Source organism: Azospirillum brasilense, assembly GCF_008365405.1.
In the GTDB taxonomy this organism is placed as follows: domain Bacteria; phylum Pseudomonadota; class Alphaproteobacteria; order Azospirillales; family Azospirillaceae; genus Azospirillum; species Azospirillum brasilense_D.
Map to the genome: position 1 here is coordinate 56184 of NZ_QOKV01000020.1, position 56281 is coordinate 112464.

51 protein-coding genes, 1 tRNA gene and 1 pseudogene (2 of these 53 only partly in view) are annotated in these 56281 nt (G+C 68.9%); 20 read left to right on the forward strand and 33 right to left on the reverse strand.

Annotated features, from left to right (window positions below; genetic code table 11):
* The 3 genes from DS837_RS24580 to topA all read left to right on the forward strand — a co-directional run.
* Positions 1-1144: the 3' portion of a helix-turn-helix domain-containing protein gene (locus DS837_RS24580; protein ID WP_149167133.1), read on the forward strand. 23 nt of this gene lie to the left of the window's left edge; only the last 1144 of its 1167 coding nucleotides appear in the window; its start codon lies beyond the left edge, outside the window; its stop codon occupies positions 1142-1144.
* Between the two features lie 85 nt (positions 1145-1229).
* Positions 1230-2351, forward strand: coding sequence for a DNA-processing protein DprA (dprA, locus tag DS837_RS24585; protein ID WP_149167134.1), 1122 nt, complete (start codon positions 1230-1232; stop codon positions 2349-2351).
* Positions 2352-2404: 53 nt separating this feature from the next.
* Positions 2405-5242: a type I DNA topoisomerase gene (gene topA / locus DS837_RS24590; RefSeq protein ID WP_149167135.1), complete on the forward strand. Its 2838-nt coding sequence runs from the start codon at positions 2405-2407 to the stop codon at positions 5240-5242.
* Between the two features lie 44 nt (positions 5243-5286).
* Here the strand turns inward: topA and DS837_RS24595 are convergent, their stop codons facing one another.
* Together DS837_RS24595 and DS837_RS24600 are read right to left on the reverse strand one after the other, a co-directional pair.
* On the reverse strand, positions 5287-5619 hold the full coding sequence (locus DS837_RS24595; protein ID WP_149167136.1) for a hypothetical protein: 333 nt from the start codon (positions 5617-5619) through the stop codon (positions 5287-5289).
* A gap of 104 nt (positions 5620-5723) precedes the next feature.
* Positions 5724-6173, reverse strand: coding sequence for a hypothetical protein (locus tag DS837_RS24600; RefSeq protein WP_149167137.1), 450 nt, complete (start codon positions 6171-6173; stop codon positions 5724-5726).
* Between the two features lie 156 nt (positions 6174-6329).
* On the opposite strand from DS837_RS24600, the gene DS837_RS24605 reads away from it, so the two are divergent.
* Positions 6330-7181, forward strand: coding sequence for a fumarylacetoacetate hydrolase family protein (locus DS837_RS24605; RefSeq protein ID WP_149167138.1), 852 nt, complete (start codon positions 6330-6332; stop codon positions 7179-7181).
* Between the two features lie 32 nt (positions 7182-7213).
* Positions 7214-8476, forward strand: coding sequence for a PH domain-containing protein (locus tag DS837_RS24610; RefSeq protein ID WP_149167139.1), 1263 nt, complete (start codon positions 7214-7216; stop codon positions 8474-8476).
* A gap of 167 nt (positions 8477-8643) precedes the next feature.
* On the opposite strand, the gene DS837_RS24615 is transcribed toward DS837_RS24610, so the two are convergent.
* From DS837_RS24615 to DS837_RS24625, 3 genes are read right to left on the reverse strand one after another with little or no spacing between them, the layout of a single operon-like run.
* Positions 8644-9657 carry a TRAP transporter substrate-binding protein gene (locus DS837_RS24615; protein WP_149167140.1) on the reverse strand — a complete coding sequence of 338 codons (1014 nt, stop codon included), beginning with the start codon at positions 9655-9657 and terminating at the stop codon, positions 8644-8646.
* Positions 9658-9687: 30 nt separating this feature from the next.
* Positions 9688-10968 carry a TRAP transporter large permease gene (locus tag DS837_RS24620; RefSeq protein WP_149167141.1) on the reverse strand — a complete coding sequence of 427 codons (1281 nt, stop codon included), beginning with the start codon at positions 10966-10968 and terminating at the stop codon, positions 9688-9690.
* 34 nt (positions 10969-11002) lie between these two features.
* On the reverse strand, positions 11003-11542 hold the full coding sequence (locus tag DS837_RS24625) for a TRAP transporter small permease (protein WP_149167142.1): 540 nt from the start codon (positions 11540-11542) through the stop codon (positions 11003-11005).
* A 474-nt stretch (positions 11543-12016) separates the two neighbouring features.
* Here DS837_RS24625 and hexR point away from each other — a divergent pair, with 474 nt between their 5' ends.
* Positions 12017-12901 (forward strand): transcriptional regulator HexR, encoded by an 885-nt coding sequence (gene hexR / locus DS837_RS24630; protein WP_149167143.1) that lies wholly within the window; start codon positions 12017-12019, stop codon positions 12899-12901.
* 242 nt (positions 12902-13143) lie between these two features.
* A complete protein-coding gene (dusA, locus tag DS837_RS24635; RefSeq protein WP_149167144.1) occupies positions 13144-14133 on the forward strand; it encodes a tRNA dihydrouridine(20/20a) synthase DusA in 990 nt (329 codons plus the stop codon).
* Here the strand turns inward: dusA and DS837_RS24640 are convergent.
* A complete protein-coding gene (locus DS837_RS24640; protein ID WP_149167145.1) occupies positions 14114-14587 on the reverse strand; it encodes a DUF3429 domain-containing protein in 474 nt (157 codons plus the stop codon). The genes dusA and DS837_RS24640 overlap by 20 nt on opposite strands.
* A gap of 4 nt (positions 14588-14591) precedes the next feature.
* Positions 14592-15188 carry a glutathione peroxidase gene (locus DS837_RS24645; protein WP_149167146.1) on the reverse strand — a complete coding sequence of 199 codons (597 nt, stop codon included), beginning with the start codon at positions 15186-15188 and terminating at the stop codon, positions 14592-14594.
* Positions 15189-15366: 178 nt separating this feature from the next.
* Between DS837_RS24645 and DS837_RS24650 the strand changes: the two genes are divergently transcribed.
* Together DS837_RS24650 and DS837_RS24655 are read left to right on the forward strand one after the other, a co-directional pair.
* A complete protein-coding gene (locus DS837_RS24650; RefSeq protein WP_149167147.1) occupies positions 15367-16521 on the forward strand; it encodes an MFS transporter in 1155 nt (384 codons plus the stop codon).
* 332 nt (positions 16522-16853) lie between these two features.
* Positions 16854-17087 (forward strand): hypothetical protein, encoded by a 234-nt coding sequence (locus DS837_RS24655; protein WP_149167148.1) that lies wholly within the window; start codon positions 16854-16856, stop codon positions 17085-17087.
* 3 nt (positions 17088-17090) lie between these two features.
* Here DS837_RS24655 and DS837_RS24660 read toward each other — a convergent pair whose 3' ends face one another.
* Positions 17091-19739, reverse strand: a complete 2649-nt coding sequence (locus DS837_RS24660) for a DUF3772 domain-containing protein (protein WP_247890122.1) — start codon at positions 19737-19739, stop codon at positions 17091-17093.
* Between the two features lie 272 nt (positions 19740-20011).
* Between DS837_RS24660 and DS837_RS24665 the strand changes: the two genes are divergently transcribed.
* The gene (locus DS837_RS24665; protein WP_149167149.1) at positions 20012-20194 is read left to right on the forward strand and encodes a hypothetical protein; all 183 of its coding nucleotides are present in this window, start codon (positions 20012-20014) and stop codon (positions 20192-20194) included.
* Positions 20195-20622: 428 nt separating this feature from the next.
* Here the strand turns inward: DS837_RS24665 and DS837_RS24670 are convergent, their stop codons facing one another.
* Positions 20623-20817: a hypothetical protein gene (locus tag DS837_RS24670; RefSeq protein WP_247890111.1), complete on the reverse strand. Its 195-nt coding sequence runs from the start codon at positions 20815-20817 to the stop codon at positions 20623-20625.
* A 230-nt stretch (positions 20818-21047) separates the two neighbouring features.
* On the opposite strand from DS837_RS24670, the gene DS837_RS24675 reads away from it, so the two are divergent.
* From DS837_RS24675 to DS837_RS32845, 3 genes are all read left to right on the forward strand, one after another.
* Positions 21048-21254: a hypothetical protein gene (locus DS837_RS24675; protein ID WP_247890112.1), complete on the forward strand. Its 207-nt coding sequence runs from the start codon at positions 21048-21050 to the stop codon at positions 21252-21254.
* Positions 21251-21568 (forward strand): hypothetical protein, encoded by a 318-nt coding sequence (locus DS837_RS24680; RefSeq protein ID WP_149167152.1) that lies wholly within the window; start codon positions 21251-21253, stop codon positions 21566-21568. Before DS837_RS24675 ends, DS837_RS24680 begins: the two co-directional genes overlap by 4 nt.
* A gap of 66 nt (positions 21569-21634) precedes the next feature.
* A complete protein-coding gene (locus DS837_RS32845) occupies positions 21635-23827 on the forward strand; it encodes a hypothetical protein (RefSeq protein WP_247890113.1) in 2193 nt (730 codons plus the stop codon).
* A 101-nt stretch (positions 23828-23928) separates the two neighbouring features.
* Here the strand turns inward: DS837_RS32845 and DS837_RS24695 are convergent.
* The 3 genes from DS837_RS24695 to DS837_RS24705 all read right to left on the reverse strand — a co-directional run bounded on the left by DS837_RS24695 (position 23929) and on the right by DS837_RS24705 (position 26854).
* Positions 23929-24015: transfer RNA gene (locus DS837_RS24695), tRNA-Leu, on the reverse strand.
* Between the two features lie 257 nt (positions 24016-24272).
* On the reverse strand, positions 24273-25250 hold the full coding sequence (locus DS837_RS24700; protein WP_149167153.1) for an alpha/beta hydrolase: 978 nt from the start codon (positions 25248-25250) through the stop codon (positions 24273-24275).
* Positions 25251-25429: 179 nt separating this feature from the next.
* Positions 25430-26854 carry an FAD/NAD(P)-binding protein gene (locus DS837_RS24705; RefSeq protein ID WP_149167154.1) on the reverse strand — a complete coding sequence of 475 codons (1425 nt, stop codon included), beginning with the start codon at positions 26852-26854 and terminating at the stop codon, positions 25430-25432.
* A gap of 190 nt (positions 26855-27044) precedes the next feature.
* Between DS837_RS24705 and DS837_RS24710 the strand changes: the two genes are divergently transcribed.
* Positions 27045-28055, forward strand: coding sequence for a C-terminal binding protein (locus DS837_RS24710; RefSeq protein WP_247890114.1), 1011 nt, complete (start codon positions 27045-27047; stop codon positions 28053-28055).
* 111 nt (positions 28056-28166) lie between these two features.
* Here DS837_RS24710 and DS837_RS24715 read toward each other — a convergent pair.
* The 10 genes and pseudogenes from DS837_RS24715 to DS837_RS24760 all read right to left on the reverse strand — a co-directional run.
* Positions 28167-29135 (reverse strand): annotated as a pseudogene (locus DS837_RS24715) (malate/lactate/ureidoglycolate dehydrogenase); the annotation flags it as partial.
* A gap of 2 nt (positions 29136-29137) precedes the next feature.
* Positions 29138-30379 (reverse strand): threonine synthase, encoded by a 1242-nt coding sequence (locus DS837_RS24720; protein WP_149167155.1) that lies wholly within the window; start codon positions 30377-30379, stop codon positions 29138-29140.
* Between the two features lie 58 nt (positions 30380-30437).
* Complete coding sequence (locus tag DS837_RS24725) at positions 30438-31334, reverse strand: ABC transporter permease (protein ID WP_149167156.1); 897 nt, start codon at positions 31332-31334, stop codon at positions 30438-30440.
* The gene (locus DS837_RS24730) at positions 31331-32179 is read right to left on the reverse strand and encodes an ABC transporter ATP-binding protein (protein ID WP_170295966.1); all 849 of its coding nucleotides are present in this window, start codon (positions 32177-32179) and stop codon (positions 31331-31333) included. The genes DS837_RS24725 and DS837_RS24730 overlap by 4 nt, the downstream gene beginning before the upstream one ends.
* 4 nt (positions 32180-32183) lie before the next feature.
* Entirely contained in the window at positions 32184-33206 is a 1023-nt protein-coding gene (locus DS837_RS24735) for an ABC transporter substrate-binding protein (RefSeq protein WP_149167157.1), read from the reverse strand.
* 173 nt (positions 33207-33379) lie between these two features.
* On the reverse strand, positions 33380-34282 hold the full coding sequence (locus DS837_RS24740) for a TauD/TfdA dioxygenase family protein (RefSeq protein ID WP_149167158.1): 903 nt from the start codon (positions 34280-34282) through the stop codon (positions 33380-33382).
* A gap of 90 nt (positions 34283-34372) precedes the next feature.
* A complete protein-coding gene (locus DS837_RS24745) occupies positions 34373-35338 on the reverse strand; it encodes an ABC transporter substrate-binding protein (RefSeq protein ID WP_149167159.1) in 966 nt (321 codons plus the stop codon).
* A gap of 367 nt (positions 35339-35705) precedes the next feature.
* The gene (gene guaA, locus DS837_RS24750) at positions 35706-37256 is read right to left on the reverse strand and encodes a glutamine-hydrolyzing GMP synthase (protein ID WP_145623801.1); all 1551 of its coding nucleotides are present in this window, start codon (positions 37254-37256) and stop codon (positions 35706-35708) included.
* Positions 37257-37291: 35 nt separating this feature from the next.
* The gene (locus DS837_RS24755; protein ID WP_149167160.1) at positions 37292-37849 is read right to left on the reverse strand and encodes a GNAT family N-acetyltransferase; all 558 of its coding nucleotides are present in this window, start codon (positions 37847-37849) and stop codon (positions 37292-37294) included.
* Positions 37850-37969: 120 nt separating this feature from the next.
* Positions 37970-38992 carry a purine-nucleoside phosphorylase gene (locus DS837_RS24760; RefSeq protein ID WP_247890115.1) on the reverse strand — a complete coding sequence of 341 codons (1023 nt, stop codon included), beginning with the start codon at positions 38990-38992 and terminating at the stop codon, positions 37970-37972.
* Positions 38993-39533: 541 nt separating this feature from the next.
* On the opposite strand from DS837_RS24760, the gene DS837_RS24765 reads away from it, so the two are divergent.
* The gene (locus DS837_RS24765; RefSeq protein WP_247890116.1) at positions 39534-40040 is read left to right on the forward strand and encodes a hypothetical protein; all 507 of its coding nucleotides are present in this window, start codon (positions 39534-39536) and stop codon (positions 40038-40040) included.
* Between the two features lie 218 nt (positions 40041-40258).
* Complete coding sequence (locus DS837_RS24770; protein ID WP_247890117.1) at positions 40259-41407, forward strand: hypothetical protein; 1149 nt, start codon at positions 40259-40261, stop codon at positions 41405-41407.
* Positions 41408-41435: 28 nt separating this feature from the next.
* Here the strand turns inward: DS837_RS24770 and DS837_RS24775 are convergent, their stop codons facing one another.
* The gene (locus DS837_RS24775; RefSeq protein WP_149167161.1) at positions 41436-42806 is read right to left on the reverse strand and encodes an RsmB/NOP family class I SAM-dependent RNA methyltransferase; all 1371 of its coding nucleotides are present in this window, start codon (positions 42804-42806) and stop codon (positions 41436-41438) included.
* A gap of 276 nt (positions 42807-43082) precedes the next feature.
* On the opposite strand from DS837_RS24775, the gene mltA reads away from it, so the two are divergent.
* Complete coding sequence (gene mltA / locus DS837_RS24780) at positions 43083-44249, forward strand: murein transglycosylase A (RefSeq protein WP_149167162.1); 1167 nt, start codon at positions 43083-43085, stop codon at positions 44247-44249.
* Positions 44250-44262: 13 nt separating this feature from the next.
* Entirely contained in the window at positions 44263-44781 is a 519-nt protein-coding gene (locus DS837_RS24785; RefSeq protein WP_149167163.1) for a GNAT family N-acetyltransferase, read from the forward strand.
* Positions 44782-44802: 21 nt separating this feature from the next.
* Here the strand turns inward: DS837_RS24785 and DS837_RS24790 are convergent, their stop codons facing one another.
* From DS837_RS24790 to DS837_RS24815, 6 genes are all read right to left on the reverse strand, one after another.
* Positions 44803-45060: a DUF1272 domain-containing protein gene (locus DS837_RS24790; protein WP_343207281.1), complete on the reverse strand. Its 258-nt coding sequence runs from the start codon at positions 45058-45060 to the stop codon at positions 44803-44805.
* Between the two features lie 109 nt (positions 45061-45169).
* Positions 45170-47131, reverse strand: coding sequence for a tetratricopeptide repeat protein (locus DS837_RS24795; RefSeq protein ID WP_170295967.1), 1962 nt, complete (start codon positions 47129-47131; stop codon positions 45170-45172).
* Positions 47132-47145: 14 nt separating this feature from the next.
* Positions 47146-47853 (reverse strand): sugar phosphate nucleotidyltransferase, encoded by a 708-nt coding sequence (locus DS837_RS24800; RefSeq protein ID WP_247890118.1) that lies wholly within the window; start codon positions 47851-47853, stop codon positions 47146-47148.
* Between the two features lie 164 nt (positions 47854-48017).
* The gene (locus DS837_RS24805) at positions 48018-48569 is read right to left on the reverse strand and encodes a GNAT family N-acetyltransferase (RefSeq protein WP_149167165.1); all 552 of its coding nucleotides are present in this window, start codon (positions 48567-48569) and stop codon (positions 48018-48020) included.
* A 29-nt stretch (positions 48570-48598) separates the two neighbouring features.
* Positions 48599-49357 (reverse strand): SDR family NAD(P)-dependent oxidoreductase, encoded by a 759-nt coding sequence (locus tag DS837_RS24810; RefSeq protein WP_149167166.1) that lies wholly within the window; start codon positions 49355-49357, stop codon positions 48599-48601.
* Positions 49354-50481, reverse strand: a complete 1128-nt coding sequence (locus DS837_RS24815) for an aromatic ring-hydroxylating oxygenase subunit alpha (RefSeq protein WP_149167167.1) — start codon at positions 50479-50481, stop codon at positions 49354-49356. The genes DS837_RS24810 and DS837_RS24815 overlap by 4 nt, the downstream gene beginning before the upstream one ends.
* Before the next feature lie 118 nt (positions 50482-50599).
* Here DS837_RS24815 and DS837_RS24820 point away from each other — a divergent pair, with 118 nt between their 5' ends.
* Together DS837_RS24820 and DS837_RS24825 are read left to right on the forward strand one after the other, a co-directional pair.
* Entirely contained in the window at positions 50600-51682 is a 1083-nt protein-coding gene (locus DS837_RS24820) for a 3-oxoacyl-ACP synthase III family protein (RefSeq protein ID WP_149167168.1), read from the forward strand.
* A gap of 11 nt (positions 51683-51693) precedes the next feature.
* Positions 51694-52464, forward strand: coding sequence for an SDR family NAD(P)-dependent oxidoreductase (locus tag DS837_RS24825; RefSeq protein ID WP_149167169.1), 771 nt, complete (start codon positions 51694-51696; stop codon positions 52462-52464).
* A 99-nt stretch (positions 52465-52563) separates the two neighbouring features.
* On the opposite strand, the gene pseG is transcribed toward DS837_RS24825, so the two are convergent.
* The 4 genes from pseG to DS837_RS24850 all read right to left on the reverse strand — a co-directional run.
* The gene (gene pseG / locus DS837_RS24835) at positions 52564-53655 is read right to left on the reverse strand and encodes a UDP-2,4-diacetamido-2,4,6-trideoxy-beta-L-altropyranose hydrolase (RefSeq protein WP_149167170.1); all 1092 of its coding nucleotides are present in this window, start codon (positions 53653-53655) and stop codon (positions 52564-52566) included.
* A 17-nt stretch (positions 53656-53672) separates the two neighbouring features.
* Positions 53673-54347: a hypothetical protein gene (locus DS837_RS24840; RefSeq protein WP_149167171.1), complete on the reverse strand. Its 675-nt coding sequence runs from the start codon at positions 54345-54347 to the stop codon at positions 53673-53675.
* A 71-nt stretch (positions 54348-54418) separates the two neighbouring features.
* Positions 54419-55426: a cytochrome d ubiquinol oxidase subunit II gene (gene cydB, locus DS837_RS24845; protein WP_149167172.1), complete on the reverse strand. Its 1008-nt coding sequence runs from the start codon at positions 55424-55426 to the stop codon at positions 54419-54421.
* Between the two features lie 5 nt (positions 55427-55431).
* On the reverse strand, positions 55432-56281 hold the 3' portion of the coding sequence (locus tag DS837_RS24850; protein WP_149167173.1) for a cytochrome ubiquinol oxidase subunit I. 560 nt of this gene lie beyond the right edge of the window; the window shows 850 of its 1410 coding nt (coding positions 561-1410); its start codon lies beyond the right edge, outside the window; it ends in the stop codon at positions 55432-55434.

The following is a 56281-nucleotide window of genomic DNA, read 5'->3' on the forward strand; positions in this document are numbered from 1 at the left end:
TGTGATCGTCGTCGCGACCCCCACGGAGGGGATCGGCCCGACATCCTCCCTGCCCACGCGCCCGGCGACGCCCAGCGAGGAGCCGGACCGCCAGCGCATGGCCGAACGGCTGCGCGCCCAGGGCTGGAGCTACCGCCGCATCGCGGAGGAACTTCAAGTCTCCTACATCCTGGTGTCGCGCTGGCTGGGGGGTGACGGCGCCACGCCCACCGGTTCGCGCACGCCCCCTGCCGCCGCAACTCCCGCCCCGCCGCCGCCCGTGCCAAACGGAGCGCGGTCGACCAAGGCGACCAAGGCCGCGAAGGCGGCGGCAACCGCAGCGGCGGCCAACGCCGACGAGGATGTTCTGGCGCTCCAGTTCCGCGCCTTCGAACAGTATGTGCGCGAGGTCATCGACGCGATGGAGACGCGGCACGAGTCGCTTCTCCAACGCCAGGAGGAGTTGATCCAGGCGCTCGACACGGAACGCGCCGCCGCTCGCGTGCGGGAAGAGGAACTGCTCGCCACCCTCGACCAGGAGCGCCAGCGCTGGAGCGAGGCCGAGGATCGCTTCCGCGAGGAGCTCGATCGCTTCAAGGCGGAGATGCGCCGCGGTCAGAGCGCGGCGAGCGCGGTCGCCGTTGCCGCCACGGCTCTCGGCGAGGACGATGAGGAAGAAGAAGAATCCTCGGATTTCTCTGCCTTCAGCTTCGACGACGATGAGGACGAGGCCAAGGACGACGAAGCGGGCGGCGGTGACGCCAACGCCTTCAACTTCGATGATGACGAGGACGAGGACGGCAGCGATCCCTTCAGCTTCGACACCGACGACACGGAGGAGAAAGCCGAAGAGGAAACGGCCAAAGCGACCGACTCGGCCGACAACTCCGACGACGACGGCGACCCCTTCAGCTTCGACGATGACGAAACGGAGGAGACGGCCGAGGACAGCCCCGCCAAGACGGATGCGGAACCGGAGGAGGACCCGTTCTCCTTCGACACGGACGACGATCCGGACGAGTCCAAGACCGAAACCGAGCCGACCGGAACCGCGAACGCCGACGCCGAGGACAATCCCTTCTCCTTCGACGACGAGCCGGAGCCGGAACCCGAACCGGAGGCTCCGCCGAAGAAGAAGGGGCTCTTCGGCTTCTGGCGCAAATGACCGCCCTGCCGAGTTCCTGAGAAGAGCGCCGACGCACACGTTTGCGTGTTGATCGCGCCCCGATGCCGGTTGTATGAATGGGCGCATGACTCAACCGCGCCGCACCCTGTCCGCCGCTGAGCGGTTCGACTGGCTCCGACTCATTCGAACCGAGAATGTCGGACCGATCACCTTCCACCGCCTGCTGGAGCGGTTCGGCAGCGCCGGCGCCGCGCTGGAGGCGCTGCCCGACCTCGCCAGGCGCGGCGGACGGACCAAGCCGCTGCGCATCGCGGCGAAGGCGGACATCGAACGCGAGTTGCGCGCCAACGACCGCATCGGCGCCCGCCTGCTCTTCTCCTGCGAGCCCGACTATCCGGAACCCATGGCGGCGCTGGACGACGCCCCCCCGGCTGTGTCGGTCCTCGGTCACCCGCATCTGCTGCAACGGCGCGCGGTGGCGCTGGTCGGGGCGCGCAACGCCTCGATGAACGGCAAGAAACTCGCCGAGCGGTTGGCGAGGGAACTGGGAGAGGCCGGGCTGCTGGTCGTTTCCGGGCTGGCGCGGGGAATCGACACGGCTGCCCATGCCGGGGCGCTCGGCAGCGGAACGGCGGCGGTGGTGGCGGGCGGCGCCGACGTCGTCTACCCGCCGGAGAACGAGATACTCTACCGCGACATAGTGCAGCAGGGCGTGATCGTGGCGGAAAGCCCCATCGGCACCACACCGCAGGCCCGCCATTTCCCACGCCGCAACCGATTGATTTCAGGTCTGTCGTTGGGGGTGTTGGTGGTCGAGGCGGCGCTGCGGTCCGGCTCCCTCATCACCGCGCGCATGGCGCTGGAACAGGGGCGGGAAGTGATGGCGGTTCCCGGCTCCCCGCTCGACCCGCGCTGTCAGGGCACCAACAATCTTCTGCGTCAGGGGGCGGCCTTGGTGGAGGGGGTGGACGACGTGCTGCGGGCGCTGGACAACCTGTCGCCGCCGACCCTGCGGGAGCGCCAGGGCGACCTGTTCGCCCAGGCCCGCCCCGCTCCGCCGTCCGAGGCGGACCTTGAATCGGCGCGCGCCGTCATCCTGGAAAACCTCGGCCATACACCGGTTGCCATTGACGAACTCGTCCGCGGGTGCCAATTGTCCGCTCCGGTGGTGTTGACCGTGGTGCTGGAACTTGAGCTTGCGGGCCGTGTCCAGCGCCAACCTGGGAATCAGGTGAACCTGATCTGATCCCGATCCGCACCGCCGGTGTATGGGATAGGCACTTTCAGGGGCGCGGACTCTTGCCGGGCAGCAACGTCGTCATCGTCGAATCGCCGGCCAAGGCGAAAACCATCAACAAATACCTTGGCTCGGACTACACCGTGGTCGCCAGCTTCGGCCATGTCCGCGACCTTCCGGCGCGCGACGGATCGGTGCGTCCGGACGAAGACTTCGCCATGGATTGGGAGCTGGGCGACCGCTCCAAGCGCCACATCGACGAGATCGCCAAGGCGGTCAAAGGGGCCGAACGCGTCTATCTTGCAACCGACCCGGATCGCGAAGGGGAAGCCATCGCCTGGCATTTGTCGGAGCTGCTGCGCGAAAAGCGGCTGATCGACGAGTCCAGGGTCCAGCGCATCACCTTCAACGAGATCACCAAGACCGCCGTCCAAGCCGCGCTGGAGGCTCCGCGCGACGTCTCGCGGGAGCTGGTGGACGCCTATCTGGCCCGCCGCGCCCTCGACTATCTGGTGGGCTTCACCCTGTCGCCGGTGCTGTGGCGCAAGCTGCCGGGCTCCCGCTCGGCCGGCCGCGTGCAGTCGGTGGCTCTGCGCCTGATCTGCGAGCGCGAGTCGGAAATCGAGGTCTTCAAGCCGCAGGAATATTGGACCATCGAGGTGGGCTTCGCCACGCCGGGCGGCGCCTCCTTCACGGCCCAGCTCACCCAGCTCGACGGCAAGCGGCTCGACAAGTTCGCCCTGCCCGCCCGCGAGGCGGCGGAGGCCGCGGTGGCGCGCATCAGCCCGCAGGCCTTCTCGGTCGCGACGGTGGAGCGCAAACAGAGCCGCCGCAACCCCTCCCCGCCCTTCACCACCTCGACCCTGCAGCAGGAGGCCTCGCGCAAGCTGGGCTTCGGCGCCACCCGCACCATGCGCACCGCGCAGCGGCTGTACGAGGGCGTGGACATCGGCGGCGAGACGGTCGGCCTGATCACCTACATGCGAACCGACGGCGTCAGCCTGTCGCAGGAGGCCATCGAGGGTGCGCGCAACCTGATCGGCTCCCATTGGGGCGAGCGCTACGTCCCGGCGCAGCCGCGCGTCTACAAGACCGCCGCCAAGAACGCCCAGGAAGCGCACGAGGCCATCCGCCCGACCGACCTGTTCCGCCGCCCGGAGGAGGTCTCCTCCTACCTGGAAGGCGACGAACTGCGGCTGTACGAGCTGATCTGGAAGCGCACGCTGGCCAGCCAGATGGAAAGCGCGGTGCTGGATCAGGTGGCGGTGGACATCGCCTCGCCGTCCAAGGACGTCGTGCTGCGCGCCACCGGCTCGGTCGTCGTGTTCGACGGCTTCCTCAAGGTCTACCAGGAGGACCGCGACGACGGCGCCGCCGAAGACGATCAGGAACGCCGCCTGCCGGCCATGGAGCAGGGCGACGCCCTTGCCCGCGGCGCCATCAGCCCGGAGCAGCATTTCACCCAGCCGCCGCCCCGCTACACCGAGGCGAGCTTGGTCAAGAAGCTGGAGGAGCTGGGCATCGGGCGCCCGTCCACCTACGCCTCCATCCTCCAGGTGCTCCAGGACCGCAATTACGTGCGGTTGGACAAGCGGCGCTTCATCCCGGAGGACCGCGGGCGTCTGGTCACCGCCTTCCTGAAGAACTTCTTCAACCGCTACGTCGAGTACAACTTCACGGCCGACCTGGAGAACAAGCTCGACGAGATCTCCGACGGGCGGATCGACTGGAAGACCGTGCTTCGCGACTTCTGGCGCGCCTTCCACGTCGCGGTGGACGGGACCAAGGACCTGACCATCACCCAGGTCCTGACCACGCTGGACGAGGAGCTTGGCCCGCACTTCTTCCCGACCAACGCCGACAGCGGCACGCCGGGCCACGACCCGCGCGTCTGTCCGGTGTGCAGCCAGGGCCGGCTGGGGCTGAAGCTGGGCAAGATGGGCGCCTTCATCGGCTGCTCGCGCTACCCGGAATGCCGCTACACCCGCCCGCTCGCCGTCGCCAACGACGAGAACGGCGAGGCGCAGGAGGGTCCGCGCGAGCTGGGCAACGACCCGGAAACCAGCCTGCCGGTGACCGTGCGGCGCGGCCCCTACGGCGCCTACATCCAGCTCGGCCCGCCCCCGGTGGTGGCCGCCCCGGCCGAGGCCGTGGTGGAGGAAGCGCCGGTCGACGGCAAGAAGACCAAGGGCAAGAAAAAGGTCAAGGTCGAGGCTCCGAAGCCCAAGCGCGTCTCGCTGCCCAAGGGCATGGCCGCCGCCGACGTGGATCTCGACACCGCGCTGAAGCTGCTCGCCCTGCCGCGCAGCATCGGCAACCACCCGGAGACGGGCGAGGACATCAGCGCCGGCATCGGCCGCTTCGGCCCCTACCTGAAGCACGGCAGCGTCTACAAGTCGCTGACTCCCGACGACGATGTGCTGACCATCGGCATCAACCGCGCGGTGGATCTGCTGGCGGGCGCCGCCAAGAAGGCCTCGGCCCCCGCCAAGACGCTGGGCGACCATCCGAAGACCGGCAAGCCGGTCACCACCGGCTCGGGCCGCTTCGGTCCTTACGTCAAGCACGGCTCCGTCTACGCCTCCATCCCCAAGGGCACGGAAGCGGACAGCGTGACCCTGGAGCAGGCGCTGGAGCTTCTGGAGGCCAAGGCCGCCAAGGACGCCGCCAAGAAGGGCAAGGCCCCGAAGGACGCCGAACCGGCGGCGGCCGACGGCGCCGAGGCTCCCGCCAAGGCCGAGAAGCCGACCAAGGCCAAGGCGACGGCCTCGAAGAAGGAGCCGGCCAAGAAGGACGCGGTGAAAAAGGCCGCTCCGAAGAAGGCGGCTGCCAAAAAGGCCGACACCGAGAAGGCCGATGCAGGCAACGAGGAAAAGCCCGCCCCCCGCAAGCGGGCCTGACCGCGGGGAGAATGTCGGTCCGATGAGCGACCGCACAGCCCCCGTCAGGCGGTGGCGGTCGCCTTGGCCTTGGCCGCGTTGCGGCGATGGCGCAGCTTGACGCGGATGCGCTCGACCGGGCCGAGCAGCCGGGGATGACGACGCTTCAGCCGAACGAACAGGCGGCGGGCGTTCGCAGAATTGCGCAGCAGGATCACCCCACCGGCAAGGGCCACCGGGAAACCGAACGGCCCCGGCAACGGCGACATCAACGCACCCAGACCGATCAGGCTCCACCCCGTGCCGATCAGAGCCAGTTGCCGGACACGGGCGAGCGTGGGCCTCGGAAAACTAGACCGGGCCAGCAGCGAACGGCGAATGATGGCGCGGCGATGCATCGGGACTCCTCCTCCTGTGCCGAGAGCCATATGGGGGCAGCCGGACATGGGGGAAGAGCCTGGAGGATGTGACTTTTCGGGGAGGTCGCGGGCAAAGGTGGGTGTCAGTGCAATGGCGCGGCGCTGCGGGGCGGGCCCAGGACGAACAGCGCGGCGGTCACCTCCGCCGGGGCTGGCGCCCATTCGAAGTCGCGCATCAGCTCGCTGCGGGCGGCGTCGGCGCGCTCCGCCAGGGCGTTGCAGTCGGTCCGCCGGGCCGGCTTGCGGCACCTCCGGTCGGCGCAGCTTTCCAGCATCAGGCGGATCATCCGCTCCCGCTTGGCGGCGTCGACGAATCCCGATTGGTCGAAATACAGCTTGGTGAAGGCGACCTCGGTCACCGTGGGCGCAGCACCCTGCTTGCCGACCAGCACCGCCGACACCAATTCAACGCAGCGACCGGCGTAATCGGGGATCGGCGCCGTGCCGTCGTCGGCGCGGTCGTACTGGCGGCTCGGCAGCTCGACCAGCCGCCCGGACGTTTCCTTCACGAGGTAACGGCGCCACACCGGCATATCCGCCTCCCGTCTGGTTTCCCCATGGGCTGAAAAAAGGGTACACCAGACCGGACCGCGACGGAACAGCCCCTTTCCGGCTTCGGCCGGAACCGGACAGCACTCACCGGAGGAGAGGCGCGGCTCAACCTTCGGGAACGGGAAGGGTTTAGCCTGATGAAACTTCTGCGATTCGGCCCGCCGGGCCATGAGCGTCCGGGCCTTCTGGACCGCAACGGCGTGATCCGCGACCTGTCGGGCGTGGTGTCGGACATCGGTCCGGCCACCCTGACCGAGGATGGGCTGGCTCATCTGCGCGCGCTCGACACCGACCGGCTGGCCCAGGTGCCGGACGGCACGCGGCTCGGCCCCTGCGTCACCGGGGTGTCCAAGGTGGTCTGCGTCGGGTTGAATTACCGCGCCCACGCCGCCGAATCCGGCCTGCCCGAGCCGGCGGAGCCGGTGCTGTTCATGAAGGCAACCACCGCCATCTGCGGCCCCAACGACCCGGTCCAGATGCCCAGAGGCGCCACCAAGCTCGACTGGGAGGTTGAACTCGGCATCGTCATCGGGCGCACCGCCCGCTACGTCGATCGGGCCGACGCCTTCGACCACATCGCCGGCTATTGCGTCCTCAACGACGTGTCGGAGCGCGCCTTCCAGACCGAGAGCACCGGCCAATGGGTGAAGGGCAAGAGCGCCGACAGCTTCTGCCCGATCGGCCCCTGGATGGTCACCCGCGACGAGGTGCCCGACCCGCAGGCGCTGCGGCTGTGGCTGGAGGTGGACGGCCAGCCGATGCAGGACAGCACGACCGCCGACATGATTTTCGGCGTGGCCGAGATCGTGTCCTACATCAGCCGCTTCATGACCCTGCTGCCGGGCGACGTCATCGCCACCGGCACGCCGCAGGGCGTGGCAATGGGCCGCGGGCCGAACCATCCCTGGCTCCAGCCCGGCCAGACCATGCGCCTGGGTGTCGAAGGGCTGGGCGAGCAGCGCCAGTCCGTCCGCGCCTTCGAAGGCTGAGCAGCGCCGGGACCGGAATGGGAGAGTCTTCGATGAAGCGAAAAAGCCGTCTGGCCGCGTGGCTGCTCGCCGCCGGTCTCGGCACCTTGGCGGCGTCATCAAGCGCCGCAAGGGCTGAGGACAGCGCCGCGGCGCTGGCCGGGAAGACCTGCGGCACGCTGGAGTCGCGGGTGGCGGAGATCTCCGGCTCCGGCCCGGTGTTCCTGCGCAGCTACGACAGCAGCTTCGGCGTCGGCCAGACGTCGGAGCTGCCGCTGCGCGAGGCCGCCTTCACCTACGACAACGCGCTGGCCGTCATCGCCCTGGTCGCCTGCGGCAAGACGGAGCCGGCGCTGCGCATCGGCGAATCGCTGCTCTCCGCCGCCACGCTGGACCGCGCGCGGCGCCAGGGGCGGCTGCGCAACACCTACCGCGCCGGCGCCCAGACCCAGAAGCCGATCCCGCCCAACGGCTGGTGGGACGTCACCGCGAACCGCTGGTTCGAGGACGCCTATCAGGTCGGCTCCGCCACCGGCAACGTCGCCTGGGCGGGCTTGGCCCTGATGACCCTGGGCGACGCGACCGGCGAGGAGCGCTTCCGCAACGGCGCGGCGGAGCTGGCCCGCTGGGTGGTGGCGAACACCGCCGACCCGCGCGGGCCGGGCGGCTTCAACGGCGGCCTCCAGGGCTTCGACGACAAGCCGCAGGCCCTGACCTGGAAGGCGACGGAGCACAACACCGACCTCGTCGCCCTGTTCGGCTGGCTGGAACGCAGCGGCACGGCGGGGGACTGGGCCGGGCCGGAGAAGGCGGCGCGTGGTTTCCTCGACCGCATGTGGGCGGACGGCGGCGGGCATTTCCCCACCGGCACGGCGCCGGACGGGGTGACGGTCAACCGGGCCACCTCCGGCCTCGACGCCCAGCTCTGGCCGCTGCTGCTGCGCGGCGCGCCGGAATCCTGGCGGGCGGCGCTGGATTATGCGGAGAAGGCCCACGGGGTCGACGGCGGTTTCGACTTCAACGACGACCGCGACGGGATGTGGGTGGAGGGCACGGCGCAGGCCGCGCTGGTCTACCGCCTGCTGGGGCGGTCCGACGACGCGCAGCGGCTTCTGGCCGAGGTCGGCAAGGAGGTAAGCCGCGGCGGCCATGTCTGGGCGACGCGCGAGGACAGCATCACCACCGGCCTCGCCATCGGGCCGGACAGCACCACCGATGATTTCCGCTACTACCGCCGCCCCCACTTGGCGGTGACGGCTTGGACGGTCCTCGCCGCCGTGGGCTGGAACCCGTTCACCGGTGAGCGGGTGAAGTAACGGACGAAAAGAGCCCCTCTCCCGCCCCGGGAGAGGGTGCCCGCGAAAGCGGGCGGGTGAGGGTCGTCCGAGGATCAAGGCGTTGAGTCTCGGCCGTACCCTCACCCTTCCCGCGCGCCGCGCGGGCCCCTTCCCTCTCCCGGGGCGGGAGAGGGAGGTTCAAAGCCTTACTTGCGGACCTTGTTGATCTCGCCCTGCAGTTCGTTGAGCAGGTCGGCGCCGCCTTCCGCGGCGAACTTGTCCATGGCCGGCTTGACCATCTCACGCATGCGGCCCAGCTCGGCGTCGCTCAGCTCGTTGATCTGCATGCCCTTGTCCTTGAGGTAGGCGATGCTCTGCTTCGACGCCTCGCGGCTGTCCTTGCGCTCGAAGTCGCGCGAGGCGACGGCGGCCTCGGCGATGATCTTGCGCTCGTCGTTGGACAGGCCGTCGTACCAGCGCTTGGAAGCCAGAACGATCCACGGGCTGTAGACGTGCTTGGAAATGGTCAGGTACTTCTGGACCTCGTAGAACTTCGAGGACTGGATGGTGGTGACCGGGTTCTCCTGGCCGTCCACGGTGCCCGTCTCCATGGCGGTGAACAGCTCGGAGAAGGACAGCGGCACGGCGTTGGCGCCGAAGCCGTTGAACATGTCGATGTAGACCGGGTTCTGCATGACGCGCAGCTTGATGCCCTTCAGGTCCTCGACCTTCTCGACCGGGCGCTTGCTGTTGGTCAGGTTGCGGAAGCCGTTCTCCCAGTAGACGAGGCCGACGAGGCCCTTGTCGTTCAGCTTGGCCGCCAGCTTCTGGCCGAACGGGCCGTCGAACACGGCGTCGGCCTCCTGCTCGTTGTTGAACAGGAAGGGCAGGTCGAAGACGGCGAAGTCCTTGACGATGCCGACCAGCGTGGCGGTCGAGCCGACCATCATCTCCTGCGCGCCGCCGATCAGGGCGTTCTGCATCTGGATGTCGCTGCCCAGGCTGGCGTCGGCGAAGCCCTTGACCTTCAGCTTGCCGCCGGAGCGCTTGGACATCTCCTCGACGAAGAACTTCACGGCGCGGCCCTGGTTGCTGCTCTCCGACAGGCCGTAGCCGAAGCGGATCAGGCGCGGCTTGATGTCCTGGGCGGAGGCGGCGACGGGGGCGAGGATGGCGGCGGCGAGGCCGGTCGCCAGAAGGACGGAACGGAGCAGCTTCATGGGTCGGTTCTTCCCTGTAGCGTGTTGTGATTAATGGCGGAACAGAGTCAGCGGGGCCGTGACGATCTCCGGGACGGCGATCAGCAGGCTCAGCAGAAGCAGGTAGGTCAGCAGGAACGGCCAGATGCCGCGCGTGGCGCTTTCCAGCGAGATGCGGGCGACGCCGCACACCACGTTCAGCACCGTGCAGACCGGCGGATGGATCAGGCCCAGCGTGCCGGTCAGGACGAACATCACGCCGAAATAGGTCGGGTCGATGCCCGCCGCCGCGGCCAGCGGGGTCAGCACGGGGCCGAGCACCAGGATCGTCGGCGTCAGGTCCATCACCGTGCCCACGGCCAGCAGCAGCAGGGTGATGGCGACCATCAGCAGCTTCGGATGCTCCAGCAGCGGCGACAGCATCTCGTTCATCTGCTGCGGCAGGTCGGCCAGCGTCACCATGTAGGACGACACCAGCGCCGCCGCGCACAGGAACATCACCGTGCTGGTGGTGCGCGCGGCCTGGACCAGAAGCGGCACCAGATCCTTCAGCGTCACCTGCCGGTAGACGAACAGCGCCACGACCAGCGAGTAGACGGCGGCGACCACCGCCGCCTCGGTCGGGGTGAAGATGCCGCCGCGCAGGCCGCCGATGATGATGACCGGCAGGGCCAGCGCCCACACGCCGTCGAGCAGCGCATGGCGGCGCTGCTGCCAGTTCGCCTTGGGCTGCAGCTTCACGGTCATGCCGCGCACCACCCACATCCAGGTCAGCACCAGACCGGCGCCCATCAGCAGGCCGGGCACGATGCCGGCCATGAACAGGCCGCTGATCGAGGTGTTGGTGGTCACGCCGAAGATGATGAAGGGCATGCTGGGCGGGATGATCGGGGCGATGATGCCGCCCGACGCGATCAGGCCGGCGGAGCGCGGCACAGGGTAGCCGTTGTCGCGCATCATCGGGATCAGCAGCGTGGCGAGCGCCGCCGTGTCGGCGATGGCCGAGCCGGACAGGCTGGCCAGCATCACCGACGCGCCGATGGTCACGTAGCCCAGGCCGCCGCGGATGTGCCCGACGAGGCTGACCGCGAGGTTGATGATGCGCTGCGAGATGCCGCCGGCGTTCATCAGCTCGCCGGCCAGGATGAAGAAGGGCACCGCCATCAGCGGGTAGTTGTCGGCGCCGCTCAGCATGTTCTGGGCGACGAGCTGGGCGTCGAAGAAGTCGAGATGCACCATCAGCGCCACGCCCGTCAGCATCAGGGCGAAGGCGATGGGCATGCCGAGCAGCATCAGGCCGAACAGCGAGGAGAGGAAGACCGCAAGGGCCATGGAACGGGCTCCGCTTTCAGAAGGCCGGACGGTGTCAGTGCTCGGCGATGGCACCGCCCTGCGGGGCGGTGGCGCCGTGGGGGTCGCCGTTGCCGGGGATGTGCGCCGCCGCGTCGCCCGACAGGATGCGCCAGAGGTTGGCGAGGATCGTCAGCGCCATGGCGATTGCCGGGAAGAAGCCCGCGGCGGCGTAGAAGGCCATGGGGAAGCTCAGCACCGTGGAGCGCGTCTCCATCCCGATCAGAAGCTGGAACCAGCTCCCCTCGATGAACAGCCACAGCGCGTAGATCATCAGCAGGTGGCTGACCACCGCGCAGGCCTTGCGGGCGCGGGCCGGCAGGCGCGACTGGAGGATGTCCAGACCGAGATGCTGGTTGCGGCGCAGCGCCAGCGTGGCGCCCAGGAAGACCAGCCAGACGAACATCAGGCGGGCCAGCTCCTCGGCGGCGACGATGCCGCTGTTGAAACCGTACCGCAGAACCACGTTGCCGAAGACCAGTGCCACCATCACGGCGAGCATCAGCGCCATGATCCATTCGGTGACCATCTCCAGCGCTTCCACCATGCGCTTCATGCACACTCCTCGGCCCGCCGCGCGGCGGGGCTCACCCAAGCGGAAAGGGCGGCGGCAGGGGACGGACGCGGACAGGAGACGGTACGGAAGGGAACGGGCGGCGCGGCGCACCGGCAGCGGGGCCGGGCGGCGGGTCGGGGTTCCTCCCATTTGGTCTCTTGCCGGGGTCTCTTGCCGGGACCTTGAATTTTCTGTGTCGGAAAATAGAGGAGTCCCGCAGCCGAGTGAAGAAGATTTTCTTCATATCGGCGAGGCTACGGCCGGACGATGGGCATAACGACGAAAATTATCTTCACAATCCACCCCCGCCCCGCATAGCTTGGGAGACAGGAATGGCGGCGCTGAGACCCAGCCGGGAGGCCGGGACACGCTATGCCACCCGCACCGGCGGTGGTAGGGTCCGCCGCTCAACGACGCCCGGAGCCGAGAACGCCGGGGACCAAGAACGCTTTCAGGGATGGACGGTCCGTTTCGATGCTCCAGCCGGTGAACATCCTCGATCACATCCGCGGCCGCCTGCCGGAGCTGAAGCGTTCCGAAGCCCAGGTCGCCGAGATGGTGCTGGTCGAGCCGCAGAAGGTGCTGGGGCAGAGCATCACCGTGCTGGCCCAGGCCGCCGGGGTCAGCGAGGCGACTGTCGTCCGCTTCTGCCGCAGCATCGGCTGCGCCGGTTTCCCGGATTTCAAGCTCCGGCTGGCCGAGGGGCAGGCCCGCGGCACCCCCTTCGTCAGCCAGGACGTGGCGCCGGACGACGAGACTCCGACCGTCGCGCGAAAAATCTTTTCATCCGCCGCCGCCGCCCTGAACGACGCGGCCGGCGCGCTCGACATGGCGGCCGTCTCCCGCGCCGTGGAACTGCTGGCCGACGCTTCCAGCATCCTGTGCATCGGCACCGGTGCGTCGGCGGTGGTGGCGGAGGACGCGGCGCACAAGTTCATGCGCTTCGGCATGGCGGCGCAGGCCAGCGCCGACCCGATGATGGTCCGCATGCTGGCGGTCAATCTGGGCGCGCGCGGCGTCCTGCTGGCGATTTCCAACACCGGGCGCACCGTGATAGTGACCGAGCTGGCCCAGATGGCCCGCGACCTCGGCATCCCGGTCATCGCGATCACCGCGCCGGGCTCGCCGCTGGCCGCTGTGTCGTCGGTCGCCATCGGCCACACCCCGGTCGAGGACGCGGAGATCTACACGCCGATGGCCTCCCGCCTCGTCCATCTGGCGATCATCGATGTGCTGTCCACCGGCGTGGCGCTGAAGCTCGGCGCCGAGGCGCGGCACCATCTGGCGAAGGTGAAGGCCGTGCTGTCCGGCACCCGCTCCTCCCACGGCAAGCCCGCCCGGACCCGCCACCGGGCGTAGCTTTTTTTCCCTCTCCCGCCCCGGGAGAGGGGGCCTGCGAAGCAGGCGGGTGAGGGTCACCCAAGAATCACGGCGCTGATTCCTGGCGACACCCTCACCCTCCCACGCTGGCGCGTGGGCCCCTCCCTCTCCCGGGACGGGAGAGGCGATGAACAGCGCCACTCTTCCTCCCCCCTTGCCATCCGGGCCGGCTTGGTCCAAATGGTGCGCCGCCGTTCCCGATTCACAGACAGTTCTCGCCCATGCCCGCCATTGCCCTCAGCGTTGCACCGATGATGGACTGGACGGACCGCTCCTGCCGGTTCTTCCATCGCCTGCTGTCGAAGAACACGCTGCTCTACACCGAGATGGTCACCACCGGCGCCGTTCTGCACGGCGACCGCGAGCGGCTGCTCGGCTACGACGCGGCGGAGCATCCGGTGGCGCTGCAGCTCGGCGGGTCGGACCCGGCGGAGCTGGCGGCCTGCGCCCGCATCGCCGAGGAGTGGGGCTATGACGAGGTCAATCTGAACGTCGGTTGCCCGAGCGACCGCGTGCAGTCCGGCCGCTTCGGCGCCTGCCTGATGGCCGAGCCCGATCTGGTCGCCCGGCTGGTCGGCGCCATGCGCGAGGCGGTGTCGATCCCCGTCACGGTGAAATCGCGGATCGCCATCGACGCGATGGAGGAATGGCCGACGCTGGATCATTTTGTCCGCACCGTGTCCGCCACCGGCTGCACCCACTTCATCGTGCACGCCCGCAAGGCGTGGCTGAAGGGCCTCAGCCCCAAGGAGAACCGGGACATCCCGCCGCTGCGCTACGACCTCGTGCACCGGCTGAAGCAGGAGAACCCGCAACTCGCCATCGCGATCAACGGCGGCATCCGCACCCTGGACGAGGCGGCGGAGCATCTCGCCACGCTGGACAGCGTGATGATCGGACGCGCCGCCTACGAGACGCCCTACATCCTGGCCGACGCCGACCGCCGCCTGTTCGGCGGGGAACCCGGTCCCGACCGCTACGCGGTGGTCGAGGCCATGGCGGCCTACGCCGAGGAGCGGATGCGCCAGGGGGCGCCGCTGTCGGCGATCACCCGGCACATGCTGGGGCTGTTCCAGGGGCTGCCCGGCGCCCGCGCGTGGCGCCGCCACATCAGCGAGAACGCCCACCTCCCCGGCGCCGGGCCGGAGGTGCTGCTGAAGGCCGCGGCGCTGGTGCCGCACCGCGGAGCGGTCACGCAGCCAGCGGAATGAGCGCGGCGAGCGTCAGGCAGACGACGATGGTCAGGCGCGTCCGCAGCGTGCCGAACCAGCGGGGATAGCGCCCGTCCGCCGCCGCGCTGCGGTCCACCGCCCAGGCGAGGAGGAAGGACAGGATCAGCGCCGGCACCGTCAGGCCGGACGGCAGCAGGGTCGCGCCCCACCCCAGCAGCGACGGCGCGACTCCCCAAGCCAGCCACGCCGGCCCGCTCGTCTCGCCATCCCGCCCCGCCCCATCCCGCCCCGCGAGGATGCGGCCCCAATGGATGGCGCCGATGAAGGACAGGATCGACACCGCGTAGACGACAACCGCCCGAACCACGGCGGCCTGCCCGTCGCCTTCCGTCATCCAGGCCAGCGCGGTGCCGCCGACGAAGGGGATCAGCCCGCCGTAGGACAGCAGCCGGACGACCGAGGCCCGGCGATCATCGAAGGACAGCGCGTCCATGCGCTTACGGCGTCAAAGAGGATTGGGCCAGCGCCTTGTCCACGGCCGCGGTCAGGGTGGCGGACTCCGGCGTGACCGAACTGCCGAACCATTCCACCAGCCGTCCGTCGCGGCCGATCAGGATCTTGTGGAAGTTCCAGCGCGGCACGCCCTGCGCCCCGGTGACCGCCGCCGCCCAGCGGTAGAGCGGGTGGGCCTGCGGTCCGGTGACGGACTGCTTCTCCATCAGGGGGAAATCGACGCCGTAATTGAGTTCGCAGAAGGACGCGACCTGGGCGTTGCTGCCGGGCTCCTGCCCGCCGAAATCGTTGCTCGGCACCCCCAAGATGACCAGCCCACGGTCGCGCCGCCCGGCCCAAAGCTTTTGCAGCCCTTCATACTGGCCGGTGTAGCCGCATTGCGACGCCGTGTTGACCACCAGCACGGCCTTGCCCCGGAAGGCGTCGGGCGCGAGCGTGCCGCCGTCGATGGACGGCAGGGGCAGCGCCGCCCAGTCGAGCGCGTCGGCCGCCGCCGCAACGCCGGGAACGGCCGCGGACAGCATCAGGACAGCGGATAGAATCCGGGCGGCGGTTCGGGCGGCATCACGGATCGTCGGCATGGCTCTCTCCCGGTCTGTGGCTCTGGTCGGTACGGCCTTGTCCTATACGGTGGTCGAGGCGTGCCGGATCATGCACGCGCATGGGTGCCATGGCCATCTTGCCATGCGCCGGGCGGGCACGTCTGCTTTAGGGTTGTGCCCCCGCAAGCCCCAGACCATAGACCGGCCGACGCCCTCCATGCGCCTTCTCATCCTGATGCTCGGCCTCGCCGGTTTCGCAAGCGCCTTCTCGCTGCGGACCACCGATCCGATGCTGACCGTCATCGCGTCGGACCTCGGCATCGGCGTGGCCGAGGCGGCCCTGCTCTCCTCCGCCTACACCCTGCCCTATGCGGCGATGCAGCTCATCCTGGGGCCGGTCGGCGACGCCATCGGCAAGACGCGGCTGATCCGGCTGTCGCTGGTCGTCCTGACCATCGGCGTGGCGCTGTCTGCGGTGGCGCCCGGCTACTACACCGTGCTGGCCTCGCGGGTGCTGGCCGGCGCCTTCGCCGGGGGGATCATCCCGGCCGCCATGGCGCTGATCGGCGACCGGGTGGTCTACACGGAGCGGCAATTCGCCATCAGCCGCTTCCTGCTGGCGGTCATCCTCGGCCAGATGTCCGGCTCCGCGGTGGCCGGCGCCCTGTCGGAGGTGGCGGGCTGGCGCACCGTCTTCGCCCTGGCCGCGCTGGTGACCGGCCTGATCGCGCTGACCGCCGCCCTCCTCCTGAAGGGCGAGCGCGAGGAGCGGCATCGCCTGTCCATTACGGACGCGCGGGCGCGCTACGCCTCCGTCCTGGCGAATCCGGTGTCGGTCTGGGTCTTCGCGACGGTGGCGGCGGAAGGGCTGCTGATCTTCGGCGTCTTCCCCTTCGTCGCCCCCATGCTGGCCCGCCACGGGGCGGAGGGCGCCTTCGAGGCCGGGGTGACGCTCGCCGCCTTCGCCATCGGCGGAGTCGTCTACAGCTTCATCGTGCGGCGCCTGCTCGGCACGCTCGGCCAATGGGGGATGATGGGGGCCGGCGGTCTGGTGGCCGGGGGGGCCTATCTGGCGATGCTCGCACCGGTCCCCTGGCCGGTGGTGTCCCTGCTGTTCCTGGTCGCCGGATTCGGCTTCTACATGCTGCACAACACCATGCAGACCCAGGCGACGGAGCTGTCGGCGACGGCCCGCGGGTCGGCGCTCGCCCTCTTCGCCTCCTCCTTCTTCCTGGGGCAGGGGGTCGGGCCGGTGGTCTATGGGGCGGTCGCCGATCAAGTCGGCCTGCCCGCCCTGTTCCTGTTCGGCGGCGTGCTGACCATGCTGCTGGGCTTCGGGGCCGTCCGATTGATCCGTCGCCGGCCCGCCTGATATTTCAATATTTCGGATATCCCCAGATTCTGTGGATAACTCTGTTGGCGAATCGAGGGGTAACCGAAGGGACAGGCGGCCCCTCAAGGGGTCCGGCACAAATGCCTGAATTTTGGGCACATTAGAAAACCGCGCCGTTCAAGGCGTTTTCGCGCCTGACGCGCCGTTTCCGCCCTGGTCCGCGGCCTGCCCCGCCCCGCAACGGGAGTCAAGCGAAGGATGCGCGCGCCTGTGAACAACTTTCCTTGACAGGGTTTGCGGGCCACGGCAAAGGGCTGTTCCCGGCGCCGAGACGATTTGCGCGCCGTAGGTCCGCGGGGCACTGTGGCGCCATGTTCACCGTCAGCGAAAGCGAAGCCGAAACGATCCGCCGGGCCTTCCACGACCGCGGCGAATGGTCCGCCGTGGTGGAACTGCGCCGGCTGTTCCCGGTCTTCGCCAACAATCCGGAGGCGCTGCGCTGCGTGCGCGCCATCGCCGGCTGGCAACCGCTTCCCGACCCCGCCGGGACCCCGCCCAAGGTGACCCAACTGCGGCGCCGCAAATCGGCGGAGCCGCAGCCCTGACTGTCAGGTGGCGGTGCGCGGCCCGCGGTCGCTGAGCGTGTCGGCCAGCGGCACAACCTTGCCGCTGTCGGCGACCACCTGAAGCTCCGGCACGCCGCCGGTCTGGGCGCGACGCTCGGCCAGGAGGACCTCCAGCATCGCCTCCACCTTCGGCATGTGGACCGTCTGCTGGTCGAAGGGCATCTGGATGCCCTGCTCGCGGAACTGCTCCAGGATGCGCAGGCGCAGCTCGTTGCGCACCGGGATGATGTGGTCGGTGTTGGCGACGAAGCAGCGCAGCTCGAACTCCGGCCCGCTCGGCAGGAAGTCGCGGAACATCACCACCGGCTCCGGGTTGCGCAGCACCTGGGCGTGGCCGTAGCCGATCTTGAGCAGCAGCGCGTAGACCTGCCGGGCGTCGGTGTCGTAGGTGATGCGGACCTTGATCTCGATGCGGGTGGTCTTGTCCTTCAGCGTCCAGTTGACCACCGACTTGGAGATGAACTCCGAGTTGGGGATGATGACCGACGCGCGCTGGAAGGTCTGAATTTCCGTCGCGCGGACGCTGATGCGGCGCACGGTGCCCTCCAGCCCGTTGACGACCACCCAGTCGCCCACCTTCACCGGCCGCTCCACCAGCATGATCAGACCGGAGATGAAGTTGCTGACGACGTTCTGGAGGCCGAAGCCGATACCGACCGACAGGGCCGACGCGATCATGGCAAGGCTGGACAGGTCGAGCCCCAGCGTGCCCACCGACATCAGCACCGCCATGGTGGTGCCGAGATAGCCGACGCCCATGCGGATGGAGTTGCGCACGCCGTCGTCCATGTTGACGCGGCCGAGGATGCGCTCGTCGAGCTGGCGCTGGATGAAGCGGGTCACCGCGACGACGACGCCCAGCACCATCAGCGCCGACATGATGTCGCCCGGCGCGATGCGCACGCCGCCCACCGTGACGCCGCTGAGGAAGCCGTCGGCCAGCCCCTTCATCTCCGACAAGGTCATGCCGGTCAGCGGCAGCAGGAAGAAGGCCGCCACGGTCAGCAGCAACCCGTCGATCACCGTCCGCCCGGCCTGCCCCAGCATCCGCCGGCCGCGGTCGGTGGCGATCACGATGTCGCGCACCTCGGCCACCTGCCCGCTGCCGCGCTCCAGCAGGACGCACAGCAGCTCGCGCAGGACTCCGCGCGCCACCAGAAGGACGCCGCCGATGATGAGGGTGGTCAGCATCAGCTTCGAGGCGTAGATCGCACCGACCAGATATCCGGCGCCCGAGGCGACCAGCGAGGCGAGCGCCACCGCGCCGATCAACAGGCGCAAACGCAGTCCGACGACCCGCGGACGGGCAGGCGGCACGTCCTCGGCCTCCGCCGCGGCGGAAGCCGCGGCCGGCGGCGGCAGGGTGACGTCCACTGCGGCCCCGGGCATCGGCTCCGGGCATCCGCAATCGTCGGTCTCCTCCGCGTCCGGCGGCGGGGCGGCCAGCCAGAGGTGATCGGGGTAGAGGAACAGCAGCGACACGGCGATCAGCGCCATGGTGCCGAAGCCGGTGATCGACCGCAGCTCCGGCGGGGTGAACATGCCCTCCGACAGGGCGATGCCGGTGCCGGCCAGGGCCAGCCCGATCATGACGAGCGGCACGCGGCGGACCAGACGGCGCGCGCTGTCCGGGTCGAGGTTGGCGAGCTGCCAGGACGGATGGTCGGGCGCCAGGGTGGCGCGGGCGACGCCGGTGACCAGGAAATAGGCGGTCAGGCCGCCCGACACCCCGACCACCAGAGCGGTCAGCGGACCGGCGTCCGCCGCGTCGCGCAGCAGCCCGACCAGGGCGCCGCTCAGCACCAGCGTCGGCACCAGCGGCACCAGGCAGCGGGCCAGCGCCTCCACCGCCATCGCCACCACCCGTTGGCGGTAGCTGGGCCGCTCCTCGAGATCGCGGTGGCCGTAGCGACGCAGCAGCACCCGGCGCACCGGCCAGGCGACCAGGAACAGGATGGCGGCGAGCGCGCCCAGCCCGTACAGGCGGCCGCGCCATTCGTCGTCGCCCATCACAATGCCGAAGGCCCGTCCGATGCGCTCCTGCACATAGGCCGTCTGCTCGGGCAGCGCGGCCCAGGTGGCGGGCAGCAGCGGCACCGGGCCGCGCCGAACGATCTGCTCGGTGAGCTGGGTCATGCGCTGGTCGGCGGCGGTGCGCAGCAGGATGTCGGCGCGGGTGACGATCAGCTCGGTCTGCTTGGTCCGCCCTTCTGCCTCGCCGATGGTCTGGGTCAGGCGCTTGCGCTCGGCGGCGATCCCGGCCTCCTCCGGCGGGGCGCCCTGGGCCGGCGGCGGACCCAGCGCGTCGAGCATGCGCTGCGCCGTGTCGCGAGCCGCCGCCGCCGCGGCCCCGGCCTCCCGGACCTCGTGTTGGATTTTCGCCAGATCGGCGCGCAGGGTCTCGTATTCGGTGTTGGCCAGATCGCCCCCGGCGATGCGGTTGGCCGCCCTTTCCAAGGCGTTCTGCCATTGCGGCAGCTTGGTCTTGAAGTCCGCCGCCGCTTCCGCCGCCGGAGCGGCGGACTGGGCCAGGGCCGATGGAACCACGGCACCCGCCGCAAGCGCGCCACACAGCAACAGGGCTGCCAGAAGCCGGCCGATCCGGCAGCGGAAGGCGAAGGAAATCTGCATCACCGTTCGAAGTCTCGTGTTGGCGAAAGGCTGCGACCCCGGCGAACCGGGAAAAGGGATACCTATACTCTTCGGCGTCGCGGCAAAAGTATGGCACTGCGTGTCACCAGGATGTGACAGAGAGGGTGGGGATTGCGGTTCGGTTCGCTGTGGCCAGGGGGCACCGGTCCGGGGCCGCCGTTTCGTGCGCTTGCCTTCGGATTGGGCATGGCGTGGTTGCGTGTCTTGATGATACAGGTTGAGCATCGTCGCTTCACACGCACGTCATCATCATGGCCGGCTTGACCGACATCGACCGCACCCTGCTCCGCACGGCGCTGAAGGCTGCCAAGCGCAACGACGTCCCGTCCGTCGGGATGCCGACCGAAACGCTGGAACGGCTTTTGGAGTATCTGGCGGTTCTGGAAGGCGCGCAGCCCACCGCACGGACCGAGGGCAACCCAGGGTCGAGCTGACCCTTCCAGCATGGCCTGACCGGCGATGGCAGGGCATCCAAACCCAGCATTACATACTATAGTATGATAACCTGCTGGTGCTGAACCGGCGAGGCTGCTGAACGGTACGTTGTGACATTGAATTCGAGTCGCAACCGACGCTCGACGAACCCTATCGAACGGAGTAAGACTTTAGGACCCACTCCTATAGGCGGACGATCCCCTTGTGCCAGTTTGCCACACCGGAATGCGGTCACGCCTGTCGTGCGATCAGGCTCGTCCGCGAACACAGCCGCGGCCCCGTGGGGTTGGACGCGCGCGCCTATCTGATCCGGGTCGAGCGCCGGTTGATGCAGTTCCATTGCAGCGCCCCGCTGGGCATTCCAACGGAAGCGACGCCGCCCCGCGAGGCCGCCGAGTAACCCGCCGGCCCGTTTGAATCTGGAACGTCAATCACGCCCGCTGGGGGCATCGGAACGGCCCCGGTCCGGTTCGCGGCCCGGTTCGCCCTCCCGGCGGCGATCTCCGTCCGACGACGCCTCGTCGCGTTCCCGCTGGCGCTGCCATTGATCGAACTTCTCGGGATCGGTCACCAGATCGATGACGGACGGCTTCCGGTTGCCGTCGTTGCGCTGTTCGGGCATGAACACCTCCATCGCTGCGCCACACCTGTCCTTTTGCACATCAACAGCGCAAAGGGCCCGGCGCACCAAGCCCCGCAAGGGGAGAACCCCACAAGCACAGCCTTGCCCCTTTGGCGTCCGGTTTTTGACACAGCACACCCCCGCCCGAATCCTTAGCCTGCGACGACGATCAAGTCACAGACAACGATCAAGACACAGTCGGGGGCGGGATGCTGCGGTTGGGAACACGGGTGAGGTTTGCGGGCCAGGACGCCCTCGTCGTCGCACGGACCCTTGCCGGTGAGCCGACCTACGACATCCGCTTGGCCGATGGCCGTCTCATCAAATACGCCGCCGAAAGCGATCTGGAACCGATCGGGGAGGACGGGTCCGACCCCCCGCCCGCCTCGGTGCGGCCATCGGGCTCCGGCGGCTCCAATCAGGGGGGCATGCAGTGACCCGCGACGACTTCCCCTATTCGCTCCAGCCCTACGCGATGCCGGAGAACGGCGGCGACGGCGCGCAGCCGTCCGACGCCTGGACTCTGGTCCTGTTCCGCGCCGCCGATGAGGCGGAACGCCTGTGGTTTCGCGACCATGGATTCGTCATGGAGGGCCGCCGCTGGGTCCGCCACGCCCCTATCCCGGACAGCCGCGCCGAGGCGCCGGGCTCCGGCGACGCGTCCGAGGATGAGGGCGAGGACTTTGGCGATAGCGAGTCCGACGACAAGGCGCCGAGCACCGGCGGCCCCGCGCCCGACGTCGCCGCCTGATCTTCCGTTCCGGCGTCCGCGGCCTTTTGCAATGCCGGCGCCCCTGTTCGCGGACACGCACGCCCCATGCCCGACAGCCTCGACTTCGACCGGAACGACCTTGCTCCAAACGAATCCGGGCAAAACCATCTGAGTCCCGACGATCCGAACCGGCCCGCTCCCTCCCCATCCGCGCCGCCGTCCGCTGTTCCGCCATCGACCGTTCCGCCATCCATCGTTCCACAGACCGCCCTGATCCGGCGGCTGCGCCGGGCGGCCTCCGGCAACGTCCCGGCGCCGGAAGGGGTGACGCTCCGTCAGGCCCAGCAGCGCGAGGTGATGGTCGGCGCCCATCTGACCCTGAGCATCGATTGGGCGACGGAGGTCGAGGTCCGGCTGGGCGCGGAGATGGTGCGCTTCGCCATCTACTGCCGCAACGCCGCCGAACTGAACGCGACGCTGGCCCGCGACCTGGACGCCGAGGCGGCCTCGCTGGAGACGGCCCATCGCTTCGCCACGCTGCTCGGCCCGCTGGACGAGCGGGTGGAGGCGATGGCCGCGGCGGAGGAACCGCTGCCGCCCCTGCCCTCGCTGCGCGGCCCCTACTATCTGCATGAGGTCTGCACCGGTTGCGACGGCGGCGGGGTGCGGGGCTGCGGTGGCGATGGCTGCCGCGGCGGCAAGATCCGCTGCACCCACAGCGCGACGGCCGAGACACCGGATTGCCCGGAGTGCGGCGGGCGCGGCCAGCACCGCTGCCCGGTCTGCGCGGGCGACGGGGTGGTCGCCTGCGAGACCTGCAGCGGGGTCGGTCAGTTCACGCACATCCACCATCCCCGCCTGACCGCCCATCCCTCCTACAGCCTGACCGCGCCGCCGGACGCACCGGCGGCGGTGCGGATGGCGCTGGAGGAGGCCGGCTTCGCCGGCTTCGCGGCGCTCGCCAACCCCGCGCCCGCCACGGTGCGCCATTCCGGCACGCAGCTTCTCTATCAGCGCAGCGGCACGCTGACGGTGGTCGCCCTGTCCTGGGACTGCGACGGCGTGCCGTTCGACGTGGAAACCGTCGGGCCGGACGCCGATTCCGCCCCCCTTCCCCCCTTCCTGGACACGGTTCTGGCCCCGGTGCTGGCGCGCATCGCGGCGTTGCCACCGGCCGACGCCTTCGCCCTGGCCGGCGCCTACCGCCTGACCCGCTCCGTCGCCGAGGCGGTGCTGGGCGGCCGGGAGCCGGACACGGCGGCGATCGTGGCCGATCATGAGGGCTGCGTCAGCCCCGCCTTCGTGAAGGAAACCGCCGCCGTGCTGGCGGAGCGGTTCGCCGAGACCAGCCGCACCGCCGTCACGCGGAGTTGGATCGCCGCGGCGGGGCTGCTCGCCCTGGTCCTGCTTCTGGTGGCAGGGGTGGACGGTCCGGCTCTGCTGACCGGCGCGACTCCTGAACAGCCGGCCCCGGCGGCGCTGCGGCTGGGCTGGGACATCGGAATCCCCATCGCGGCCGGGCTGGGCCTGTGGGCGCTGGTGCGCGGCGTGGTGCGCGGGGCGTTGGGCGCGGCCTTCGGCGGGCCGGTCCGTGCGCCGGCCCAGGGGGCTTGGCCGCTCGTCCTGCTGTCCGCCGCGGCGGCGATCCATCTCGGCCTGCTGACCCTGTGGAACGGCGGGCCGGGGTTCAGCCGGCTGAACCATCGGCTGGACGTCGAAGCGATCACCCAGGGCCGCGCCCCGATGCCCGCCCCGCGCGTGCTCACGCCGGAAGAGCGGATCATGGCGGCGCAACGCGCGCTGGCCCGGCTGGGGCGCTACGACGGGGCGATCGACGGCAAGATGGGCGAAGGCACGCGGACGGGGCTCGCCAGCCTGACCGGTTTGGTCGACACGCCACCGGGCGTGGCGCCCGAAGACCCGCTGGAACTGGCGGTGGCCATCGCCGCCGACCGTGTTGCGGTCAACGTCCGGGCGCCGGAGCTTCTGGTCGGGCCGGGCTGGAGCAACGCCACCCGCCTGCGCATGACGCACGACGACCAGCCGATGGTCGCCGGGGCCTTCCTTGGGGCGTTGGCCGCATCGGGCACGGAGCGGGCGGCAACGGGCCAGGAGTGGGTTTCGGGAGACGGCTTGCGATCCGGGTTGATCACCGTGACGGGTCGCATCGCCGACCCGAAGGACCGCGGGCGCCTGTGCTTCGCGCTGACCCACGTCGTGACCACGCCGGCCGGACGGGATACCGGCGCGCCGCTGCGCACCTGCCGGACCGCTGGAAACTGGACCCTGGAGGAATGAGGGGGAGATAAGGGGAAAGGACCCGTTGCACGCGGGCATGAAAAAGGGGCCTGGAAAGGCCCCGATTTTCGTATCCGTCCGGCAATCCGCCGAAGGAAAGATGGTGCGGTCGAGAAGACTCGAACTTCCACAGCATTTCTGCCACAGCGACCTCAACGCTGCGCGTCTACCAATTCCGCCACGACCGCAACTTCATCATTCGAATGGACTGCGCGTAACGGCTCAACCCATTGAATTTCTTAACTTTCCTAAGCCGGACGTTACGCGGCGCCGCGTCGGAATGCAACAACTTTCTCATGTTGAGAGCAACCCGACAACAGGCCGTATCGACCCGCACGCGCACCTTTCCGTGCGCGCCGCGCCCTGTTATCGCATTCCCAAGGGATAAGCAAGCAGCTTGCGTTCACAGCCCACTCACGGTGCCATGGGAAGAAGCGCAACGGTGTCAGGCCGTCAGATGGCGACGCACCGCGTCGGCGGCCTGCAGAACGGCATGGTGGGCCTGACCGACCAGACGGGTCATGGTGGCGAAGGAGTGGGGAAGCCCATCGTAAACGGCGAGGCGATGGGAAACGCCCGCCTCGGCCAGCCGCTCCGCCAGACGGAGGGAGTCGTCGCGCAGGCAGTCGAGATCCGCCGCCAGCAGAAGCAGAGGCGGCAGCCCTCGGAGGTCGGCCAGCAAGGGGGCGGCGCGGGGATCGTCGGGGGTGGCCGCGCCGCCGAGATACTGACGCCAGTACCAGCGCATCCGCGCTGTCGTCAGCCCGTACCGCCCATCGCCGAACCGACGGTGCGACACGGTGTCGAAGTCATGCGCGAACATGCCGTAGAACAGGAGCCCGAAGGACACCCGCGGTTCCCCCGGCGCACGGGCGGCGAGGGCGAGGCCAAGCGCGAGGTTGGCTCCGGCGGAGTCGCCGCCAACCGCGATCCGGGCCGCGTCGATCGCATGCGCCGCCCCAACGGCGGCAACCCAGCGCAGGGCCGCCAGCGCCTCCTCATGCTGGTGCGGGAAGCAGCGCTCCGGCGCCAGACTGTAGCGCACCGCGCAGACCACGGCGCCGCTGTGCAGGGCGAGCAGCCTCAGCAGCCGGTCATGGGTGTCCACGCTGTTCACGACGAAGCCACCGCCGTGGAAATAGACCAGGACGGGCAACCTCGCGGCCCCACGATCCGCCGGGCGGTAGAGCCGCAACGCCAAAGGGCCGGCGGGACCGGCCGCGGCCACCTCCGTCACATCGACGGAAAGCGGCGCGGGACCGTTCAGAAAGGCGTGATAACGCTCCGCCGCCGCACGGGCTCCGGCGAGTGGGAGGCTCAATGGGTCGGCGGGAGCGGCGCCGAGACGGGCTGCCGCCTCGTTCATCGCGATGACTTGAGGATCCAGGCGTTCCGTCGTGGGCCGCAAGATCGTGTCCGGCATGACATCCTCCTTCTCAACCGAAGCGACGGCGAACAGCCGCGCGGACCGGGAGCAGTGCCGGCAATCGCGAAAGCCCCCGACTGCCGGGCGGAGATCAACACTGGACACCATGATAGACACTTTAAATATACTATGTAAATAGGTTTATAAGATCTTTAACAACATTCATATAATGTTTTTTAAGCGGAAAGGCGTTTCCTCGTGCTCCGGCGGACGAGGGCCAACGCAGCGTCGGCGCATTGGCTTCTCAGTTCGGGCACCGCGGTCATCTCCCAGAATGGTGCCCGGCTGACCGGTCCGAGCGCAAAGAGGCGGTCGGTTACCGCCCCACCCTCGCCGATCAATGCACCCTCCTCGGTGACGTCGAGGCCGAGGCGCAAGGGGTCGGGACGGGCCAGCCCCTGCTGAAGCAAGGCGCGCATCAGCGGATGGCGGATGCGCCCGAAGTCGCACTCGGTGCCGGTCGCGTTGACGATGGCGCCCACCGTGCGTGTCCAGAGCGCGTCCTCGGCACCCCGCGCGCGGACGGTCGCCTCCACCCCCTCTGGGGTCAAGGCCAGAGCCTGAAGGCGCCCAGCCCGGACGGCCAGCCGCCCGTTCTCGCGCAGCGCCTCGATGCGGGCAGCCACCTCCGGCGCCATGCGGTGGCGGTGCACCTCCCAGTATGGCCGGGCGTGGCGCAGGAAGCGCTGCCGCTCCTCCAGCGGCAAGTGCTTCCAGATCAGCGGGTGGAAGGGCCGCAGGGAGTCAAAGGCGGCGCGCCAGTCCAGCCCCTCCTCCCGCGCGCGGCGGACGTCGGCCTTCAGGGCGATCAGCACGTCCAGCACCGTGCCGGGCATCGTCTGGGGATGGACGAAGCTCCTGAAGGGCCGCGTCTCCAGATGGGTGGTGGGCAGCAGGCCGCGGCGAGACAGCGCCAGGATCGGACCGCGGTGGCCCTGGTTCTCCAGGGACAGCACCACATCGACCATCGTCAGCCCGGTGCCGAGGATCAGCACCGGCGCGTCCGGATCGATGACGGCGACGGCCTCACGATTCCAGGGATCGCCGATGAAGCGGTCCGACGCGAAGACCTCCGGCGCCGGAAGCGACGGCGGCGAGGGCGGAAAATGCCCGACGCAGAGCACCGCCCGATCCACCGCGAGGCTTTCCCCATTGGCGAGCCGCAGACGCACGCCGCTGCCGGCGGCGCCGTCCAGCGCCGCATCGACCACCTCCGCCTGCACTGTGTCGATCGTCACATGGGCGGGGGCCTCCGCCTGGGCCTCGCGCAGCACGTCCTGGATGTACGCGCCATAGAGGCGCCGCGACACGAAGGCGTGGCCGCTGGGCGGCACGGCGCCGCCAAGGTCCTTCGCCCACAGCCAGCGCAGGAAGTGGCGCGGGTCGTCGGGATAGGCGCTCATGTTGTAGGCGCGTACGTTCAGCAGATGCGCCGCGCTGTCGGTGGAATAGGCCAGCCCGGTGCCCAGCGTGCCGGCGCGCTCGATCAGATGGATGCGCGTCGGTTCCTCCGCCTTGCGCAGAAGGTGGGCCGCCAGGATACTGCCGGTGAAGCCGGCGCCGACGATGGCGATGCTGTGCGCGGTGTCGTGGGACGGCATGCTCGTCGTTCCTCTCCCTGTGTCCAGCACCCCGCGGGGCGCCCCCGAATTGACATCATTGGAGCACCATGAATCCCTATTTAACAAGTTGGCTTTTGCCGTATCGCATGTGCTTTTATGTTCCATGCGCTGAGAACCACTTGTAGAATATGTTGATTCCCCGCTCCACCATCCGAACCCGGACCGCAGAATGACCATGGGCAAGCGTGCACCCTTCGTCGTCGGAATCACCGACCATATGATCCCCCCGCCGGACCTGGAGGCGGCGGTTTTGGACGGCTGTGCCGAGGTCGATTTCCTCGACACCCGCCGCGAAGAGGACCTGGACCCGGAGCGGCTGGCCCGGCTGGACGCGCTGTTGGTGTGGAGCACCCGCATCGGTCCGGCGACGGTGGCGAAGCTGCCGCGCTGCCGCATCGTCGTGCGGTTCGGTGTCGGCTACGACAAGGTCGACGTGGCGGCGCTGGAGGCCGCGGGCATTCCCTTCTGCAACAACCCGGACTATGGGACGGAGGAAGTGGCCGACCACGCCGTCTCCCTGCTGCTCTCCCTGCAACGCCGGCTGTGGGAGCATGACGCCCGCGCCCGCGGCTACAGCACGACGTGGCAGGCCAACACGCTGACGCCGCTGCGGCGGTCGAGCGCGGCGACGGTCGGCGTGGTCGGCGTGGGGCGGATCGGCACGGCGGTGGTGAACCGGCTGAAGCCCTTCGGCCACCGCATCCTCGGCTACGATCCGCAGCAGCCCGCCGGCCACGAGAAGGCGGTCGGCTACCGCCGCGTCCGCCGGCTCGACGAGCTGCTGGCCGAATCCGACATCGTGACCTTCCATTGCCCGCTGACGCCGGAGACCCGCGGCCTGATCGACGCGGACTTTCTGGCCAAGCTGAAGCCCGGCGCCCTGCTGGTCAACACGGCGCGCGGCGAGATGTTCGCCGGTCTCGACCCGCTGGAGGCGGCGCTGCGCAGCGGCCACGTCGCCGCGGTGGGGACGGACGTGCTGCCGACCGAACCGCCCGCCCCTCACCCGCTGCTGGACGCGTGGCGCCGTCGGGAATCCTGGCTGGAGGGCCGTCTCGTGGTCACGCCTCACAACGCCTTCCACTCCGACGAGGCGGCGATCGAGATGCGCCGCAACGCCGCCGAGACCGCTCGTCTGTTCCTGGAGGACGGGGTTCTGCGCAACCGCATCCTGCCCTGACCCCACCCGGTCAGGCCCCCAGGAAGGCCCGAACGTCGAGGCCGAGCGCGCCCCGATGCCGTGCAGGGCGCGCACGGTGTCGGGGTCGAGCGTGATGCCGCGCTCCGCGGCCAGCGCCCGGCTCCGCCGCTCCGGCCCGCCGGGCACCAGCACGCCGTCACCGCCGGGGACCGGCGGGGTGTCCTGGATGTGGTCCAGCACCGCGTCGGTCAACGCCTGCCAGCCGCCGTTCCCCGCGTCGGCCACCCGTGTCGGGTCGATCAGGAAGGCCAGCGCGTTGTTCACCACCCGGCCCGGACGCAGGTTCTCCGGCAGGGCCGGCAGCCCGCCGGCCAAGGCCCCGGCGAGGATCTCGCAGGCGAGCGCCAGCCCGTAACCCTTATGCCCGCCAAAGGGCAGGATGGCGCCGGTCGGATCGCGGAACATCATGCCGGGGTCGCGCGTCGGCGCGCCCCGCTCGTCGATCAGCAGGCCGTCGGCGACCTCCTTCCCGGAGGCCGCAGCGACACGGCATTTGTTGGCCGCCACCGCGCTGGTCGCGAAATCCAGCAGGAAGGGTGAATGGCCCGGCGTGGCGGGAACGGCGATGCAGATCGGGTTGGTGCCCAGCCGCGGCCGCCCGCCGCCATGGGGTGCCGCCAGCGGACGGCTGACCACGTTGACGAAGAAGACGCCGATCAGCCCGGCCGCGATGCACTGCTCGCCGTAGGAGCCGACCCGCCCGATGTGGTGGGCGTTGCGCAGGGCGAGCACGCAGGCCCCGCCGGCCTTGGCCCGCGCGATGGCGAGGTCCGTCGCCTCTCGCGCGATCACCTGCCCATAGCCGATATCCCCGTCCACCACCAGGAACGGCGCCTCGTCGCGGACAACGCGGGCGTGCCGGTTGGGTTGCAGGTGGCCCAGTTCCAGGCTCTTCGCGTAGACGGCGATCTGGCATACGCCGTGGCTGGCGTGGCCGGTGGCGTCGGAGTCCACGAGGTTGGCGGCGACGATGGCCGCCTCCTCCAGGCTGCTGCCGGACCGCTGCAGGATGGCGTCCAGAAGGGCCACCAGACGGTCCGCGGCGTAGGGTCCGCCCATCCTCAGAACACCGAATAGTCGATGGGCTGGTGGCGGTCGAGCGTTCGGTGAACCGGCGGCAGCGGGTATTTCAGCCCGGTCGCGCAGTTGAACAGCACCGCGCGCTCGTCGCGGCCCACCCGCCCGTCGGCCAGCGCCTGCTTGTAGGCGGCGTAGGTGGCGGCGCCCTCCGGGCAAAGCAGGAATCCCTCCTCCCGCGCCGCCTCGTCCAGGGCCGCCTGGATGGCCTCGTCCGGCACGGCGACGGCGAAACCGCCGCTCTCCCGCACGGCGCGCAGGATCAGGAAGTCGCCGACCGCCTGCGGCACGCGGATGCCGGACGCGATGGTGTGGGCGTCCTGCCAGCGCGGGGCGTGCTCCTCCCCGGCTTCGTAGGCGCGGACCATCGGGGCGCAGCCGGCGGCCTGCACCGCGACCATGCGCGGGCGCTTGGACCCGATGAAGCCGATGGTCTCCAGCTCGGCGAAGGCCTTCCACATGCCAATCAGCCCGGTGCCGCCGCCGGTCGGGTAGAAGATGACGTCCGGCACCTCCCATCCGAGCTGCTCGGCCAGTTCCAGACCCATGGTCTTCTTGCCTTCGATCCGGTAGGGCTCCTTCAGGGTGGAGACGTCGAACCAGCCGGCCTTGGCCTTGCCCTCCCCCACGATCTTGCCGCAGTCGTCGATCAGCCCGTTGACGCGGTAGACCGTGGCGCCCTGGAGTTCGATCTCCGAGACGTTGACCTCCGGCGTGTCCTCTGGGCAGAAGATCGTCGTCTTGATGCCCGCCCGCGTCGCGTAGGCGGCCAGCGCCGCGCCGGCGTTGCCGTTTGTCGGCATGGCCATGTGCTTGATTTCGAAAGCCTTCGCCATGGACACCGCCATGACCAGCCCGCGCGCCTTGAAGGAGCCGGTGGGCAGCCGCCCCTCGTCCTTCACCAGCAGTTCCGCCGCCCCCAGCTTGGCGGCGAGCTTGGGCAGCGCGACCAGCGGGGTCACCGCCTCGCCCAGACTGACGATGTCCTGCACCCGGCGCACCGGCAGCAGCTCGCGGTAGCGCCACAGGTCCTGCGGGCGTCCGGCCAGCGCGTCCTTGGTCAGCGCGCCGCGCACCCCCTCCAGGTCGTAGCGGACCAGCAGGGGCTTGCCCGCCTTGGACAGGTTGTGGACGGTGTCGGCCTCGTACCGCTCGCCGGTGTAGGCGCATTCCAGATGCGTGACGAAGGTCGGGCGCTCGGTGGTCAGGTTGCTGTCGAAAGGCACGGATGGATTTCCTTGCTGAAGGCTCACGTCAATCCCCTCTTCCCAGAGGAGCGAGGGCTTATCGGACCATTCCCCACTTGCGGACGGTGTGGGTCTCGATCCAGCGGAAGACGACGTTCTCGACGACGAGGCCGATCAGGATGACGGTGACGAGGCCGGCGAACACCTTGTCGATGTACAGCTCGTTGCGGTTCTGGAAGATGAACCAGCCCAGCCCGCCCTTGCCCGACGAGACGCCGAACACCAACTCCGCCGCGATCAGCGTGCGCCAGGCGAAGGCCCAGCCGACCTTCAGCCCGGTCAGGATGGCCGGAAAGGCCGCCGGGATCAGCATGGTGACGACGTAGCGGATGCCGCTCAGCCCGTAATTCCGCCCGGCCATGCGCAGCGTCTCCGACACCGAGGTGAAGCCGGCGTGCGTGTTCAGCGCCAGCGGCCAAAGCACCGCATGAACCAGGACGAAAGTCAGGCTGACCGCCCCCAGCCCGAACCACAGCATGGCGATGGGCAGCAGTGCGATGGCCGGCAGCGGGTTGAACATCGAGGTCAGGGTGGACAGCACGTCGTTGCCGATCCGGGTGGACACCGCGAAGCTGGTCAGCAGAATGGCCAGCACCACGGCGATGGCGTAGCCCTTCAGCAGAACCGACAGCGACACCCAGGCCATCGACAGCAGGTTCTCCCGCCAGATCGCCTCCCACAGCGCCGCGACGGTGGCGGTGAAGGTGGGAAACATCAGCGGGTTGTTCTGCCACGTCGCGGTGATCTGCCAGAGCAGCGCCACCGCGGCCAGAACGGCGAAGCGGCGGAGCGCGGTGACGTTGCCGATCCGCTCCCACAGGGACAGCGGTCGGGCGACGTCACCGATCGGGCCGGTGGTGGCGACCGTCCGTTCATACTCCGGGCGGACGGGCGGCACACGGCCGCCTCGCGGAGCAAGCGACAGGCCGGTCATGAACGCGGCCCCTTCACCGTTTCCACCTCGTCGGCGAACAGCATGGTGTGGATGCGCTGGGCGGTGTCCTGGAACGCCGGGCTGCCGACCGCGAAGTGATCGTAGCCGTCGCAGTTCAGCTCCGCCTTCACCTGCCCGGGATGCGGCGACAGCACGAGGATGCGGGAACCGACGACCAAAGCCTCCTCGATGGAATGGGTGACGAACAGCACGGTGAAGCGCAGATCGTCCCAGAGCTGGAGCAGCTCCTCCTGCATCTTGCGGCGGGTCAGCGCGTCCAGCGCCGCGAAGGGCTCGTCCATCAGCAGGATGTCCGGCTCCATCGCCATGGCGCGGGCGATGGCGACGCGCTGCTTCATCCCGCCCGACAGCATGTGCGGATGCACGTCGGCGAACTTGGACAGGTTCACCCGCGCGATGCAGTCCAGCGCCTTCTCCTCGGCCTCCCGGCGCGTGGCCTTGCCGCTGGCGAGCAGCGGGAACATGACGTTCTGCTTCACCGTCTTCCAGGGCGGCAGCTGGTCGAACTCCTGGAACACCATCATGCGGTCCGGCCCCGGCCCGGTCACCGCCCGCCCGTTCAGGCGGATGGCCCCCTCCACCGGCGCCAGGAAGCCGCCCACCGCCTTCAGCAGCGAGGACTTGCCGCAACCGGACGGCCCCAACAGGACGTAGCGCTCCGCCTGGAACACCTGGAAATCGACGCGGTAGGTCGCGGTCACCAGATGGCGGCGCGTCTTGTACTGGAGCGTGACGCCGGAGACGTCCAGCAGCGGACGCTCGGACACGCCGGCGGTGTCCACGCTGTCGGTGTTTACAGCGGCGAGATGGGTGAAGGCGTTCATCGGCTCAGCTCCCGGTTTCGCCGTGGAGGTCTTCGAAGAACAGGTCCTTCCAGGAGGCCGGCTTGTTCTTCATGGCGCCGACCTTGTGCATGAAGTCGGCGAAAGCCCCGACGCGGGCGGGGGCGACGGTGAACTGGTTGTCCGGGTCGTCGAGGATGCTGACGACGAAGGCCTTGTCGAGGTCGCCCCGGTTCAGCGCCAGATAGATGTCCGCCGCTGCGGAATGGTCGGCGTTGATGACGTCCATCGCCTCCTTCAGCGCGCCGAGGAAGGCCTGATAGGTCTTGGGATTCTTGGCGCGGAAGGCTTCCTTCGCCCAGATCAGGTTGAAGGTGTGCGGCCCGCCCAGCACGTCGTAGGAGCTGAAGACCTTGTGGATCTTCGGATCACGCAGCTGCTGGTACTGGAACGGCGGGCCGGAGATGTGGCCAGTGATCTCCGACGAGCCGGACAGCAGGGCGGCGGTGGCGTCGGGGTGCGGCAGCGAGACGGTCCGCTTGTCGAGCGCGTCGAACTTGCCCTCACCGAACTCCTTCTCCACGGCCATCTGGAGCACGCGGGCCTGGACGCCGACCTTCACCGCCGGCAGGGCGATCTTGTCCTTGTCGGTGAAGTCCTTGAGCGTCTTGACGGTCGGGTTGGTGGTGGTCAGGAACAGGGGCATGCTGTTCAGGGCGGCGATGGCCTTGACGTTGGCGTTGCCCTTGGTGCGGTCCCAGATGGTCAGCAGCGGACCGACGCCCGCCGACCCCAGATCGATGCTGTCCGACAGCAGCGCGTCGTTCATCGCCGCCCCGCCGGAGAGCTGCACCCACTCCACATTGATGTCGAGCCCCAGTTCCTTGCCGTGCTTCTCGATCAGCTTCTGGTGGCGCAGCACATGCAGCGGCAGATAGCCCAGCCCGTACTGTTCGGCGATCCGTATCCGGCCTTCCGCCGCCGCCGGACCGGCCAGCGCTGCGGCGGCGAGCCCCAGCCCGGCCAAGGCGCAGAGCGCGCGGCGGATGACACGTCCCGGGTTGACCATACGAACCTCCGATCAATTTTACCTAATCTCTAGTAGGAAAATGACATCATGATTCCACGCACGATTCAACAGGGAAAATCGGATTTATTAACTTAATATTATTGTAGTATATGCGCATGAAAAGGCGGGACCGGCATGGGGGGCCACGCCCCCTGCCGGTCCCGGCAGGACGATCAGGCGGCGAGGCTCGGCTTGCGGCCGAGCACACGGGTCACGCTGGGACGGCCATCGACGCCGACCACCACGTCGCCGGCCACGGTCGTGCGGCGGACGACGCGGGGACGGTCGCCGTAATCGTCGACGGCGCGGTGGATGGTGGCGCGGTTGTCCCAGATCGCCACATCGCCCGGCGACCAGTGCCAGCGCACCGTGTTTTCCGGACGGGTGGCGTGGTCGGTGAAGATGCCGATCAGCCGGTTGGCATCGGAGGTGCCGAAGCCGACCAGCCGTTGCAGGAAATGCCCGACCAGCAGGGTGCGCTCGCCGGTGACCGGGTGCACGGAGACCAGCGGATGCTCCGTCTCGTAAACGGTGGCGGTGAAGACTTCATTGAAGCGTTTCAGCCCATCCTCGCGGACGTTTCCGCGGTCGCCCACGTAATCGTACTGGTTGGTGTGGATCGCCCGCAGCCTGTCGGCCAGTTCGCGCAACGGCTCCGGCAGTTCGGCGTAGGCCGCCGCCGTGTTGCCCCACAGCGTGTCGCCGCCGCGGTCCGGCAGTTCATGGGGGCGCAGGATGGTGATGCTGGGATAGGCGTCGAGGAAGGTGATGTCGGCGTGCCAGGAACTGGCGCGCTCCCCGCGCGATCCGTCCACGTCCAGGATGCCCTCGGTCCCGCCGAGCGACGGGACGGTCGGATGGCCGACCAGCGTGCCCCACAGCCGTCCGAACGCCTCCTGCCGGGCGTCGTCGATGTGGTGCTGGTCGCGAACGAAGATCACCTTGTGCTCGTAAACGGCGTCCTGGATCGCCTTCAGCACCGCCGGGTGCAGATCGCCGGACAGGGAGACGCCGCGCAGTTCGGCGCCGATGTTGCCGTTGATGGGCTTGATGTCGAAACCGTTGGGAAGGCTCATCGGAATGTCTCCATCATCAAGTAAGGAATGACGTGCATACGGTGAACGGGAAATTGGTGAACGGTCGGCAAGTGAAAGACCGGTGTCAGGTCAGCTCCCTGTTTCGCCATGCAGGATCGGGAAGGTGTAGTCTTTCCACGAGGCCGGCTTGGTCTTGATCGAACCGACGCGGTGCATGAAGTCGGCGATCACGCCGGTGTTGTGCGGAACCTGGGAATAGCTGATGTCCGGGTTGTCGAGCAGCGCCACCACCTCGTCCTGGGTCAGCTTGCTGCGCTCCTCCGCAAGATAGATGCGGGCGGCCTCGGCCTTGTCGCGCTTGATCAGCGCGAAGCCGTCGCCCATCGCCTTCACCACGGCGGCGGTGAGCTTCGGGTTCTCGTCGTAGAATTTCTGCGTGGCGTAGGACAGCACCAGCGTCGCTTCGCCGATCACGTCGCGCGAGTTCAGGATGCGGTGGACGTTCGGGTGGACGAGTTGCTGCGACCCGTAGGTCGGGGTGGTGATGTGGCCGGTGATCTCCGTCTTGCCGGAAACCAGCGCCGCGGTGGCGTCCGGCGGGCTCAGCGTCGTGGTCAGCGGCTCGAAGTCATACTGGTGCCCCGGCCCGAACTCCTTCTCCGCGGCGATCTGGAGAATGACCGAATTGATGGAGACCTTCACCGCCGGCACCGCGATGCGGTCCTTGTCGGTCAGGTCGCGGATGCTGCGGACGTTCGGGTTGTTGCTGTTGAGCCAGTAGGCCGAGGAGTCCAGCCCCGAGATGGCCTTCACGCCGATACCGCCGCGCGTCTTGTCCCAGACGGTCAGCAGTGGCGCGATGCCGGCGGAGACGATATGGGCGTTGCCGCTCAGCAGCGCGTCGTTGGCGGCGACCCCGCCGTTCAACACCAGCCAGTTGACCTTGAGCGGCCCGATCCCCTGCTCCTCGGCGCGTTTTTCGATCAGCCCCTGGTTCTTGGCGATCATCAGCGGCAGGTAGCCCAGCCCGTACTGGATGGCGATGGTCAGGTCCGTCGCCTCGGCCCGCGCGCCACCGGAGGAAAGGAGGGCCACGCCCGCCGCCAAGGTCATGCCGAGAAAAGCCCGTCTTGCGGTGGACTCAATCCGTTTCACACCCGCTGTCATCGAAGCCTCCCGAAATGGCGTCGCCAAGGTTGATTTGCACCTCGATCACACCAATCCAGCGGCGTCCTGTCAAATAATATCTACTCTATTTATAGATTTTTAAACTCCAAAACTACATAACATATATGTTATTTATGCTGCTGAGGTTTTGTCACAGCATCGCTCTCACAAGGGCGTTCGAGCCGCCTCCACCGGACCGTTCCAAGCTCTGATTGCGCATAAAAAAGCCGCCAGGAGCTGTGCGGCTCCTGACGGCTTTCCATGCTCAACCCTTATCGACAGCGATCGTCGCGGATCACTCCCACTCGATGGTGCCGGGCGGCTTCGAGGTGATGTCGTAGACGACGCGGTTGACGCCGCGGACCTCGTTGACGATGCGGTTCGACACGCGGGCCAGGAAGTCGTGCGGGAACGGGTACCAGTCGGCGGTCATGCCGTCGGTCGAGGTCACCGCGCGCAGGGCCAGCACATGGTCGTAGGTCCGGCCGTCGCCCATCACGCCCACGGTGCGCACCGGCAGCAGCACCGCGAAGGCCTGCCAGATCGCGTCGTAGAGGCCGGCGTTGCGGATCTCCTCCAGATAGACCGTGTCGGCCTTGCGCAGGATGTCCAGCTTCTCCGGGGTGATCTCGCCGGGAACGCGGATGGCGAGGCCGGGGCCGGGGAAGGGGTGGCGCCCGATGAAGGCGGCCGGCAGGCCGAGTTCGCGGCCGAGCGCCCGGACCTCGTCCTTGAACAGCTCGCGCAGCGGCTCGACCAGCTTCAGCTTCATGCGCTCCGGCAGGCCGCCGACGTTGTGGTGCGACTTGATGGTGACCGACGGGCCGCCGGTGAAGGACACGCTCTCGATCACGTCGGGGTACAGCGTGCCCTGGGCCAGGAACTGCGCCCCGCCGACCTTGGCGCTCTCCTCGTCGAAGACCTCGATGAACAGGCCGCCGATGATCTTGCGCTTCTGCTCCGGGTCGGTGACGCCGGCCAGCTTCCCGAGGAACAGGTCGGACGCGCTCCGGTGGACCAGCGGGATGTTGTAGTGGTCGCGGAACAGCGTCACCACCTCCTCAGCCTCGCCGGCGCGCATCAGGCCGGTGTCGACGAAGATGCAGGTGAGCTGGTCGCCGATGGCCTCGTGGATCAGCACGGCGGCCACCGAGGAGTCGACGCCGCCCGACAGGCCGCAGATCACCTTGCCGCTGCCGACCTGGGCGCGGATCTTCTCGATGGCCTGCTGCTTGAAGGCGGCCATGGTCCAGTCGCCCTTCAGCCCGGCGACACGGTGCACGAAGTTCGCCAGGAGCTGCGCGCCGTGCGGGGTGTGCACGACCTCCGGGTGGAACTGCACGCCGTAGAACTGGCGGGCGTCGTCGGCGATGGCGGCAAAGGGCGCGCCGTCGCTGACCGCCACGGCCTGGAAGCCGTCTGGCAGGGCGGTGACGCGGTCGCCGTGGCTCATCCACACCTGCTCGCGCGACCCAACCGCCCACAGCCCGTCGAACAGGGCGCAGGTCTGCTTCACCTCGATGAAGGCGCGCCCGAATTCGCGGTGGTCGGAGCCCGACACGGCGCCGCCGAGCTGGTGGCACATCGTCTGCTGGCCGTAGCAGATGCCCAGGACCGGGACGCCCAGCGTGAAGACCACCTCCGGCGCGCGCGGGCCGTTCTCTTCGGTGACGGAGGCCGGGCTGCCCGACAGGATGATCGCCTTCGGCGCGTAGTCGCGAATCCGCTCCTCGCTCATGCTGAACGGATGGATTTCGCAATAGACGCCGGCTTCACGGACGCGGCGGGCGATGAGCTGGGTCACCTGCGACCCGAAATCGAGGATGAGAACGCGCTCGGCGGACATGGACGACAACCTGATGCGGGGGGACAAGCCCCTGACTACCGCATTTCGGGGCCCGTGGACAAGCGTGCAAGCGGCGCGAGGTCGCGCCAGCCATAGGCGATCTCCACCAGTTCCTTCCCTGCGAAGCGGATCGGCCGCTCGGCCACCCGCACACCGCCCAGCCGCTCGTAGAACCAGCGGGCCGGATTCTCGCGCAGGCACCAGACCACGGCGGTGCGCTTGCCGCCCTCCTGGAGCCGTTCGGCCATGGTCGCCACCAGGCGGCGGCCCAGCCCCTGCCCCTGCGCCTCGTCCAGCAGGTAGAGGGCGTAGAACTCCCCTTCGTACCCCTCCACGGGAATGCGGCGCCCGCCGTAGGTGGCGAAACCCACCACCGATTCCGTGCCGTCCACCACGACCAAAGCGCCCTGCCCCGGGCCATGCGCCTGGACGGCGTTGTGCCAGCGCATCGCCGCGGCGGCTTCCGACAGGTTGACGAGGTAGGCGTCGGGGACGAGCCCCGGATAGGTGGATTGCCACGTGGCAACATGGACCTTGGCGATGCCCACCGCGTCCGACGGGCACGCGTCGCGAATCACCAGCGCTTCATCCATGGGACATCTCCGGACCCGTTTCCCACCCCCATGGAAACTGGGAGCCGGGCCGGAGCATGTCCAGTCAGCCAAAAGGGCCGGGACGACGGCGGAAGGTCCGCCGCAAAGGCGGCCTTCGGGTTACTGGGCCGGAAGGGCCGGAACGCCCGCCTGCCACTGGTCCCAGTGGGAAACGATGTGATCGGTCATGCGCGAGCCGACCAGCGCCACATTCTCCACCGTCTCGGCGAAGCCGCCGGCGGTCTCGCCCGGCTTCGGGTCGAGATGCTCCAGTGTGGTCTCCTTCGGGTTGCCCTGGTCGAAGTTCACGGCACCACGCAGGCTCATCACCCGGTCGGAGCCCAGCGTCCGCTTGATGACCAGCGTGATCGCCGCGGCCTCCATCTCGGTGATGACGTAATCGTCGGCGCCGTAGAGCTTGGCAATGTACTGCGCCTGCTCGGACATGCCGGGGCCGTGGAAGAAGGTGTCGCCGGTCATGTGCGTGCCGGTGCCGACGAAGGGCGTGCGCCGGGCGGCGTCCTGCGGGTAGCGCTGGCGGTAGGCGCGGGCGCTGTCGGAATCCTTCAGCGGCGTGTCGCCGGTCAGCTTCATCGCCCAGGACACCAGCGTCGGGTTCATCTGGAACAGCCGGACGGACTCGTAGCCCTTGCGCGGCATGAAAGTCGGCTCGCCCGGCTTGCCCTCTTCCGGCGCCCAGCGGTGGCCCAGATCGTAATCCACCAGCCAGGTCGCCCAGTTGACCTCGGCGATGGTCCCGCGCGACGGCGGCGTGCCGGCCACGCCGGAAATGATGAAATAGGCCTGCGACAGGTCGAGCTGCGGGTTCAGCAGGATCGCCTGCATGGACGCGGAGGAACTGACCTTGCCCATGCCGAGAACCGCGCCGCAGACGCCGTCGGCGTTGCAGTGGACGGGGTTCAGCGCGCCCTTCACGGTGATCGGCGTGCTGGACTGCCAGTAGCGCTCGTACCAGTTTTGGAACTCGCCGGCCCGGTCGCCGGTGTTCTTGCCGATCTCGAACATGGCGCCGACAAACACCTTGACCTTGACCGGCTCAGCCGCTTCGGCGGAGGTGCCCAGCCCCAACAGGAAAAAGGCGGACAGGGCGGCGCTCCGCCAGCGGGACGTGTTCCACATCATTGCGCTCCAACATGCGGGGAAAGGTCGCACCCTAACCGCAAACCTCGCGGTATGACCCGCACGAAATCAGCAGGCCCGTCCGTGTGTCCCCGCATGAGTGGCGGCGCTCGTCCTTTCTTGGGCTGGCGCGCATTCGCCGCTTTTTCGGCCCGCCGCCAATCTCCCTTATCATGTTGGTTTCGCCAAATTCTTAGCGGGCGGCCAACTGTCACCTTCCGACGCGAGTCTGGCCGCCAACCGGCCACCCCATACTCCAGTATTCGCATGGTTCATTATGCGCACAAATACTTAGGATTCGAACTTTAATATTTCATTATCAATCTTCTCTCAGATTCATAAATCAAAAGATCAATAGTATCTATTTCTTTCCACGACGGCCTTGGCCATCGATCAATGGAGTTTTCCAATGGCTCCCACAGGCGTCACATCGCCCGCCGATGTTCCCGCATATATCCGAGCTGGATCAGCAGCGCGCTCAACGAACACATCGACACCTTCCGTCGCCACGACGACCGTCCGGAATGGCGGAGCCAGCGACAGTGTGGATCTCAGCGCTCTGGCAACGGCCCTGAAAGGCAACGCCCTCACCATGTTCAACGAGGCGCTGGGCGACGAGGACCGCCGGAAATTGGATGACGCCGTGCGCGCCGGCACCCTAGCCGGCGATGACGTGGCGAAGGGTTTGACGACACGCCTGAAACGCATTGGCTTCGCGCAGTCCGGAGTCGATGTTGCCGCCGTTGATCTCGATTCGGAAGCCGCCAGCCGCGCACTTGGCGGAACGCCCCTCCTTCAACGCGGCCAGCGCCGGGCCGACTCCCAGACACAGCCGGACAACTCCCCGATCCGCGTCGACAAACCTTCGGCATCGCCCTCCCCGGCGACCGGCAGGAATGCTCAGGCCAACGCCTATTTCCTCGCCATTGAGGATGGCGGCGACGATGCGTCAAAGAAGATCGCCGATCTCGGCATCAACCTGAGTCCGTTCGCCGCATTCGGCGACGCCGTCCGTCGTCTGATCGGCAAGGGGGCCTTCGATTACCGGTAGGCTCACGTCTTTCGCTGCCAAGCCTTTCACAAATCCATCGCGCCAAATCCAAATAACAACCTCCATAATATCTCTTTAAAAAAATATTTCCCAATCATACGGTCAATATAGTCATAATATTCATGGAAACGAAAGGTTCATTAATGCGGAATTATCTTTTCTATTCTTCCATAGGGATGCCTGAGAATGATGGGCTATGACGGTCAGGAGGCGGATCAATGACCAGCAGCACAATCAGCTCCTCTCTTCCTCTGTCCGCCACCGGATACTGGAAGCCTGTACAGTCCGGAACCGGTTCCTCCGGGCATCAATCCTCAGGCGTCGGGAGCGGCGAAAAGACGGATGCCGTTTCCCTGAGCAAGCTTGGGCAGGCCTTGAACGGCGCCGCCGCCGATGTGTTCAAGCAACTCGACTCAAAGGCGCGCGGCATGCTGGAAGGACTCGTCAACTCCGGCAAGATCAGCGCCGAAGACGCCGTGACCGGGCTGAAATCGCTGGCGACCAAGGCGACCTTCAACCGCTACGTCTCCGAACGCCCCCGTGACGAGGAAGACAAGCAGCGGCTCGCCGACTCGGAGGCCGCCTGGCAGAAACTGCAGGCCTATGGCAGCCGGATGTCCGGTGCGCTGTCCGAGGTCGGGCGCAAGACCCAGGAGATTCAGGAAGCCCAGCAGCGCGGCGAAATCTCGATGGACGAGATGAACGAACGCCTGAAGCCGGTTCAGGACGCGTTCAAGGGCGAGATCTCGGCGACCCGTGGCGCCCATGGAAAGCCGACCGATCAGACGGCCATTCTCAGCGACGCCAGCGGATTTACGAAAAACATGCAGGGCTTCAAATCCGCGCTGGCCTCCATGGGGGAGGATGCCGGCTTCGCGGATCTGTACGCGCCGGACGGCGAGGCCGCCGAACAGAAGCTTCAGGAACTCGGTTTCGACCGGAACGTCTTCGGCAACGCGTTCCAGAAATTTGCGGAAGCCGTAGACATTCCCGGCATCGGGTCCAAATCCGCTGTCCCGAAGGCCGAGGCCGCCGCTCCGACACCGGCACCCGCTGCGGAAAGCAAGATCGCCACGGAGACGCCAGCCGTCACGAACAAGCCAGCCGCCGAAAGCCCATCGCCGCAGGATACCGTCAGCAAGCCGGCGTCGAGCGACCCTGGCAACGCACAGGCGGCATTGTCCATGCTCCAATCGGCGCTTGAGTCGGGCGCGTCGAAAGGCGGAACCGGTGTTCTGGGCGCGGTTGCCGGGAACGCCAACGAAGGCCAGAACGCGGTCGCCAGCGGCCTGCTGGAAGCCCTGAAGGCAGGGACGGGAAAACCGCAAACCGGAAACGCGCAGGCCGGCGACACACCGCCGGCCTGACGCAACCCACCGGGGAAGCCCCCCGATCTTACCCCTCCGAAGGCGCCGGATCAGCCTCGGCCATCGGGTCCACCTCCGCCGCGGCCTCCTCTTCCTCCGCCTTGCGCACCATCACGGCGGCGAAGAAGCCGTCGGTGTCGTGGCGGGCCGGGGTCAGGCGCAGGTACGGCCCCTCGGCCGGCGGCGTGCCCGCACCCTCCTCCGCCCAGACCTCGGCGACCGGCAGCACGGTGAAATCGGGGTGGGTCTCCAGGAAGGCGGCGACCTGCTTCTCGTTCTCCTCCGGCAGCAGCGAGCAGGTGGCGTAGATCAGCCGCCCGCCGGGCTTCACCAGCCGGGCCGCGCTGTCCAGGATGTTGGCCTGGAGCGGCACCAGCTCCGCCAGACCGGGGCCGAGCTGGCGCCAGCGGCTGTCGGGGTTGCGGCGCCAGGTGCCGGTGCCGCTGCACGGCGCGTCGACCAGAACGCGGTCGAACTTGCGCTTGTGCCGCTTCACCCAGGGATCGCGCTCGCTGGACAGCGGGTGCGCCTCGATGTTGTGCAGCCCGGCGCGGCGGAACCGCTCGGCGGCGCGCTTCAGGCGCCCGGCCAGCACGTCGCAGGCGACGACGCGGCCCTTGTTCTTCATCAGCGCGGCGATGGCCAGCGTCTTGCCGCCAGCCCCGGCGCAGAAATCCACCACCTGCTGCCCCGGCTTCGGCGCCACCGCGATCGCCACGAGTTGCGAGCCCTCGTCCTGGATCTCGACCAGACCCTCCTTGAAGGCGTCCACGGTGCCCAGCGGCGGACGGCCCTGGACGCGCAGGCCCAGCGGCGACCACTGCGTCGGCTCCGCGGTGATGTGGGCGCGGGCCAGCGCCTTGATCGCGCTCTCGCGGTTGGCCTTCACCGGGTTGATGCGCAGGTCGAGCGGCGCGGAGTCCAGCAGCGTCCGCATCTCCACCGCGAAGCGGTCGCCCATGGCGGCGCGCATCGGCTCCTCGGCCCAGGGCGGGCACTCCACGGCCACGCTCTCCGGCATTTGCGGATGCTCCAGCGTGTGGGTGTCCAGCTCGTTGGCGAGCTTCGCCTCCTCCGGCGCCAGCGGGTCCGGGGCGAATTTGGTGGCGCCGAACAGCGCCTTGACTGTCGCGGCGGACTTGCCCTCGGCCAGGATCTCGTTGGCGAGCGCGCGGGCGCGCGGGGTCGGCGGATGGCCCTGACGCTCCAGCCACCAGCACAGGCGGGCGTGCCGCCGCAGGATCGCGTAGGCCGTCTGCGCCACCGCGGTGCGGTCTTTCGACCCGATGTAGCGGCGGGCGCGGAAATAGGCGCTCATCACCGCGTCGGCGGGGCGCGGGGTTTCGTCGATCTCGGTCAGCAGGTCGATGACCGCCTGAAGGCGGGCGGCGGGGGTCATGGGATGTCCTCGGATAGATTCCCTGCTCGATAACCCGAGCGGGGGGTGGTTGTCATCCCCCGCGCACGCGCGGCAGCCTTTCGAGTCGCCGCCCCAGGCGCGTGCCCTGTGACAAGACGGCCCGATCGAAACCATCCGCGCGAAGAGCGATTGACCGCAATCCGGTGAATGAGGCAAAAAAGGGGTAGTTGTTCTTGTTTGAGCCATCTTGGCCGCGGCAAGTCCAGCCATCCCTCGTCTTTATCGTCTTCCTTGAATCTTGGTGCGGGGTCCGCGATGGCGGCTGCGGTCGGCAGTGTCATGGCGCGTGCGGTGGCGCGCGTCTCCACCCTTCTTGCGTTCGGCCTGCTGGCAGGCTGTGCCGGCGACGCGGCGACCGGGGCCGGACCGGACGGCGGAGTCACCGCGGCGTCCTGGCGGCCCGGAATGGAGAAGGTTTCCGCCGATTTCCGCGGCCTGCCGGGCTGGATCGACGACGACCACGCGCAGGCCCTGCCCGCCCTTCATCGCACCTGCCGCTGGGTGGCGTCGCAGCCCGCCGGCAAGCCGCTCGGCCCCAACCCCGCCGCCGGCACCACCTCGGACTGGCGCCCGATCTGCGAGGCGTTGCGCGGCCTGCCCGACGCCCAGCCCGAGACGGCCCGCCGCTTCTTCGAGGATCACTTCACGCCCGTCTCCCTGTCCGAGGGGCAGGAGGGGTTGTTCACCGGCTATTACGAGGTCGAGCTGCGCGGAAGCTGGACCCGGACCGAGCGCTACAACGTCCCCCTCTACAAGGCGCCGAAGCGGACCAAGCGCGGCCTGCCCAGCCGCGCCCGCATCACCGACGGCGCGCTGAAGGGCAAGGGGCTGGAGATCCTGTGGGTGGACGATCCCATCGACGCCTTCTTCCTGGAAATCCAGGGATCGGGCCGGGTGCGGATGAGCGACGGGTCGGTGGTGGCTCTGGGTTATGGCGGGCAGAACGGCCACCGCTACGTCCCCATCGGGCGGCACCTGATCGACATCGGCTACGCCACGCCGGAGCAGGTGACCATGCCGCTGATCCGCCGCTGGCTGACCGAGCATCCCGGCGAGGCCCGGCGGGTGATGAACATGAACCCGTCCTACGTCTTCTTCCAGCTCCGCCCCGACGTCGGCGCGCGCGGGGCGCGCAACATGGAGCTGACGGCGGGCCGCAGCCTCGCCGTGGACCCCGGCCATATCCCGCTGGGCGTGCCGCTGTGGCTGGACGTCCGCGAGGCGCCGGTGCCGCTGGGGGAGATCAAGCGCCTCGTCGTCGCCCAGGACACCGGCGGCGCCATCAAGGGGCCGGTGCGCGGCGACCTGTTCTGGGGTCATGGCGCGGAGGCCGCGGAGGGCGCCGGCGTGATGAAGGCCAAAGGCCGCTATACGATGCTGGCGCCGCGCACCACCTCCTTCACGTTGGCCCAACGCCGCTGAGTCCAGGTCGTCGATGCTGGTTCGTCTGTCCGCCCTGCCCGACCGCGAGTCCGCCCTCGCCGCGCTGGAGGAGATCTTCTTCCTGTCCACGCTGCGCAAGGGCTTCGCCTCGGACGCGGAGCGCGCGGCCTTCTTCCGCACCTGGACGGGCTGGTACGTGGAGCGGGCGCCGGACGACGTGTGGTTCGCCTTGGCCGATGACGGCGCCGTCATCGGCTATCTGACCGGCTGCAAGGACAGCGCCGGAGCGGTGGACCTCGCCCGCATCATCCCGAAATACGAGGTCTTCGCCGACCGCTTCGCCGCCTTCCCCGCCCATCTGCACGTCAACGTCCGACCCGGCTTCCGCGACCGCGGCGTCGGACGGGCGCTGGTGGACCGCTTCGCGGAGGACTGCCGCGCCGCGGACCTTCCCGGCCTGCATCTGGTGACCGGGGTGTTCGCGCGGAACGTCGCCTTCTACCAGCGCGCCGGCTTCACTGTGGCGACCCAGAGGGGGCCGTTGCTGTTTCTGGGCCGACGCCTGGGGTGAGCTTGGTTCAGAAAGCGGCCTTCAGAAGGCCGACGGGCAGCCGCCGGCCTTGAGCACCCGCTGTGTGGAAGCCGGGTTGTTGGCCAACTTCGCCGCCGGGCGAACGGGCCGCCGCACCAGTTCACCGCCGCAATTCGGACAATGCCCCTTCAACACCCCATCCCGGCAGTCGCCGCAGAAGGTGCATTCGAAGGAGCAGATGTAGGCGTCGCGGGATTCCGGGGGCAAATCCCGGTCGCAGCATTCGCAGTTGGGCCGCAGCGCAAGCATGATGGGCATCGCCTTTCCATGGTTGCAGGATGATAGCAGCGGGACGACGGCGGGAAAACGGGGTGGTGGCGGTGGATGCCGAACATTGCGTGCCCCCCAAGCCCCGGAGGCGAGTGGGTTAGAGAAGGCTTGCCGCACGCTCGGCTAGTGTCGCCGCAATCTCTTCCGTCACCTCGGCCCAGTCGCCGGGGCGGGGTTGGCGGTACAGGCGGGCGGTCGGGTACCAGGGGTTGTCGGCGCGGTCGAGCAGCCAACGCCAGTCCGGCGTGTGGGACAGCAGCACCCACACCGGCACACCCAGCGCCCCGGCCAGATGGGCGGGAGCGGTGCAGGAGGACACCACCAGATCCAGCGACGCCATGATCGCCGCGGTGTCGGCGAAGTCGCGGATCTCCGGTGCCAGATCGGTGAAGGACGGGGGCATCGCCCGCCGCTCCAGATCGTCGTGGCCGGGGCCGACTTGCAGGCCGAAAAAGCGGCAGCCCGGCACCGCCAGCAGCGGCGCCAGCGCCTCCAAGCCCGGAGAACGCTCCCGGTCGCCGGCGAAATGGGGATTTCCGGCCCAGACCAGCCCGACCTTCAGCCCGTCGCCTTCTTGACCGCCGACCAACCGCTCCCGCCACACCGCGGCGCGCGCCGGGTCGGCGGTCAGGTAGGGAACAGCGGCGGGAATGGTCTCCAGCCGGGTGGCGAAGGCCCGTGGCAGGCTGAGCAGCGGGCATTGCCAGTCGAAGGCAGGCAAAGCCTCGCCGCGCGCAAACACCCGCTCCACCCCCGGCAGGCTGCGGAACAGGGAAACCAGATCGGCGCCGACCTCCAGCAGCACGCGGGCGCCGCGGGCGGCCGCCAGGGGGGCGTAGCGGACGAACTGGATGGCATCGCCGCGGCCCTGCTCCTCGTGCAGCAGGATGGTTTGTCCGGCAATGTCCTCGCCGCTCCACAGCGGCTGCGGCAGGCCGCGCGGCTTCGTCGGGAAATCGGCCACGTCCCAGCGCGCCTCGTAATCCTCCCAGCCGCCCGTCAGGTCGCCGGCAAGCAGCCGCGCCAGGGAGCGGTTCCAGCGCGCCTCGGCATTGGCCGGCTGAAGGCGGACGGCCCGGTCGTGCAGGCGCAGCGAGGCGGAGACCTCCCGCCGGTCGCGCAAGCGGTTCGCCAGACCACTCAAAGCGTTGCGATGATTAGGCTGGAGGGCCAGCGCGCGGCGGAGCGACCCCAGGGCGCCGGGTTCGGCCAGGGACAGCGCGTACCAGCCGTTCGCCGTGTCCGGACTCAGCCGCAGCAGACGGCGCAGCGCCGTCACGGTCTCCCCCTCCCCATTCGTTCTGCGCCGGGCGGCGGCGAAAAGCTCCAGCGCGTCGTCGTTCGCCGGGTCGAGCGCCAACGCGCCGCGCAGGGCCGCGACGGCGGCGTCCCAACGCCCCGCGTCATAATGGGCGCGGCCGAGATTGAGCCGAGCCGTCGCGTCTTCCGGCAGCAGGGCCACGGCCTGCGCCAGCGCCATGGCTGTGTCCAGGTCCCCGATCCGCTGGAGCGCCACGCCGAGATGGTGCCACGCCTCGCCATGGTCGGGGCGCAGCCGGACGGCGCGGCGCAGGGCGGACACCGCCTCGCCGGTCCGTCCCGCGTAGCGCAGCAGGATTCCGGACTGGACCATCGGCTCGGCAAGGTCGGGCTGGATGAGGGTGGTGCGGCGATAGGCCGCGAGGGCGAGCCCACTGTCCCCCGCTTGCCGCGCCACCGCCGCCAGCGGCATGGCGAGCGCCGCCGAGTCGGGGCAAAGCCGCAGGGCCGCCCGGTATTCCTCGGCTGCCGCGGCCAGATCGCCGCGGGCCTGATGCAGCGTCGCGAGGTTGGCGCGGTATTCGGGCTGGCCGGGGCGCAGCGCCACCGCCCGGCCCAGCAGCCCGGCGGCCTGCTCCAGCCGCCCGCCCTGGGCGCAGAGAAGGCCGTAGAGGTGGAGGGCGTTCGGCTCGTCCGGAACGGCGTCGAGGATTCGCCCGTAGAGGGTCTCGGCCTCCTCCGTCCGCCCGGCGGTGTGAAGGTCGAGCGCGATGGCCAGCGCCTCGTCCAGCGTCGCCACGGCGCCCGCTCCGCTCAGGTCTCGCGGCCGCCGATCACGCTGGCGGCGACCGCCAGACTCTCCGGCGTGCCCATGTCGATGAAGCGGGCCTTAGCGACGTGGCCGTGCAGGGTGCCCGGCGGCATCTTGTGCAGCACGTCGCGGGTCAGCGAGCTGGCCCCGGAGGCCGCGAGGCGGTCCAGGAAGGCCGCGGAGAAGAGATAGACCCCGGCGTTGATCACCCCGCGCCCCGGCGCCTTGTCGAGGAACTGGCGGACCCGGCTGTCCGGCCCGACCTCCACCCGACCGAAGCGGGCGGCGTCCTCCACCTCCACGCACAGCACCGACGCCTCCGCCCCCGACAGGCGGTGCGAGGCAACGAAGGCGCGCAGGTCGGCGTCCAGGAAGGTGTCGCCGCTCATCACCAGGACGGTGCCGGCCTTGAGGTCCTTGCGGATGTAGGCGAGCGCCGCGGCGGAGCCCATCTGGCTCGGCTCGATCTGGCAGACGACGTCCAGCGACCGGTTGGTGTCGCCCTGGGCCAGCCACGCCGTCACCCGGTCCGCCAGATGGCCCAGGCACAGCACCACCCGGCGCGCGCCGTAGGCGGCCAGATGGTCCAGCAGATGTCCGAGAAAGGCGCGGCCCGCGATGGGCGCCAGCACCTTGGGCGTGTCGCCCGAGACGCCCCGCATGCGCGAGCCGAGACCACCGGCGAGCAGCGTGACGTCGATGTCCGTCAAGGCTTCCTCAGGCCGCACCGTGCTTCCCCTCATGCTCCCGGCGCCGCGGCGCCGCCCCCACCCCCGCCGCATACCGCGTCGGCGGTGGATTGGTCAAACATTCGGTGGGGGTGACGGCGAACTTTCCCGGCCGACCGCCCAACGTAAGCCCCCCGCCTCTTGGCCTATTCCGCGAAGGCGGCCAGCGTGGTTTCGCGCGGGAAGATATGGGGGTGCCCCTCCCAATCGCTGCGCAGCGTCTCGAACACATGGACGTCGTGGAAACGGCCATATTTTTGGACATGGTGACGCAGAACCCCGACCTCGCGCGCTTTCACAACCTTCTGGATGCGGATGACCGTGTCATTGCCCTCCATGAAATAGTTGAAGAGCTTGTTCATCCCCAATCCGTAGAAGCAATAGTCCATGATGAAGCAGTGCAGGAAGCCGGCGAGCCGCCGCCGGTCCTTCTCCTCCACGATGTACGAGCCGGAGGAGCAGCGCAGATGCACCCGGTCGATGTCATAGTAGGAAAGATAGCCGACCGGGCGGCCCTCATGTTCGATGATGAAATGGCGGAAGTCCGCGCGGGTGTCCATCGCGGCCAGCCACGCGCGCTGACGTTCGACGTCCGGGTTCTCCAGATCGGTGAACATGAAGCGGGTGATCGACGGCTCGGTGCGCCAGCGCAGCAGCATCTCGGCATCGTCGGTCGTCGGTCGTCGGAAGCGGAACATGAACCCTTACCCTTCGAACGCGTGCGGCGTCACGTCGCCAGATAGCCGCCGTCCACCGGCAGCATCACCCCGTTGATCCAGCCGCTGGCCGGCGACAGCAGGAAGGCGATGGCCGAGGCCACGTCCTCCGGCTTGCCGAAGCCCATGGGATGGGCGGCGCGGATCGCCTCGAACTGCTCCGCCGTGGTGGTGCGGCGGAAGCGCTCCATCATCTCCGTCTCGACCATCGCCGGGGCGACGCAGTTGACGCGGATGCCGTCGCGCAGGAACTCCATGGCCAGCCCGCGGGTGGCCGAGACCAGCCCGCCCTTGGCCGCCGAATAGACCACGTTGCCCGGCTGCCCGATCTCCGCCGCCACCGAGGACACCAGCACCAGCGCCGCCAGCTCGGCGTGGCAGCCCTTCTGCCGCAGGCCGCGGGCCAGCGCCAGCGCGCTCAGCAGGTTGGCGTGCAGGATGCCGTCGAAGAAGGCGCGATCGACGCCGCGCACCGGCTTGCCGACTTGCACCCCGGCGCAATGGGCCAGCCCGGCGATGGGGCCGCCGGCCTCCGCCTGCGCCTTGACCCAGCCGGGGATGGCGTCGCTGTCCGACAGGTCGAAGGCGGCCGTCCGGTGCCCCTCCCCCGGCAGAAGCGCCAGCGTCTCGTCCAGCCGCCCCGCGTCGCGCCCGTTGAGCGTGACCCGCGCGCCAAGCTTCGCAGCCAGCAGCGCGGTCGCCCGCCCGATCCCGGCGGACGCGCCGGTGACCAGGACGTGTAGCCCCGTGAGATCGACGAGCGGCGTCATTCGACGTCCATGCGGGCGAGCCACGCCCGGTGGAAGGCGGCGATGCGCTCCTCGCAGGAACCGAGGACGGCCGGGGCCTGGACCTGCGTCAGCCCCTTGTGGGTGGCTTCGGCGACGCGCTGGTCCTCGCCCAGGATGGTGCGGTTGAAGCCGGAAACGTTGGCCTCCACCGCCTTGCGCGCGGCCCCGCCCTTGGTCTGCGGCTTGGATGTCTCGCCCAGGAACAGACGGAAATGCAGCTCGCAGCGGTCCGGCCCGACCGGGTCGTAGGTTTGGACGCTCATCAGCGCGCCGTGGGAGACGCCGATGGCGAGGTTGGGGAAGATCAGATAATGGTCGTAGCTTTCCAGCCGGTCGCTGCGCGGCAGCCCCATCTTCTGGGCCACGCCGTCCCACCAGCGCGCCGAGCCGTCGGACAGCTGGCTGACGCCCCGCGAATGTTCGCCCTCGTAGGAGCAGATCCACACCTTCTTGACGTAGCTTTTGAAGGTTTCCGGGTGGGTGGCGTCGACGTGGTAGACTTCCAGGGCGGTTTCCAGCGCCGCCTTCCAGTTGGCGTTCCAGGGCAGAACGCCCTCGTCGATGCGGTCGGTGAACAGGTCCGACAGATGGTCGAGAACGGCGCCATAGGCCCCCAGCTGCTCGTCCAGCCCCGGTCCGGCCGGCTCCAGCCGCACGAAGACGAAGCGGCCCCGCACCGCCACCTCGAAACGCCGCAGGGCGAGGCGCTTCTTCGCGGCGTCGTCCAGTGCGAAATACTCGCGGTTGCCGGGAATGCCGACCGGAACGCCGTCGCGGTTGAAGACCCATCCGTGATAGGGGCAGACCGGTTTGCCGTTGCCGCAGGGCCGCAGGTGGATCAGCGAATAGCGGTGCGTGCAGACATTGTGATAGGCCCGCAGCTCGCCATCGAAGTTCTGGACCAGCACCGAGGTGCCGGCGACGTCCGCGGTGATGAAGTCGTTGTCGTTGCGCAGGTCGTCCGTAAACCCAACGAACATCCAGCAGCGGCGGAAGATTCGCGCCGCCTCTTCGGCGTGATTGGCCTCGCCGGAATAACGCTGGGGAGGGATCACCATGTCGGGCGGGGGCGAAAGCCGGCTTTGCTGAACCCGGTCATCCATGGCTGATCCCATTTATCGGTTCGTTAATCATTCGACCCTAGCGTTCTTTCGGTTAATAGTCTCCGAATTCGCCCAAGTCCAGGACGGACGGAAAGGCGGTGGAGGGAGGGAGCAGCCGGTGAAGGCCATCATCGAGGGCGTGCGCATCGCGGGATTCCGGGCCGCCGTGCCGCCGCACCGCCATTCCTTCCTGGAGGACCATTCCCTCTTCACGGCGGAGGAGGCGGAAAAGCTGTTCGCCACCACCGGCGTGTACGAGCGGCGCATCGCCCCGCCGCACATCTGCGCGTCGGACATGTGCGTGGCGGCGGCGGAAGGGCTGCTCGCCCAGCTCGGCTGGGACCCGGCCAGCGTCGACGTTCTGGTTTTCGTGTCGCAGGACCCCGACTACAACGTCCCGGCGACCTCCTGCGTCATGCAGAAGCGGCTGGGGCTGGCGACGGGGGCGGCCTGCTTCGACGTCAATCTGGGCTGTTCCGGCTTCGTCTACGGGCTGTGGATGGCCGGGCGGCTGCTCGGCGGATCGACGGGCCGGCGGGCCATCGTGCTGTGCGGCGACACCAGCTCGCGCCACCTCGTGCCGGGCGACCGCTCTACCCTGCCGCTGTTCGGCGACGCGGGCGGGGCCGTTGCTCTAGAGGTCAGCCAGGGGGCGGCGCCGATCCATGTCGTCGTCGGCACCGACGGCGGCGGGGCCAAGAACATCTGGGTCAAGGCCGGCGGGCGCCGAAACTCCCTGGTGCCGGGCCGTGAGCCCTGGCCGGCGGAGAAGCAGGAGCGGATGTTCACCGACTCGCGCCTGTCGCTGAACGGCGCGGAGGTCTTCGCCTTTACGCTGCGCGCCGTGCCGCCGCTGATCCGCGAGACGCTGGAGTTCGCCGGCGTGGGGGTGGAGGACATCGACCTCTGCGTGATGCACCAGGCCAACGCCTTCATGCTGGAGCATCTGCGCAAGAAGACCAAGTTCCCGCCGGAAAAATTCCTCGTGGACATGCACGATTTCGGCAACACCAGCTCCGCCTCCATCCCGCTGGCGGTCAGCCACCGGCTGGGCGAGGCGCTGTCCACCGGCACGCGCAAGATGCTGCTGGCCGGCTTCGGCGTCGGCTGGTCCTGGGGCGCCGTGGTGGCGGACGTCGGGCCGATTCCCGCCCCGGCGGTGCAGGAGATCCCCGACGACTTCCCCCTGCTGACTCCCTGAGCCGCCGGGCCATGCGCAACCCGCTCGACCTCACGGGACGGCGCCTGCTGGTGACCGGGGCCTCCGCCGACAGCGACATCGGCCGCGAGATTTGCCGGGCGCTGGCCGGGCTGGGCGCTGGCCTGACCCTGGTCGGCCGCCGCGCCGACGCGCTGGAGGCCACCCGCGCCCTGCTGGACGGGCCGGAGCGACACAGCGTCGCCCCCTTCGACCTGACCGACCTCGACGCCATTCCCGGCTGGATGAAGGGGCTGGCGGAGGCGGGCGGTCCCTTCGCCGGTCTGGTTCATTCCGCCTCGGAGCAAGGCTATTCCGTGCTGCGGCAGGTCAACCGGGCGCAGTTCGACCGCTATTTCACGCTGAATGTCGGGGCCTCGCTGATGCTGGCGCGCGGCTTCCACCAGAAGGGCGTCTTCGCACCGGGCGGTGGATCGATCGTCTATATCGGGTCGGTCGCCGGGCTGAAGGGGCAGAAGGGCCGCTCGCTCTACGCCGCGAGCAAGGCGGCGCTGGTCTCGCTGGCGCAATCGCTGGCGCTCGAACTGGCCGACAAGCGAATCCGCGTCAATGTGGTGGCACCGGCGGTGGTGCTGGGCGCCAAGGCGGAGAAGCAGTTCGCCATGCTGCCGGCGGAGCAGAACGCCGCGCTCGCCGCCGCCCACCCGCTGGGCTACGGCGCGCCGCAGGACGTGGCCGACGCGGTGGCCTACCTGCTGGCCGACAGCGGACGCTGGGTGACCGGAACCGTGCTTCCGGTGGATGGCGGCTTCACCGCCGGGTGATGCCAGCCTTTTCCCCTCTCCCGCCCCGGGAGAGGGTGGCGCCGCAGGCGCCGGGTGAGGGTCGGGCGAGGATAATAGCGCCGATCCTTGGCGGCACCCTCACCCTTCCCGCGCATGGCGCGGGCCCCTTCCCTCTCCCGGGGCGGGAGAGGGCGATCCAGCCGCCTCCGCCAGTGCCCGCGCGATGCGCAAGGCGCCTTGGCCATCGACGATCCCCGCCAGCTTGTCCGCCATGGCGCGCCGCCGCGCCGGATCGGCCCAAAGCTCCAGCGCCACGTCAGCGACCCGCTCCGGAGCACCTTTGGTCTGTCCGGGCACCAGAGCGCACCAGCCCAGAGCCTCCGACTGGCGGGCGGCCTCCAGCTGGTTGTCGGCGATGGTTACAAGGACGGCGGGCGTGCCGATGGCCGCCAGTTCCCCCGTCGTGGTGCCCGCCGCCGAGACGGCCAGCCCGGCCTGCGCCATCAGTTGCCCCATGCGCGGCGTGTCGTGGTGCAGCCGCAAGCTGTCTTTGAAACGCTCCGCCACCGCCTCCACCGCTCCCGCATCGCGCACCGCTCCGCCGACCGCAACGTCCAGCCGAACGCCGGACGGCAGGCGGGGCGCGAGGCGTTCGATCACCGGAGCCGTCAGCCCCAGCGGATCGGAGCCGCCGAAGGTGACCAGCAGGCCGCGACGTTCCTCCAACGGCGGCTTGGGTGCCGCCGCAGCCTCCCGCACTTCCCGCCGCAACGGCGCGAAGGTGGGGCCGAGCAGCAGACGGGCGCCCGGATTGCCCTTACGATAGGGCAGCGACGCGGCGTCCGGCGCGGCATTGACGATCAGTCCGGCGTGGATGGGCTCCCCCGATCCGGCATCGTCGAAGGCCAGGATGGGCAGCCCCGTTCCGGCCAGTCCGGCCCGCCAGTCTTCCGGGAACCCGTAGCCATCCAGCACGATGGCGACCTCGCCGGCTTCCCCCGCGATGGCGCGGGTCGCGGCGAGGTCGGCGGCGCTGCCGACCTCCGCGTCGATCCGGTGGATGACGATCCCCGCCGAGCGCAGACGCTCTTCCAAAGCCGGTGGCAGGCTCGCCGCGGCGAACAGGGCATCGCCGCCCATCTCCTGCACGGCCTCCGCCACGGCGAGGCAGCGCATGACATGCCCGGCCCCGATGGACGCCCCGGCGTCGGCGCGGAACAGCACCCTCATGCGCTGGCTCCCGGCCTTCAATGCAGGGTCGGCGCGTTCGGCCCGGTGGGGCGCAGCCGCGTGCGGGCCGAGGACAGACAGAAGGCGTGCCAGTAGAGCGCGACCAGGGCGCCCGGCAGGCTGTCCAGCTCATGCCCCGGCAAAGCGGTGATGTTCGCCGCGTGGGCCATGGCGGCGTTGGCGGCGTTGACGCTGTGCTGTGCCGCCGGGCCGATCAGCGCCAGCGTCTCCGCCAGCGCGCGGGCGTCGAGGCGCAAAATTGCCGGGGCGACGGTCACCTGGGCGGTGCCGTCGCGCAGGCGCCCGATGGCGAGATAGGCCTCCAGAAGGTCGGGCCGGTCCTCCGGGCGAATCACGGCGGCGACCACGCGGTTGCCGGTCAGCGGGCCGGTGCCGTCGAACTCGAACACCACGGCGCGTTCGGCCTGCCGGGCTTCGGCCAGGGCGGCGGCGCGCTCCCCGGCGGAGACGCCGGCCAGCCGCATCGCCTCCTCGAACATCTCCGGCCGCCCGCCGCCCTCGGCGTGGACGACCAACGGCGCGTCCATCGTCGCGGCGATGGCGAGACGGCGCGCCATGATGTTCACCGCCTCCTCGGCCGCATCCTCCGGAAGCGTGTCCTGCAGCAGTTCCGCGCCCTTGCGCAGCATCACCTCGGCGAAGCTGATGTCCGGGGCGGTGTCTGGGGTCATGGCGCGGTCTCCGTCGATGGGGGTCGGCTGTTGTACGCCAGCGTTGGGCGGGTTCTCAATGATCGCCGCCATCAATGATACCCGATCGCGCCCGTCACCTTGCCGCGGAAAACCCAATAGCTGTAGGCGGTGTAGATCAGGATCGTCGGAATCAGGAAGGCCATGCCGATCAGCAGGAAGACCTGCGTCTCCGGCGGGGCCGCCGCCTGCCACACGGTGATGCCCGGCGGGATCAGCACCGGCCACAGGCTGATCGCCAGCCCCAGATAGGACAGGGCGAACAGCCCCATGGCGAAGGCGAAGGGCAGAACCTCCCGCCCCTCGTCCAGCGCCCGCCACAGGCCGAAGGCGAGGAAGCCGACCATCAGCGGCACCGGCGACAGCAGCAGGATGTTGGGCACCGAGAACCAGCGCGCGGCGATGGAGGCGTCCAGGAAGGGCGTCCACAGGCTGACCGCCGCGACCAGAACCAGCACCACGACCAGCAGCCGTCGCGCCACGCGGAAGCACCAGTCCTGCAGGATGCCGATGGTCCGCCAGATCAGCCATGTGCTCCCCAGCAGGGCGTAGCCGGCGATCAGGGCCACGCCGCAGAACAGGCTGAAGGGGGTCAGCCAGTCCAGCATGGTCCCGGCGAAGTTCCGCCCCTCCACCTCGATCCCCTGGATGAAGGAGCCGAGAACCACCCCCTGCGCGAAGGTGGCGAGCAGCGAGCCCAGGAAGAAGGCCTTGTTCCACAAATGGCGGCTGCTCCGCGCCTTGAAGCGGAATTCGAAGGCGACGCCGCGGAAGATCAGCGCGATCAGCATCAGCAGGAGCGGCAGATACATGGCCGGCAGGACGACGGCGTAGGCGATGGGAAAGGCCGCAAACAGCCCCGCCCCACCAAGGATCAGCCACGTCTCGTTGAAGTCCCAGACCGGCGCCACCGAGTTCATCATGACGTCCCGTGCCTCCTCGCTGGGGGCGAACGGGTAGAGGATGCCGATGCCGAGGTCGAAGCCGTCCATCAGCACATACATGAAGACGGCGAAACCGACGATGGCGACCCAGGCGAGGGTCAGCAGGCTGCCTTCCATGGACGTCACTCCGCGGGTTCGATGGATTCGCCGGGCACCGACAGGGGCCGCTTCGGCTGGTGGCCCTGCGCCACCGCGGGAATCTCCAAGTCCTCGTCGATCAACCGCGCCGGACCGATGGTCAGCAACCGGAACAGGTAATAGGTCCCGGCCCCGTAGATGATGGCGTAGACCACCATGAACACGATCAGCGAGGTCAGCACCGCCCCTCCGGTCAGGGCCGGGGTCACCGCATCCGCCGTGCGGATCATCCCGTAGACCACCCAGGGCTGGCGCCCGATCTCGGTGGTGAACCAACCGGCGAGGATGGCGATGAAGCCCAGCGGCATGCAGCCGACCAGAACCTTGTGGAACCAGTTCGGGCTGTAGAGCCTCCCCCGCACCCGCTGCACCAGATGGATCAGCGCCACCGTCAGCATGACCATGCCGATCGCCACCATGATGCGGAAGGTCCAGAACAGGATTTCCGGGTTGGGCCGGTCCTCCACCGGAAAATTCTTCAGACCTGGAACCACCCCGTCCCACTCATGGGTCAGGATCAGGCTGGACAGGGCGGGAATGGCGATTTCCGCGTGGTTGATCTCCGCCTCGTTGTCGGGGATGGCAAACAGGATCAGCGGCGCCCGCGCCCCGCCCTCCCAATGGCCTTCCATGGCGGCGATCTTGGCCGGCTGGTGCTCCAGCGTGTTCAGACCGTGCAGGTCGCCGAGGAAGATCTGCAAGGGCGCCAGGACGGTGATGAGCGCCAGCGACATGCTGAGTCCGACCCGCGCGTGCTCCAGGAATCGGTTGCGCAGCAGGTAGAAGGCGCTGATTCCCGCCACCACGAATCCGGTGGTCAGGAACATCGCCGTC

What these genes read in the sequence shown, in the direction of transcription:
- dprA (WP_149167134.1), top strand. Translation starts at nt 1,230, where the DNA reads ATGACTCAACCGCGCCGCACCCTGTCCGCCGCTGAGCGGTTCGACTGG.
- DS837_RS24595 (WP_149167136.1), bottom strand. Translation starts at nt 5,619, where the DNA reads ATGCATCGCCGCGCCATCATTCGCCGTTCGCTGCTGGCCCGGTCTAGT.
- DS837_RS24600 (WP_149167137.1), bottom strand. Translation starts at nt 6,173, where the DNA reads ATGCCGGTGTGGCGCCGTTACCTCGTGAAGGAAACGTCCGGGCGGCTG.
- DS837_RS24605 (WP_149167138.1), top strand. Translation starts at nt 6,330, where the DNA reads ATGAAACTTCTGCGATTCGGCCCGCCGGGCCATGAGCGTCCGGGCCTT.
- DS837_RS24610 (WP_149167139.1), top strand. Translation starts at nt 7,214, where the DNA reads ATGAAGCGAAAAAGCCGTCTGGCCGCGTGGCTGCTCGCCGCCGGTCTC.
- DS837_RS24615 (WP_149167140.1), bottom strand. Translation starts at nt 9,657, where the DNA reads ATGAAGCTGCTCCGTTCCGTCCTTCTGGCGACCGGCCTCGCCGCCGCC.
- DS837_RS24620 (WP_149167141.1), bottom strand. Translation starts at nt 10,968, where the DNA reads ATGGCCCTTGCGGTCTTCCTCTCCTCGCTGTTCGGCCTGATGCTGCTC.
- DS837_RS24625 (WP_149167142.1), bottom strand. Translation starts at nt 11,542, where the DNA reads ATGAAGCGCATGGTGGAAGCGCTGGAGATGGTCACCGAATGGATCATG.
- hexR (WP_149167143.1), top strand. Translation starts at nt 12,017, where the DNA reads ATGCTCCAGCCGGTGAACATCCTCGATCACATCCGCGGCCGCCTGCCG.
- dusA (WP_149167144.1), top strand. Translation starts at nt 13,144, where the DNA reads ATGCCCGCCATTGCCCTCAGCGTTGCACCGATGATGGACTGGACGGAC.
- DS837_RS24640 (WP_149167145.1), bottom strand. Translation starts at nt 14,587, where the DNA reads ATGGACGCGCTGTCCTTCGATGATCGCCGGGCCTCGGTCGTCCGGCTG.
- DS837_RS24645 (WP_149167146.1), bottom strand. Translation starts at nt 15,188, where the DNA reads ATGCCGACGATCCGTGATGCCGCCCGAACCGCCGCCCGGATTCTATCC.
- DS837_RS24650 (WP_149167147.1), top strand. Translation starts at nt 15,367, where the DNA reads ATGCGCCTTCTCATCCTGATGCTCGGCCTCGCCGGTTTCGCAAGCGCC.
- DS837_RS24655 (WP_149167148.1), top strand. Translation starts at nt 16,854, where the DNA reads ATGTTCACCGTCAGCGAAAGCGAAGCCGAAACGATCCGCCGGGCCTTC.
- DS837_RS24660 (WP_247890122.1), bottom strand. Translation starts at nt 19,739, where the DNA reads ATGCAGATTTCCTTCGCCTTCCGCTGCCGGATCGGCCGGCTTCTGGCA.
- DS837_RS24665 (WP_149167149.1), top strand. Translation starts at nt 20,012, where the DNA reads ATGGCCGGCTTGACCGACATCGACCGCACCCTGCTCCGCACGGCGCTG.
- DS837_RS24670 (WP_247890111.1), bottom strand. Translation starts at nt 20,817, where the DNA reads ATGCCCGAACAGCGCAACGACGGCAACCGGAAGCCGTCCGTCATCGAT.
- DS837_RS32845 (WP_247890113.1), top strand. Translation starts at nt 21,635, where the DNA reads ATGCCCGACAGCCTCGACTTCGACCGGAACGACCTTGCTCCAAACGAA.
- DS837_RS24700 (WP_149167153.1), bottom strand. Translation starts at nt 25,250, where the DNA reads ATGCCGGACACGATCTTGCGGCCCACGACGGAACGCCTGGATCCTCAA.
- DS837_RS24705 (WP_149167154.1), bottom strand. Translation starts at nt 26,854, where the DNA reads ATGCCGTCCCACGACACCGCGCACAGCATCGCCATCGTCGGCGCCGGC.
- DS837_RS24710 (WP_247890114.1), top strand. Translation starts at nt 27,045, where the DNA reads ATGACCATGGGCAAGCGTGCACCCTTCGTCGTCGGAATCACCGACCAT.
- DS837_RS24725 (WP_149167156.1), bottom strand. Translation starts at nt 31,334, where the DNA reads ATGACCGGCCTGTCGCTTGCTCCGCGAGGCGGCCGTGTGCCGCCCGTC.
- DS837_RS24730 (WP_170295966.1), bottom strand. Translation starts at nt 32,179, where the DNA reads ATGAACGCCTTCACCCATCTCGCCGCTGTAAACACCGACAGCGTGGAC.
- DS837_RS24735 (WP_149167157.1), bottom strand. Translation starts at nt 33,206, where the DNA reads ATGGTCAACCCGGGACGTGTCATCCGCCGCGCGCTCTGCGCCTTGGCC.
- DS837_RS24740 (WP_149167158.1), bottom strand. Translation starts at nt 34,282, where the DNA reads ATGAGCCTTCCCAACGGTTTCGACATCAAGCCCATCAACGGCAACATC.
- guaA (WP_145623801.1), bottom strand. Translation starts at nt 37,256, where the DNA reads ATGTCCGCCGAGCGCGTTCTCATCCTCGATTTCGGGTCGCAGGTGACC.
- DS837_RS24755 (WP_149167160.1), bottom strand. Translation starts at nt 37,849, where the DNA reads ATGGATGAAGCGCTGGTGATTCGCGACGCGTGCCCGTCGGACGCGGTG.
- DS837_RS24760 (WP_247890115.1), bottom strand. Translation starts at nt 38,992, where the DNA reads ATGATGTGGAACACGTCCCGCTGGCGGAGCGCCGCCCTGTCCGCCTTT.
- DS837_RS24770 (WP_247890117.1), top strand. Translation starts at nt 40,259, where the DNA reads ATGACCAGCAGCACAATCAGCTCCTCTCTTCCTCTGTCCGCCACCGGA.
- DS837_RS24775 (WP_149167161.1), bottom strand. Translation starts at nt 42,806, where the DNA reads ATGACCCCCGCCGCCCGCCTTCAGGCGGTCATCGACCTGCTGACCGAG.
- mltA (WP_149167162.1), top strand. Translation starts at nt 43,083, where the DNA reads ATGGCGGCTGCGGTCGGCAGTGTCATGGCGCGTGCGGTGGCGCGCGTC.
- DS837_RS24785 (WP_149167163.1), top strand. Translation starts at nt 44,263, where the DNA reads ATGCTGGTTCGTCTGTCCGCCCTGCCCGACCGCGAGTCCGCCCTCGCC.
- DS837_RS24790 (WP_343207281.1), bottom strand. Translation starts at nt 45,060, where the DNA reads ATGCCCATCATGCTTGCGCTGCGGCCCAACTGCGAATGCTGCGACCGG.
- DS837_RS24805 (WP_149167165.1), bottom strand. Translation starts at nt 48,569, where the DNA reads ATGTTCCGCTTCCGACGACCGACGACCGACGATGCCGAGATGCTGCTG.
- DS837_RS24810 (WP_149167166.1), bottom strand. Translation starts at nt 49,357, where the DNA reads ATGACGCCGCTCGTCGATCTCACGGGGCTACACGTCCTGGTCACCGGC.
- DS837_RS24815 (WP_149167167.1), bottom strand. Translation starts at nt 50,481, where the DNA reads ATGGATGACCGGGTTCAGCAAAGCCGGCTTTCGCCCCCGCCCGACATG.
- DS837_RS24825 (WP_149167169.1), top strand. Translation starts at nt 51,694, where the DNA reads ATGCGCAACCCGCTCGACCTCACGGGACGGCGCCTGCTGGTGACCGGG.
- pseG (WP_149167170.1), bottom strand. Translation starts at nt 53,655, where the DNA reads ATGAGGGTGCTGTTCCGCGCCGACGCCGGGGCGTCCATCGGGGCCGGG.
- DS837_RS24840 (WP_149167171.1), bottom strand. Translation starts at nt 54,347, where the DNA reads ATGACCCCAGACACCGCCCCGGACATCAGCTTCGCCGAGGTGATGCTG.
- cydB (WP_149167172.1), bottom strand. Translation starts at nt 55,426, where the DNA reads ATGGAAGGCAGCCTGCTGACCCTCGCCTGGGTCGCCATCGTCGGTTTC.